Origin of the sequence: Massilia violaceinigra, assembly GCF_002752675.1 — a bacterium.
GTDB classification, from domain to species: domain Bacteria; phylum Pseudomonadota; class Gammaproteobacteria; order Burkholderiales; family Burkholderiaceae_D; genus Telluria_A; species Telluria_A violaceinigra.
Map to the genome: position 1 here is coordinate 5,229,885 of NZ_CP024608.1, position 56,898 is coordinate 5,286,782.

The window sequence follows — 56,898 nt, forward strand, 5'->3', positions numbered from 1 at the left end:
TGCACTGTGCCTGCTCGCGCTGCCCGCCGCAGCCCATCCCGGCCACGACGCCGTGGCCGGTTTCGCGGCCGGCTTTGCGCATCCGTTCAGCGGCATCGATCATCTGCTGGCCATGCTGGGCGTTGGCTTGTGGAGCCGGCAGCAGGGCAGGGGCGTGCTGCTGCCGGTGTTTGTATCGATGATGGCGCTTGGCGCGGCCGTGCAGGTGGGCGTGCCGATCGAGGCAGGGCTGGCCGCTACCGTGTTGCTCATCGGCGCGCTGCTGGCGGGCGCCGCGCGCGTGCCGGCCGCGCTGGCGATGGCGCTGGTGGCTGGCTTCGCGCTGCTGCACGGCCAAGCGCATGGACGCGAGCTGCTCGGCGTGGCCAGCGCCGCGGGCTTCCTTAGTGCGAGTGCTGTGCTGCTGGCAGCCGGCTATGCGGCCGGCAGTGCGCGCGTGACGCAGCTGGCCGGCGCGGCGATTGGTGCTGGGGGCGTGCTGCTGCTTGCCGCGATGGCCTGACCTTCCTGCGCTCCGGGGTGAGCGCTTGCATCGATTCCATAATTCGATTATTATTGAATGATCGAATCCGTGGGTATCCCATCATGCAAACCAAACAGGCATTGGCGGCGCTGAGCGCCGTGGCGCAGGAATCGCGCCTGGCGGTGTTTCGCCTGCTGGTGCAGGCCGGGCCGGCCGGCATGGCCGCCAGCCACATCGCCACGCAGCTGGGCATCGCGCCATCGTCGCTGTCGTTCCACCTCAAGGAACTGACGCATGCGGCACTGGTGACGGCACGCCAGGACGGCCGTTTCGTGATCTATGCCGCCGATTTCGCGACGATGAATGCGCTGATCGGTTTCCTGACCGAGAACTGCTGCAGCGGCGCGCCGTGCACTCCCCCGACACTTCCCGAGAGCCCTCAATGACCATCACCATCTATCACAATGCGCGCTGCAGCAATTCGCGCCGCGCCCTGGAACTGATACGCGCCAGCGGCGCCGAGCCGCATGTCGTCGACTACCTTGCCGAGCCACCCACGCGCGCCGTGCTGGCCGACCTGATTGCACGCGCGGGGCTTGGCGTGCGCGACGCCATGCGCACCAAGGAACCGGAATACGCCGATCTTGGCCTGGCCGATCCGGCCGTGGGCGACGATGCCCTGCTGGACGCCATGGTGGCGCATCCGACCCTGATCAACCGCCCGTTCGTGGTCACGCCGCTGGGTGTGCGCCTGTGCCGTCCCGGCGACCTTGTACTCGACATCCTGCCACCGAAGGAAGCATGAATGGATATGACCCTGCCCAACCTGAGCGAAGCGCAGTTCGACCTGCCGACCGAGGATAAGCTGGCACCGCCGGTGCGCTTCGACCATGCGCCGCGCATCCTGCTGCTGTACGGCTCCCTGCGCGAGCGCTCGTTCAGCCGCTTTCTGACCGAAGAAGCGGCGCGCATTCTGGCCCACATGGGCGCCGAAGTGCGCATTTTCGATCCGCATGGCCTGCCCGTGACCGACAGCGAAGCGGCCACGCACCCCAAGGTGGCCGAACTGCGCGCGTTGTCGCTCTGGTCGGAAGGGCAGGTATGGTGCAGCCCTGAGCGGCATGGCGCCATCACGTCCGTAATGAAGAACCAGATCGACTGGATTCCGCTCGAAGTCGGTGCCACCCGGCCGACCCAGGGACGCACGCTGGCGGTGATGCAGGTATCGGGCGGCTCGCAGTCGTTCAATACCGTCAATACCCTGCGCCTGCTTGGACGCTGGATGCGCATGGTGACGATTCCGAACCAGTCGTCGGTGCCGAAGGCGTACGAGCAGTTCGACGAGGCCGGGCGCATGAAGCCGTCGCCGTATTACGACCGCGTGGTCGATGTGATGGAGGAGCTGTTCAAGTTCACGCTGCTGGTGCGCGAGCGCAGCGATTATCTGGTCGACCGCTACAGCGAGCGGCGCGACGCCGCCCAGCGCCAGGCCTAGAGCACGCGCATCACGTGCGGCTAGAAATACGGCCAGAACGTCAGCGCGCCGATCAGCACCGCGCCGACGGCCGCGATCAGCACGCCGCCAGCCGCGATGTCCTTGGCATGCTTGACGGCGATCGCGTAGCCCGGCGAGACCACGTCGCAGACGTATTCGACCGCCGTGTTGATGGTCTCGGCTACCCACACGGCCACCATCGCCACCACCAGCCAGCGCCAGTCGGCCGCGCTGACCTTGAAATAGAACGCCATTCCCGCCACGATCATGGTCGCGATCAGGTGCAGCCAGGCGTTGTGCTGGGTTTTGAGCATGAAGACGATGCCCGCGATGGCGTAGCCGAAGCTCTTGGAGCGCGCCGCCAGCGAAAAGGGCTCCGGCGTGCTGACGTTTTTGGTCTCGTTCATGGTTGGTCCGTAGGTTTGATCAAGCGCCAGTCCTGGGCCTGGCCCGGCCGCCGCGCCGCCAGTGTCAGCCACGACTTTAATCCGATTACGCCGCCGATGACAGCGGCAATGAGCACGCAGCAGGCCATTATCCGCCTCCTTGCGGTTGCACGTGCAGGCTTGTGCGCCCATTGAGCGCCAAATCGAAGCGCGCCTGACCGTTGGCGTTGGCCGTGATGGGGATGCCGTTGGCAAGATAATGTGCGTTCGGCTGCAGGCCACGCAAGCCGATGGCGTGGACGCCGTCGGCGTAGAGCACCGCGCGCAGGGCGTCATGGCCGGCGTGGGCGCTGGCGACCAGGATGGCGGGGTAGGCAAGGCTGTCCAGCTGCGGTCCCGTTACCGGCTTCGGTGCGGCGATGACATCGCGAAAGTCGTCGCGCGCGCCGGCGCGGGCCATCAGTTCCACGCCATGGGCCCATACCGACGCCTTGCGGCGGTGGATCACGCCATCCTTGAGCACACTCGGGCATTCTTTTTCCAGCGCGTCCAGGCAGGCGCTGTAGACAGCGCTGTCGCCCAGTTCCGCGGCCGCCAGAGCGGTGGCGCTGTAGGCGCTGGCGCGCGAGAAGCCGTAGTTGCCGGTATCGATAGGCCAGAAGGCGCGGCGGCGGAATGCGCCGTTGCGGTCGAACAGCTGGCGGCGCAGCAGCAGCCACTGGCGGCGCGCCAGGTCGGGCGCGATCACGTTGAGGAAGAAGCACGGCATCGCCAGCGGCATCACGCCGCCGACAGCCGGCAAGGCCAGGCCGGTGCGGGCCGATTTGCACGGAATATAGCGCCCGAAACCGTCGAGGAACTCGGCTTCCAGGTGATGGCGAAAGTCCTGCGCGCGGGCGGCCCAGCGCTGCTCCTGATGCTGGGCGTCAAACGCCATGATGGCGCTCGCGCCGATGGTATTGCAGAGCGGGTAGACCCAATTCGGTTCGCACGCTATCAGATAGTAGGGCGAGGTGCTGTACTCGTGTTCAAGGCGCTGCACCAGCGAGGCGGCATCGTGCGCATAGCGTTGGCCCGACGGGTGGGTGAGGGTAAAGCGGCCAGTTTCTGAAAAGTCGCGGCGTCCGGTGCTGGCACTGAACAGCGCCATTTGCAGCGCCACGAAGCCGGTGTACATGATGTTTTCGCGCGCCACCGGGTCGGGATCGGCTCGCAGGTTGCCCCACAGGTTTTCCAGCTTCCAGTACGACCAGACCTGGTGCTGCGCCTGTTTGTCGAGCAGAGCGATTTGGGCATCGTGCATGTAGCCGCGAAAGGCCGGCGTGAAACGCGCCTGGGTCAGCGCCACGCCGTACGCCAGGAAGTTCAGCTGATAGCGGGTGGCGGCGGTTTGAAACTGGTCGATTTTTTCGAAGCCATTGAACTGGTCGAGGGGCTGCAGGGCGCGGTCGAGCGCAAAGCGCAGGCGCTGGAGGTGTTCAAGGGACATTTCGGCCGCGTGAGCGGGGGTGATGTCGGCGTCGAAAATCAGGTCGAGGCGGCCGGTCTGGCTGGCCAGATAAGTATTGTCGATCCGCCTTTGGCGGCGCCCGAGCGCGAACCAGGTGGCCATGGCGACCGCCGTGGCACCCATCGTCAGCGCCAGACCGGCAAAGACCATGTCGACGGTGGATTCGCGCAGCGCGCCATGGCGCATGGTGGCCGCGCCCATGGCCAGCCCTAGCCAGACCAGGGGCGGGGCAAGGATATTGCCCGTGCCGAACCAGATCATCAGCGAAAACCCAAAAGCGGCCATGCCGGCGAGAGCGGCAAGCAGGTGGCCGATGCCGTTTTGGGTGCAGATGTCGGCATGGGCCAGGAAGCCGCCGCCGGGCACGATCAATCCCATGCCGAAGATGCGCAGGTTATCCTGGTGCGACACGAACAGGATTGCCGATCCGGCGCCCAACAAAGCCAGATACAAAACGCACAGACGAATAATTCTTGCCTGCGTAACGGGGCCGAACAGGCGTTCATACGGCGGCAGGAGGGCAATGTCGGTGTGGTGTGAATTCATGCCTGGCGGCCGGTCGGATAAGGCAGTCATTTTACTTGAAATGCTGCGTGGAAATATCATATTGCCGTCGCATTCAGCGTGGATCAATTCCATGTCGTAATCAGCATGCGTGTCTGCTTATGTGTACAACAGGAAATAAAATGTATTTACTACGAATATTTTAATTTACAATGAGCAATTAACGCGACGTTGGGGTTCGGACGACAAGCCAACTGTTGCATCGTTCAGTTTGCCCTCCGGAGTGCGCAATGAATTTTCAAGAAGGCCCTTTCGCAGGGGGGCTGGAGACATTCTTCCTGACGCCGTCGATCACGCTGCGCTCGGGCGTGCCGGCAGGTTTGCCCACATCGCAATACTGGCGTGAGCGGCTCAAGCTGCATGCGCGGGCGCTGTTGCACCGCCGTGTTACCGGGCAATGGCTGCGCGTGCTGAATGCGCATCCCCTGTTTTGCGACCTGGTCCGCGATTCCCCCAAGCTGCTGTACAAGATTTATCGCCCCTACATGAGCAATGTGCTGTGCGCGGAAGCGCGTCTGCGCGTGCTGGCGATCCATTACGGCTTCGTGTTCAGCCGCGGACTGGGGCCGATGATCGTGGCCGCCGCGCGTGCCGGGGTGCCGCTCGGATCGGTGGAGGGGAAAACCGGCACCATGTACGAGTTGCAGTTGCGCGCCGTATCCACCATGGAACGCGAAGGCGAGCTCGTGCTGCAATTGTGCGAAAGTGGCACGCCGGTGTTCTCGCTGGCGTTCACCTTTGCCGAGGAGGCGGGGGCGGCGATTGTGTGTATCGGCTGCATTCAGGGGCCCAAAGGTGGCGATGGGCTTGAATCGATCCGCACAGCAACGCGCGAGTTGCACGGCGTGCGGCCCAAGCATTTACTGGTGACCTTGGTACGGCAGCTCGGCTATGCCTTCGGTTGTGGCCGCGTGCGGCTGGTCGGGAATGCGAACCGCGTGGTGCACGGCGCGATTCGTCGCGGCAAGGTGTTGGCCGATTATGACCAGATGTGGAATGAACTGGGCGCCGAACGTCGTGCCGATGGCGATTATGGGCTTGCGTGCGAGCCGGTGCAGGAACCCGATATGGAGCAGATCCAGTCGAAAAAGCGCTCGGAGGCGCGCAAGCGGCATGCCGTGGTGGTGGAGCTGGCCGATGCGCTGGTAGCCAGCCTGGTTTTCCCCGTGCGCGCATGAGCTCGATCACATCGGGGTTAGGGTCTGCCCCCGGTTGTGGAGGCGCTTAAGGGTGCGCCGGCGCCGCCGGGCAGCCCGCCCAACTGGTCCCCGCGGGGATATGTTCCCCCTTCATGACCAAGGTCAGTGGGCCCAGGCGGGCGTTGTCGCCGACCTTGGCGCTGTAGAGCACTGCACTGCGCGGTCCCATGGTCACTTTGCTGCCGATCTCCACATGGTCGACCTTCATCACCCGGTCTTCAAACAGGTGCGTTTGCGGGCAGGCGAAGGCGTTGAGCTCGCTGTAGGCGCCGATCGATACGCAGTCGAACTCGGTAATATCGGTCGTGTCCAGATACACGCCGCGCCCCATTTTGCAGCCCAGTAAGCTGAATGCCACCGGCAGCCAGGGCGTGCCGCGCAGATAACGCATGAAATTGGGCACCGCAATGCCTTCGTACAGATTGGTCACGCCTTCGGACAGCCACACGAACGGGGTCCACATCGGCGCCGAGCGCTTGCAGTAGCGGCCCAGCAGCAGCCACTTGAGCGTGAGCACGAACAGGTAATTGCCGATTCCGTACACCAGCCCGGCCAGCGCCAGGTCGGCGATGACGTCACCCCACAGCCCGGCAGCCGCGCTCGGCATGACGTTGAGCACGACGGTATAGCCGACCGCGATCACCAAGGCATGCGGCGCGACAATGCGGAAAGTTTCCACCAGCGTGCGACCGATGCGCCGTAGCGCGGACGGCCGGTAGGTCAGCCATTCCGGATAGCCGCTCACCTGTTCGCGCGCCGGCAGGTGGATCGGCGGGGAGCCGAGCCAGGTGTCGCCGCTTTTCATGCGCTCGTTCTCCGGGGCATGGGTGTGCACGCCGACCAGTACCCGTTCTGGCAGGATCGTTCCATCGGGAATATAGCTGCCATTGCCGATGAAGCTGCGGTGCGACACGACCGTCGCCTGCATCGTCATCCAGCCGCCGTCGATGTGTTCGTCGCCCAGCATGACGGCGTCGGCAATGAATGTTTCGTCGCCCAGGGTCAACATGTCGGGTACAACGCCGAGCGCGGTCGATATCTCGGCATCGCGCCCGACCTTCGCTCCCAGCAGGCGATACCAGAATGGTGCGAAGACGGTGGCGTAAATGCCGTGCAGCACGTTCAGACTGGATTCCTGGATATGGCTCACCAGCCATTTTGCACAGTAGATATTGCTGTGGACCGCCGAGCGGCCCGGCCGCAGGCGCGGCAGTCCACCCCAGCGGATCGCGGCCGACACCAGCGCCGTCAGGACGATCAGCACGGCGCTGGCTGGAAACGCCAGCAGGAAGTAGCGTACCAGCTGGGATGCGACCTGGCTGCCTTGCAGCCACGGCATGACGTCCATGTCGTCGAGCCAGTCGATCAGCATGAAGCTCGGAAACACTGGCATGAAGAACACAGTGGTCACCAGCACGATGCCGAGAACAAAGAAGATGGCTTCGCCGGCCAGGCGCGCGCGGCTGACCTCCGGCCGCGGTGGCAGGCTGGAAACGAAGAGACCCTGGTCGCGCGCGGGCGAGCCGCCCCACACGCGCGCGTGCGGCACCCTGGCGCCATCGGCCATGGCGGCCTGGCCTTCGAGATGGCCGAGGGCGCCGATGGCGGTATTGCCTTCCATGACGGCGTAGGACGCCACAGAGGCGTTCTGGCCCAGCGAAATCGCACCCAGCAGCAGGCAGCCGCGTTCGACACGGGCGTTTTCGAGGTTGACGGCGTTGCCGATACTCACGCCATCGGCGATATCGAGCAAGTCCGGCGCGCGCAAGGTCATCGATCCAACCAGCACGTCGCGCCCGATGCGCGCGCCCAGTGCCCGCAGCCACCACACGTACAGCGATGAGCCGCTCAGCAGGTACACCGGTGCCGCTTCGACCAGCCGGTCGGCCAGCCACCAGCGGTAATACGTCCAGCCCCACAAAGGATACGAGCCGGCCTTCAGGCGCCCGGCGATCAGCCATTTGCCGGCGATGGCGATGCCAAATTCCATCAGCGTGGCGAACAGAAACACGCCAATCGACGCCGCCACGGCCAGCGCGACCGAGTCGCCCGGTTCGCCGGTAAAAAAGTGATAGGTAAAGAACGGCGCCAGCCATTGCGCCATGCGCAGGGTGACCATGGGCGGAATGGCAAGCGCCTGGCCCGCCGCGCAGAGCCAGCGACGGGTGGCCGGCGGTGCGGTCCAGTCCTGCTCGGCGGCGCCGGCAGCGGGCGCATCGGCCAGGGCGATGGCGATCTTGCCGATCTGGCGTTGCTGATAAATATCGCGCACGGTGACATGGGCAAACGCCGGATCGGCCCGCAAGGCCGAGGCCAGCCGCGCGGCAAACAGTGAATGGCCGCCCAGGTCGGCAAAAAAGTCGGCCTCGCGCCGGATTGGCTGGCCCGGGAACAGGCTGGACAGGGCCTTGAACAAGGCTGTCTCGGCCGGGGTTTCGGGCTGATCCGAGCCATCGGCGGCACCAGGCGCGGCCAGCGGCATGGCCTTGAGTGCCTTGCGGTCGATCTTCCCGGAGGTCAGGCGCGGCATCAGCGGCAACGCTTCATAGCGGCTCGGGACCATGTAGGCCGGCAAATGTTCTGCCAGCGCACGGCGCAGGGTGGCGCCGGCGATGGCATCGTCGCCGGCGCCGCTGGCGGCCACCAGATAGGCGACGAGCTGGTCGATGCCGTCGTCCTTGCGCAGCAGCACCGCTACCGTGCCCACGCCCGCCTGCTGGGCCAGCAGGGCTTCGATTTCGCCCAGTTCCACGCGAAAGCCCCGGATTTTCACCTGGTCATCGGTGCGTCCCAGGCACTGGACTTCGCCCTCGGCATCGATGCGCGCCAGGTCGCCGGTGCGGTACAGGCGCGCGTCGTGCGGACCGCTGGCCCAGGGGTTGGCGAGGAATTTCTCGTCCGTCAGGTCGGGCCGCCCGAGGTAGCCGGCTGCCAGCCCCGGTCCGGTAATGCACAGTTCGCCTGTGGTGCCGCGCGGCTGCAGGGCCAGCTCCGGGCCTTCGGCATCGATCACCAGCAGGCCGTAGTTGGGCAGCGGCGTGCCGATCGTGATCGGGCGCCCAGGTTCCAGGCGCGCCAGGCTGCACGAGACGGTCGCTTCGGTGGGGCCGTAGGTGTTGAAGATCTGGCGCCCCGGGCTGGCCCAGCGCTCGACCACCGATTCGGGGCACATTTCGCCGCCGAGGTTAATCAGGCGCAAGGTCGGGACCTCGTCGCTGAACAGGGCCAGCAGGGTCGGCACCGCGTGCAGCACGCTGACGCGGTTTGCCGCCAGCATGCGCGGCAAGGTCTCGGGGTCACCGGCGATTTCCTTGGGGCCGCTCCAGAGGGTGGCGCCAACCAGGTAGGAAATCCAGATTTCCTCGAAGGACATATCGAACGCCACCGAAAAGCCCTGGTACACGCGGTCATCGAAGCGCACGCCCAGCACCGCGTTTTCGCTGCGCAAGAAGTGACAGATGCTGCGCTGGGAAATGAGGATGCCTTTCGGCTTGCCGGTCGAGCCCGAGGTATAGATGACGTAGGCGGGCTGGTCGGGCGAAACCTTGCCGCGACGCTGCACGGTTTCACCCGGCGCCAACGGGGCCAGCAAGGCTTCCGCGCACCAGACCGGTGTGGCGCTGCCGTCCAGCTGGCCGGCCAGGGCGGCACTGGCGACCACGCCGACGGCGCTGGCGTCGTCCACGCAAACGTCGAGCCGGTCGGCCGGCGTATCCTGGTCAACTGGCAGCCAGGCGGCGCCAGCCTTGGCGATGGCCGCCTGCGCAACCAGCAGCGCGATGCCGCGCATCATCCACAGCCCGACGATGTGGCCGGGACGCACGCCCAGGCCGATCAGGCGCGAGGCGCCGATGTCGGCCAGCTGGTCCAGTTCGGCGTAGGTAAGGCTGCGCTCCTGATAGATCAGCGCGACCTGGGGCGGTGCACGGCGCGCGCTCGCTTCGAGCAGGTCGGCCAGAATTTCGTGCTTGAGCAGGGAGGGTTCGGCCGTCCCGTACAGGATGTCCGGATGGGCGACGGCAGGTGCGTCGGAAAGCAACATTTGATCAAGCATCGATAGCACGGGGTTGGGCGGTGCGGAGGGATCTCGGCGCCAGGCGTCAAGATAGTGCATTTCCTTCCGACTGTGTTGCCGCAAAGCTCTTGGCTAAGGGAAGCTTAAGTATGCCGTCCGGACTAGGACGTCGGGCATGGGGCCGTGCGCGACGAGCCGGAGGCGACTGCGTTGCGAGCGCGCCTGAGGGCCGTCGACAGGTTCAGCAACAGCCAGACGGCCGACAGGCACATCGCCGCCGCCGCCGGCCGTGCCAGCAGCACCGGCCACCAGCAGGCCGCCACCAGCAAGGCCAGGGCCGCCGCGTGCAGCCAGAACTGGCGCTGCGCGTCCTGGTCGGCGGTCAGCGTTTTGATCGTCGGCACGCGCTGGCCGTCGGCGGCGCGCTCCTGCAAATCGCGCCAGATCAGGAACGGCACGATCTTGTACAGCATGCCGTTGATGGTCGAGTACAGGAAGCCGACCAGCATCAGGACGCCCATCGCCAGGGTGCGGCCATCGCCGGCCACCTGCGCCGGTACCGCCCACAGCGTCGCGCAGGCCAGCATGCTGGCCATTGCCAGGCGCCAGAACAGGGTCATGGCGTCGGCCTGTGGCCGTTTGCGGCGCGCCAGAAGGCGGAGCGTGGCCAGCGCGAACAGCGCGTAGGAGGCCAGCAGCAGTGTGCTGGCCATGGTGTCGATCCACACCAGGTGCGCGCGCAGCGCCGCGGCGCTCACGGTCCACACGACCAGCAGCAGAAAAATCGTCACGCCCAGCATCTGCGGCAACGGCTTGTCGTACAGGGGCGTCACCTGGAACATGGGCACGACCTGGAACGATACGCCAACGAGCAGCAGTCCCGCCCAGCCGAACACGCCCCACAGCGCGTGCACGTCGGTGGCCAGCATCAGCGGCAGCAGCGCGGCCGATGCCGGCCAGGCAAAGGCGCCCGCCAGCAGCGCGCCGAGGCACACGGTGACAAGCAGACTGCCGAGGGCCAGCCTGACTGTGGCCGTCATCGGCAGTGCGCCTGGCGGCGGCATCTGCCACAAGGCCACCGTGAGTGCGCCGATCAGCCACGCAAAGCCGGGCAGCAGCAGGGCCAGCGCCAGTTGGAACAGCCATGGACGCGTGAACAGGAATGCGCCCGCCAACGCCGCCGTGCCACCAGCAAGCAGCGCGTGCACTCCGGGAGCGAGGAGGCGCGCGCGCGGCAGCGTGACGCCGGCTACCACGGGCAGGATCTGGATCAGCGCGCCGGCCATCGCCATGCCCAGCGTGCCAAGCGTCAGCAAGTGGGTCAGCGCCAGGGTGGACGGCGACCAGCGTGAGGCCAGCGCCGGGGCGCCTTGCCACAGCAGCAGCGCGCCGGCCAGCAGCGCGAAGACCGGCGTGGCGAGGAAGTAGCGCAGCACCGCGCCGAGTGGTGGCGACTGTTCGAGCGAGAGGGTGCGCTGCATGCGTCAGGCGTCCGGCGCGCGGCGCCAGATCCGCACTTCATATTGATAGTCGGGCAAGACGGTGGTGCTGTGGCCATAGCCGTTGTGCGCCAGGATGCGGTACAGCGGGCGCGGTTCGCGCTCGATCAGCATGCACAGGTGGTCGCTGGCCGGCAGCGTCTCGAGCGCGTCGAGCACGCGCTCGAGCGGCTCGGGTGGCTCCAGGCCGCGCACGTCGATGTGGTGGATGTGGGGCGTGCCGGCGTTCATGCGGCGCTGGCCATGTCATCCATCGCACCGAAGGCCTGCATGGCCGCCACCAGCTTGTGGCAGCTTGGCGCCAGTACGCGCTCGATCATCGGATAGAGCACGCCTTCTTCCTTTTCGCTGTGCTGGTACAGCACAATGCCCAGGGTGTCGGCATGGTCGAGGAAGGCTTCCGTGTCGCGCTCACGCAGCGCATTGGACAGGCGCTGCACCACGCCGCGGATGCGCAGATGCTCGCTGCGCATCGATGCGGTGGGTGCGCTGGCCGCGCCAATGGCGTTCTCGAAAGCGGGGAAGACGATCCGTTCCTCCATCAGCAAATGGCGTTCGAGCGCGTGGCAGAACGTGGCGAAGGCGTGCCCCGCCTCGCGCCACAAGCCCTTGCGCACGGCGTGGCGCGCGCTTGCGAACAGCGCATCGCAACGCACATGGTCGGCTTCGAGGTAGCTGCCGATAGTCTCCATCGTGTTCTCCTGCTGTTTGTCCATGGCGCCATTGTCACCGCTTCGCATGCCGAAAATCCTTGATGCAGGTCAAAGATTTCCGGCATGCCGTCGGGCTACAGTGCAGTCCCCACCTTACGACGAATGAACATGATGTCAAATACTTCCGACGGCGCCACGCCGTTTGAACTGGTGTGCCCGGCCGGCAGCCTGCCGGCACTCAAGGCGGCCGTGGACAACGGCGCCGACTGCGTCTACCTCGGCTTTCGCGACGCGACCAACGCGCGCAACTTCGCAGGCCTGAACTTCGACGAGGCCGCGATCGAACAGGGTATCGCCTACAGCCACGCGCGCGGGCGCAAGGTACTGCTCGCGCTGAACACCTATCCACAACCGGCCGCCGGCGCGCTGTGGCGGCGCGCAATCGACCGCGCCGCCGGCGCCGGCATCGACGCCGTGATCCTGGCCGACCCGGGCCTGATGCGCTACGCAGCCGAACGCTATCCCGCGCTGCGGCTGCACCTGTCGGTGCAGGGTTCGGCCACCAACTACGAGGCCATCAACTTTTTCCACCGCCATTTCGGCATCGCGCGCGCGGTGCTGCCGCGGGTGCTGTCGGTGGCGCAGGTGGAGCAGGTGGTGCGCAATACGCCGGTCGAGATCGAGGTGTTCGGCTTCGGCAGCCTGTGCGTGATGGTCGAAGGGCGCTGCGCGCTCTCGTCGTACGCCACGGGCGAGTCGCCCAACACGCACGGCGTGTGCTCGCCGGCCAAGGCGGTGCGCTGGCAGCAAACGCCGGCCGGGCTGGAGTCGCGCCTCAACGGCGTGCTGATCGACCGCTACGCCGACGGCGAGCAGGCCAACTATCCGACCCTGTGCAAGGGCCGCTTCGACGTCGCCGGCGAACAGTTTTACGCGATCGAGGAACCGGCCAGCCTGAATACCCTGGAGCTGCTGCCCCAGCTGATTGAACTGGGCGTGAGCGCGATCAAGATCGAGGGACGCCAGCGCAGTCCAGCGTACGTGGCGCAGGTAACGCGCGTGTGGCGCGAGGCGATCGACCAGTACCGCGCCAGTCCGAAGCGTTTTTCGGCCAAACAGGCCTGGATGGCCGATCTGAACAAGGTGGCAGAGGGGCAGCAGCATACGCTGGGCGCCTACCACCGCTCATGGAAGTAAGGGAGGCATGATGATGAAACTGGCCCTCGGCCCGGTGTTGTACTACTGGCCGCGCGATACGATGATGGCGTTCTACGAATCGGTGGCGGCAAGCCCGGTCGATATTATCTACCTGGGCGAAACGGTGTGCTCGCGGCGCCACGAGCTGCGTCTGCCCGACTGGCTGTCGCTGGCGGCCATGCTGGCCGATGCCGGCAAGGAGGTGGTGCTGTCGACCCAGGCGCTGCTCGAATCGGGCAGCGACCTGACCAATCTGCGCAAGCTGACATCGAACGGCCGCTTCGCGGTCGAAGCGAACGACATCGGCGCCGTGCACTGCCTCGATCGCGCGTTGCCGTTTGTCGCCGGGCCGCACCTGAACCTGTACAACGAAGACAGCGTGGCGCTGATGGCGCAGCTGGGCGCGCGGCGCTGGGTCATGCCGCTCGAAATGGGCCGCGCGGCGCTGGCGACGATGCTGAAAAGCCGACCGGCGGGACTGGAAACCGAGGTGTTCGCCTACGGCCGCATGCCGCTGGCATTTTCGGCGCGCTGCTTCACGGCGCGCCACCGCAACCTGGGCAAGGATGACTGCCAGTTCAGCTGCATGGCCCATCCGGACGGGCTGGAGCTGCGCACGCGCGACGCCGACACCTTCCTGATCCTGAACGGCACCCAGATCCAGTCGCACCTGGTGTACAACCTGCTTGGCGAAATGGCCGACATGGAAGCGATGGGCGTGGACGTGATGCGTATCAGTCCCCAGGCGCAGCATACCGATGCCATCGTCGCCTTGTTCGACCGGGCGCGCCTGGGCCAGATCGGCACCGCCCAGGCGCAGGCCGGCCTGGCACCGCTGATGCCGGCGGCGCCCTGCGACGGTTACTGGCATGGCAAGCCGGGCATGGCGTTCGACAGGCGGGAGGCGGCATGAAAGCGCACGTCTATCCGATCCTGCCAAAGCCGCTGGCCCGGGCGCTTGGCCACCTGCCGCGTTTTCCCGGCTCGCTGTTGTTCGCCGCCGGCTTGAGCCGCGTGCTCGGGCCGCAGCTGCCGGGCGACGTGCGCGCCGCGCTGGAAGGGCGCTCCATCAGCATCGGCGTCACCGACGCCGGCGTGCGCTTCGATGTGAGCTGGCGCGGATCGCGCTTCGTCGCCCTGTCGGGGTCCGGCAAGGCCGACCTGTCGATCGGCGCCAGCGCGCGCGACTTTTTGCTGCTGGCGCAGCGGCGCGAAGATCCGGACACCTTGTTTTTTTCGCGTCGCCTGACCATGGAAGGCGATACCGAACTGGGGCTGCTGGTAAAGAACACGATCGATGCGATCGATGTGGCGCTGTTCGACCCGGAACGCCTGCTGCCGGCGCGCTGGCGCCGTGCGGCCTCCAACTAAAGGAGAGTGATGATGGATGCGGACAGGGCGGCGCTGCCGCTGGTGTATTCATGTTCGGGATGTTCGAGCGCGGCGCAGATGGCCAACCATCTGGCGCTTGCGCTCGACCGCAGCGGGGCGGCCGAAATGTCGTGCATCGCCGGCGTGGGCGGCGGCGTGGCGCCGCTGGTCAAGCTGGCGCGTTCGGGGCGGCCGGTGCTGGCCATCGACGGCTGTCCGCTCGCGTGCGCGCGCCAGTGCCTGGCGCAGCATGGCGTGGTGCCGGACCAGCATGTGATGCTCAATGAACTTGGGGTGCGCAAGCGGATGCATGCCGATTTCGACCGCGAGCACGCCGCGGAGCTGACGGCGCAGCTGCGCAGCGATGTCGGGAAACTTGGATTACCCAATACCCCCGTCGTTCCCGCGCAGGCGGGAACCCAAGTTAATAGCCGCTAGTCACACAGTACTTAGGTTCCCGCCTGCGCGGGAACGACGGGGTGGGAGGTGGCGTTCTCGGTTCTACGCGACCCGCAGAACGAAGGTATCGAAGCGCGCCGCAATGCGTTCCAGCGTGGCAGTGCCCATGACCGCACCGGCCGTGGCGTTCAACCCTTTGTTCGCGCAGCCCTGCGCGCGGAAGGTCTGGATGGCGTAATTGCGTACGCCGGCATCGGCCAGTGTCCCTGCCAGAGCTTCCACCTCGGCCTCCGACAGCAGGGCCGGATGCAGCGTGGTCCGGCATTCGTGCGCCACGCCGCTGTCGACGATCATCTCCATGCAGGCGCGGGCCGGCTCGCCGCTGCCGAAAACGCCCGTCACGCGCTGGTAAGCGTCGAACGGCGCCTTGATATCGAAGCCCACCCAGTCCACCATCGGCAACACCGCCTTCAACTGGCGCGGGTAGATGCACGCGGTGTGCAGGCCGACCGCAAGCCCCATCTCGCGCACGGCCGCCATGGCGTCCGGCAGCGCCGGATCCATGGTCGGCTCGCCGCCGCTGAACACCACGCCGTCAAGCAAACCGGCACGGCGCACCAGCAGCGCCATGACCGAGGCCCACGTCAGCGGCCCCTGCTGGCGCAGCTGCAGATGCGGATTGTGGCAGTAGCCGCAGCGCCACGGGCATCCCTGGATGAACACCGCGGCCGCCAGCTTGCCGGGAAAGTCGGTTGCGGTGAAGGCGGTGATGCCGCCCACCCGCAGCTCGCCGGCACCCATCTCAGCTTCGCGCCGCAACGGCGCGCTCGGTGAACCAGGTACGCTCGTGGAACTCGCCCTTTTTTCCGGTATTGAAGGACGACACGGGGCGGTGATAACCCATCACGCGGGTCCAGACTTCGCAGGGCTGGCGCTCGGCGTCGGTCAGGGTGATGGTTTGGGGGGCGAGGAAAACGGCTTGGCTCAGGTCTGACATGGATGACTCCTTGGTTGGTTACGCAACTTCGCGTTGCTTGCGTGCGATCAGGTCAAGATCGCATTTGGGACAAAATGGATGGCTGCCCCCGAGGTAGCCATGTTTGGGGCAGATTGAAAACGTGGGCGTGACGGTGATGTACGGCAGGCCGAAGCGGCTCAGCGCGCGCCGCACTAGCTGGCGGCAGGCGTCGGCCGTGGACAGCGGCTCGCTCATGTACAGATGCAGCACGGTGCCGCCCGTGTATTTGCGCTGCAGCGGATCCTGGCGTTCCAGCGCCTCGAACGGGTCGTCCGTAAAGCCGACCGGCAGTTGCGAGGAGTTGGTGTAGTAGGGCATGGCGTCGGTGCCGGCCTGCAGGATGTCCGGATGGCGCTTGCGGTCTTCGCGCGCGAAACGGTAGGTGGTGCCTTCGGCGGGCGTCGCTTCCAGGTTGTACATATGGCCGGTCTGGTCCTGAAACTCCAGCATGCGCGCCCGTACATGGTCCAGCAGGCGCAATGCGAACGCATGGCCCCATTCGCTGGCGATATCGTGCTCGCCCCAGGTGAAATTGCGGATCATCTCATTGACGCCGTTCACGCCCAGGGTCGAGAAGTGGTTGCGCAAGGTGCCCAGGTAGCGCTTGGTGTACGGGAACAGGCCATTGTCCATATGCCGCTGGATCACCTTGCGCTTGATTTCCAGGCTGTCGCGGCCAAGGTCGAGCAGGCGGTCGAGCGCTTCGAACAGGCCATCCTCGTCGTCGGCATGCAGGTAGCCGAGGCGGGCGCAGTTGATGGTCACCACGCCGAGCGAACCGGTTTGCTCGGCCGATCCGAACAGGCCGTTGCCGCGCTTGAGCAGTTCGCGCAGGTCGAGCTGCAGGCGGCAGCACATCGAGCGGATCATGTTCGGCTTCAGTTCCGAATTGAGGAAGTTCTGGAAGTAGGGCAGGCCGTAGCGGGCCGTCATCTCGAACAGCAGTTCGGCGTTCGGGCTGTCCCACGCGAAGTCCTCGGTGATGTTGTAGGTCGGGATCGGGAAGGTGAACACGCGGCCCTTGGCGTCGCCGGTCATCATGATCTCGATGTAGGCGCGGTTGATTATGTCCATTTCCACTTGCAGATCGCCGTAGGTAAACGGCATTTCCACGCCGGCGATGAACGGCACCTGCTCGCGCAGGTCTTCCGGACACACCCAGTCGAACGTCAGGTTGGTGAACGGCGTCTGCGTGCCCCAGCGCGACGGCACGTTCAGGTTGTAGATCAGCTCCTGGATGTACTGCTTGACGCTCTCGAAACTCAAGGCGTCGGCGCGCACGTAGGGCGCCATGTAGGTGTCGAAGGAACTGAAGGCCTGGGCCCCGGCCCACTCGTTTTGCAGGGTGCCGAGGAAGTTGACGATCTGGCCGATGGCGCTCGACATGTGCTTGGGCGGCGACGATTCGATCTTGCCCGGCACGCCGTTCAAGCCTTCGTTCAGGAGCGTGCGCAGCGACCAGCCGGCGCAGTACCCGGCCAGCATGTCGAGGTCGTGGATGTGCAGGTCGGCGTTGCGGTGGGCCGCGCCGACGGCGGGCGGATAGACGTGATCGAGCCAGTAGTTGGCGATCACCTTGCCGGAGACGTTGAGAATCAGCCCGCCCAGCGAGTAGCCCTGGTTGGCATTGGCGTTGACGCGCCAGTCACGCTGCTCCAGGTACTCGTTCATCGACGCCTCGACGTCGATCAGGCTTTTGCGGTCGCGCCGCAGGCTGTGGTGCTGCTCGCGATAGACGACATAGGCGCGCAGGGTGGCGCGGTGGCCGGCCTCGAACAGGGCTGCCTCCACGGCATCCTGCACCTGCTCGACGCTGGGGATATCGGTGCACAGTGCGGACAGCGTGGGCAGGACCGCGTTCCATGTCAGCAGATGGGCAGTGCCGGCATCGAATTCGCCGCTGGCCAGCGCGGCGCGCTGCATGGCCGATTCGATGCGGGTGGCGTCGAACGGTTTGACGGCGCCGTCTCGCTTGCGGATTTGGGTAGGGAAGTGTAGCGGTGGGATGGTCATTTGCTCTCCGTGAAACACAATATGTGGTGCATAAAGCGAGGTTATTGACTATATGTAGTGGGGTCAACGGCGTTTTGAACCGATCGTAAAATCCTTGATCCAGGTTGGTTTTTGCCCGCGGGCGTGCCTGTTCGGGGGCGTAGGCGCAAGCGGCGTTGCGATTCCCAATTTTGATTCGGGAAATGCTATTCTCCCTACTTTTTACGGCGAGTCTTGATATGAAAAGGTGCTCATGCGACCCTCACGCGTGCTGACGTCCAATCGAAGTGCCTTTTTCGCCGGCCATGCCGGCTGCTTGCTTCTGATGCCGGTTGTATCCCTATTCTTGTCCGGATGTGCTTCTTCCACGCGGACCGATTTGGCGCCGGCGAATTTGCACGACACGTTGAAAGTTCTTGCGGAAAGGCACCATGTTTGCGCTGTGGCGGTCGCCGTCATCAAGAACCGACAGCTTGATTCAATCGATTCCGCGACGGGTTGCTTGCCTGCCTCCACGCTGAATGCGGACAGCGTTTTTCAAGCGGCATCGCTGAGTAAGCCGGTCTTTGCGTATGCGGTGCTGAAGCTGGTAGCGCAAGGAAAACTGGAGCTTGACGCGCCGGTCGTGAAGTATCTGCCGCAGGGCTATCGGCACCAATTCGATCCGTTGAAAGCCGAGCCTTCCGCTCTGGTGACGGCCCCGCGACTTCAGGCTATCACTGTCCGGATGGTTCTGAACCACACCTCAGGATTGCCCAATTGGGCCTCCGGGCCACTGAGTGTCGACTCGACTCCCGGAATAAAATGGAATTACTCGGGGGAAGGCTACGTGCTGCTGCAGCGGGCTGTGGAGGCGGTCACCAGTCAGCCGCTGGATCAATTCATGACATCGCAGGTATTCAAGCCCCTGGACATGAACGACAGCGACTACGTACGGAACGAACGAATCGCGAAACACCTTCTGCCTGGGACGAAAGCGAATGGAGCACCCAGGGCCACGCTGGATTTAAAAAGCCCGAACGCCGCTTTTTCTCTCCACACCAGCGCGGCGGATTATGGGAAATTTCTCGTCAAGGTGCTTAACGATGACGATGTGATGAAACAGATAACCGCATCACCCGTCACGGTCGACCCAAGCCTCGGGCTCAGCTGGGGCTTAAGCTGGGGAATTGAGCATGGTCCCGATGACGCTTATATTTGGCAGTGGGGTAACAATACGGGCTATCGCGCATTCGCCATTGCCTCCGTTCGAACCGGAGACGGCTTTGTCATGCTGACCAACAGTGAAAACGGATTGGAACTGGCGCAACCATTGACCCAAAAAATCCTGCCGGGCGAGCACAGGCTCTTTCAATCTTCCATACTGGGTGTCGACGTTATCAATTTTTTCTGCAATTCATTGCGTGTGTGCCTTTAACTGATCTCCGTTTCTTGAGTCGCCCCTTATTTAAGAGCCAGGCGGATCTGCGCAACGAAGGCCGGATCTGGCAGAGGGCTCAGTTGGGTGCTGCTGGCCAGCAGTTTGCCACCCGCGTCGAGCAGGCACACGCGCGTGGTGTGGTTGATTTCGCCGTTGGTGACGGCGCGGTACTTGATCTGCAAGGCGCCCGCCATCGCCCGTGTATGCGTTTCATTGGCGGCCACCGCCAGGCGGAAGATAGCGGGATCGAGCTTGTGCGAGCTTGCCAGCTGGGCCAGGGAGTCGGGCGTGTCATACAACGGGTCGAGACTGACCATCAGCACCGCCAGGCGCCCGGGCGCGGGCTTGATCTGATCGACCGTGCGGCGCAGGTTTTCGATGATGATCGGGCAGGCCGCATTGCAGTCGCCGTAAAACATCGTTACCAGCAGGGGGCGGCCGGCCAGCGCGCGCCAGTCGAACTGGCGGCCCTGGCTATCCTTGAGCGGCACCGGCAGGCGGTACAGCGATTCGGCGGGGAGCGGGTTGGCATGCGCCAGAGGGAGCGCGATCAGGCTGGCGGCAAGCGCGCTTGTGCGCAGCAGGACGCGGCGCAGGGGGTTAAAGGTAGTCATGGCGATTGTCTCGGTGTAGGTGTGTGGCTGGCGTCGCCGCGCGCGCAGCGAAAGCCCAGATAGCCGCCATCCTGCGCGCCTTCCATCGCGGCCAGAAGGGCAATGCGCATCAGCACAGCGTAGTTGCGGCGGTCGCCGAGCGACAGCCCCGCGCCGCCGCAGTAGTCGAGCACCTTGCGCGGGTCCTGGCTGCGGCTGTCGGCGCTGACGAACAGCGCGCTGTAATCCTCGACCCACTCCCACACCAGTCCATGCATGTCGTACAGGCCGTAATAGTTCGGCGCGCTGGCGCGCACCCGGGACGGCGGCGTGCTGGCCGGATGCGCGTACCAGTTCAGGATGTGCTCCAGCCATTGCGGGTCGTCGCGAGCGTCGGCGCGCGTGGCGTCGGCCGCGGCGGCATATTCCCATTCGTACCAGCGCGGCAAACGCGCACCCTCGCTGGCGCAAAAGGCGTTTGCCGCGTGCCAGCTGACGTTGGTCACCGGCGCATCCGGCGCCAGCGTGCCGTGATCGGCGGCGCCGCGCCACGCCGCCAGAAAGGTGGGCGCGGCCAGCACGGCCGGTGCCTGGCCGCGCTGCCATTGCGGATGTGCGAGGACGAACGCGCGGAACTCGGCGTTGGTGACCGCGGTGGCGCGCATCGAAAACGGTGCCACGATGGCCGGCGCTTCCTTGCCGTCGGCCGGCATCACCGAACGCAGCTCGCCGCCGGGCAGCGCCACGTAGTCGGCGGCGCCGGCCGCCCCGCACAGCATCGCCGCGCAGGCGAAGGTGGTCAGGTGGTGATTCATGGCGCGCTCAATTGGCCTTGACCTGACGCATCTGCTTGACCTGGGCCGGCGTGATGACGGCTTTGCCGGCATTGAGGTCGGTGCTCACGTAGTTGATGACGGCGGCTACATCATCGTCATTGAGGTCCTGCGGTGGCATGACCGAGTTGTAATGCTCGCCGTTGACGACCATTTCGCCGCTGCGGCCGTGCAGCACGATATGGGCCATCTCGTAAGGACGCTGCTGGAAAAAGTCGGAATTGGCCAGCGGCGGGAACACACCGGGAACGCCTTTGCCGTCGGGCAGGTGGCACGAGGCGCAGGTGCTGTCGTAGACCGCCTTGCCGCGCAGCCGTTGCGCATCGGTGGCGGCGGGTACCGCAGCCCTCGCGACGACAGGCGGCGCTTTGGTTCCGGGCAAAGCGGTCTTGATGCCCTTGCCATAAATGTCGGGCCGTTCCGGGCCGCTCACCGCCATCAGGCCCACCGCGCCCTTGTTGAAGGCGCGCGTGAGCGAGTGGTCGACCAGGGTCAGGTTGCCCGGCACGCGCGGCACGAATTCGACGATGGTCGACCCGCCCGCCGGCACCAGGGTGGTCTGGACGTTTTCCTGGAAGCGCGTGCCGCCTTCGGTATAGACCTTGTCGAAAATGGCGCCGATCACGTGGAAGCTCGAGACGGTGTTCGGTCCGCCCACACCGAAGAACATGCGCACCTTGTCGCCGGCGGCGGCGGTCAGCGTGCCTTTGCCGGTGAGGGCGCCATCGGCGCCGTTGAACAGTACGTACGTCGGCCGCTCGTCGATCGCCTTTTGCATGTCGAAACCCTGCAGGCCGGGCGCGCGATATGCGCCGGTGGTGTAGAAGTCACCCTGCATCACGTAGTATTCCTTGTCGACCCTGGACATGCCTTCCTTGGGTTCAACCAGGATCATGCCGTACATGCCGTTGGCGACGTGCATGCCGACAGGGGCGGTGGCGCAGTGGTAGACGTACAGGCCCGGTGCCAGCGCCTTGAAGGTGAAGCTGGCCTGATTGCCCGGTGCGATCAGGGTTTGCCCCGCGCCGCCACCGGGACCGGTGACCGCATGCAGGTCGATATTGTGGGGCAGCTTGTTACCGGCCAGGTTTTGCAGGTTCAGTTCGACCGTGTCGCCTTCGCGCACGCGAATCATCTTGCCCGGCACGGTGCCGCCGAAGGTCCAGAAGGTGTAGCGCGTGCCCGGCGCGATTTCGCGTTCGATTTCCTCGACCGTCAGGTTGACGACCACGCGCGCCGGCGTTTTGCGCGTGATCTGCGGCGGCAGCGCCGGCGGGGCCACCAGTTCCTGCACGATGACTGGCAGCGCCGGCTGCGCGGCATTGGCGGAGACCGAGCACAGGACGATGAAGGCGGAAGCGGTGGCAAGGCAGGTGCCGGCGAGGCGGAGAGGATGCGAACGCATGATGTGACCTTTTCTTTTTCTGTTGGACGTCGCGGAAGCGGTCGTCAACAGAATGCTAAGGTTTGCGTTCTGGAAATTCCTTGATGTGGATTACATTTCGGGGCAATTGGCGGCGGGTGTCAGCCGACGATGAAAACCCGGCGCGTCAGCGCGACCGCGACGATGTAGGCGACGGCGAGCAGGGCCGCGCCGAAGGCAATGGCGCGCACCTGTTTCGGGCGGCCGGGCTTGAGCGCGACCGCACCGAGCATGATGTAGAGTACCAGCGCCACCACCTTGGCGCCGAGCCAGGGCTGGACGAACGGGTACTGGCCGCTCCACACCACCATGGTCAGGGCACTGGCCAGCAGCACCGTGTCGACCAAATGTGGCGCTATTTTCACCCAGCGCTGCGCCAGCTGCGGCGCGTCGTTCAGCATCCAGACGCCGCGCAGCAAGAACAGGCCGATGCTGAGCGCAGCACAGCTCATATGCAGGTGTTTGACGGCGAGGTACTCCATGCGTAGTCCTTTTTTGTTCAGGCGATCCCGAAGTCGATGATGATTTCGCCCGGCGCGCGCGCCACGTAGGCAATCGTCACGCGCGATCCGAAATGGGCCTCGATCTGCGCCAGCAGCGGCAGCGGATCGTGGTCGTTATAAAAGCGCATGGTCTCTCCCGGCTCCAGCGCGGTCAGCGCACCGAAAATGGCTGCGTGGCGAAAGCGCTTGGCGACGCCGCGCGCGTCGAACGGGTAGAGGCCAATCGAGGCGGTCGATGAAACAGCGTGTGTCATGTTGATACTCCTGTGTAGTGTAATCGATGCGAACTCCGGCAGGAAGCACCTGCCGGAGAAAATAGTGTCAGCGCTTGTTGGGAACAACCGAGCCGACGACGTAATTGCTGCCGCGTGCCCCGGTGGCGAGCTTGAAGGCGAACAGCGCCAGGAACGCGCAGCCGACCGAGAACACCACGTCACCCGGCACGCGCAGCCACACCAGCGTTTCCATCAGCGGCGAATGGACCACCTCGGGCGAACGGGCATACCAGGTGCCCTGCGTGACGCTGGCCCAGGCCTGGTAGATCCCGGCCGGCACCAGCGAAATAAATACCATCATCGCCAGGCCGATGTTCAGGCACCAGAACATGGGCGCGAGCAGCTTGTCGGACCAGGCGGCGCGCTCGGTCAGGCCGAGCAGGCAGAACAGCATCAGGCCGATGCCGAGCATGCCGTAGACACCGAACAGCGCTGCGTGGCCGTGGGCCGCCGTCATGTTCATGCCCTGCATGTAGTACAGCGCGATCGGGGTGTTGATGGCGAAACCGAGCAGCCCGGCGCCCACCACGTTCCAGAAACCGACCGAGATGAAGCACAGGATCGGCCATTTGTAGGCCTGGACCCAGGGCGCCGCTTTCGAGCGCTGGTAGTTTCGCCATGCTTCAACGCCGATCATCGCCAGCGGCACGACTTCGAGCGCGGAGAACATGGCGCCGATGGCGATCACGAAAGTCGGCGTGCCCGTGAAATACAGGTGGTGCAGGGTGCCCAGGATGCCGCCGAACAGGAACACGATGGTTTCGAGAATGATGGCGCTGTTGGCGGTGCTTGCGGCAATCAGGCCAAGGCGCGTGAACAGCAGCGCGATGACGGCGGTGGCGAACACCTCGAAGAAGCCCTCAACCCACAGGTGGACCAGCCACCAGCGCCAGTATTCGACCATGGCGTAGTGGGTGCGCGGACCCCAGGTCAGCGAGGTGGCGTAGAAGCCGCCGATGCACAGGGCAGCCAGGAACACCATGGCGATCAGGCCGCGGCTTTCCGATGGCTTGCGCAGGGCCGGCAGCAGGCCACGTCCGAGCAGCAGGACCCAGAACAGCAGGCCGACGAACAGCAGGATCTGCCACACGCGTCCCATGCTGGTAAATTCCAGGCCCTGGTTGCCGATCCAGAAGCTGAAGTCGTTACCGAGGTGCTGCAGGGTGCCGAGCCAGCCGGAGATGGTGGAGCCGGCCACGATGAACAGCAGCGCGTAGAACAGCACGTTGACGCCGAGCGCCTGGTATTTCGGTTCGTGTCCCGAGATCGCGGGGGCGATATACAGGCCGGTGGCCAGCCAGGCGGTGGCGATCCACAGCACGGCGAACTGGGTGTGGATGGTGCGGCTGACGACGAACGGCAGGATCTGGCCGAGCGGGAAGCCGAAGAAGCTCTGGCCTTCGACCGCGTAGTGGGCGGTGATGATGCCCATGCCGACCTGCGTCAGGATCAGCGCGATGACGACGTAGAAGTACTTGCGGGTGGCGCGCATCGATGCCGTCGGCTTCATGTCGAACAGCGGGTCGGCCTTGGGCGGCACGGGGTCGTCGCCTTCACCGGCGCGGCCGTGATAGAAGATCATGGCGGCGATGGCGGCGATCATCAGGATCACGCTGGCGATCGACCAGATACCGGCGCCCGCGGTGGGGCCGTTGCCGACCAGTGGTTCGTGCGGCCAGTTGCTGGTGTAGCTGATCGCCGTTTCGCCGGGACGGTCGGTGGCGGCCGACCAGGAAGACCAGAAGATGAAGGCGGGCAGGGCGCGCAGGTCTTCCGGAGTGGACAGGCTGCCGGCGCTCATGGCGTACTGCTCGCGCAGGGCGTCGAGTTTGGGGTCGGCGCCGAACAGGGCGCTGTAATGGGCCGCCACTTCACGCACGGCTTGCGCGCGTTCCGGCGAGAGCAGGATGATGCCGGTACGCGCGTCCCAGGTATTGGCGCGCATCTCGCGCTTGAGGCGCTCGCTCAGGGCAGCCTGCTGCTCGAAGTCCAACTGGACGAATGGTTTGCCGAACTGTTTGGAGGCGTAGATCTCGCGCAGGGCCAGCGCTTCGCGGTGCAGCCAGTCGGCCGACCAGTCTGGCGCCAGATAGCTGCCATGGCCCCAGACGGAGCCGAGCTGCTGGCCGCCGGCCGAGAGCCAGGCTTGCTGGCCGCGCTGGACTTCGCCTTCGGAGAACACGACTTCCCCCTGGCGGCTGGTGACTTGCTGTGGAATCGGGGGAGCGCTCAGGTAGATCTCGGTCCCGACCCAGCCGAGGACGGCGAAGGACAGGACGCAGATGACCGCGAGCCAGGTCCATAGTTTGCGTGAGGCGTGCATGGCGTGGTTTCCTTGTTATTAGAACGGCGCGGTACAGTCCGCTCCGTTAAAGAAGGATTCTAAATACATCTATTTAAACAAGCAAGTTAAATACTTCTTTATCCGCTGACGATGCCACCTGGATCAATAGATGTATACTGGATGCCTCATTTAACCTGCCATCCAACCATTCCGACGCCAATGCGACTGACCGCCTATACCGATTACACCCTGCGCACCCTGATCTACCTGGGCATGCACCGCGATCGCCTGGCGACCATCCAGGACATCGCCGACGTGCACGGGATCTCGAAGAACCATCTGATGAAGGTGGTGTACCAGCTTGGCTTGTCGGGCATGGTGGAGACGGTACGGGGCCGCAACGGGGGGCTGCGCCTCAAGCTCGAGCCCGAGCAGATCAATATCGGCGCCGTGGTGCGCCACAGCGAGACCGATTTCTACATGGCCGAGTGCTTCGATCCCGCGAGTAACGCCTGCACGCTGGCGCCGGCGTGCGCGCTCAAGGGCGTGCTGGGGGCGGCGACGGCGGCGTACCTGCGGGTGCTCGATGGGGTGACGCTGGCGGATCTGATTGCGCACAGCGCGCCCCCGGGCGGACGCGCGGACAAGGCCATCATCGTCTGGAAGTAGGGCGCTACGCGTTGGCGGTGTACACCATCGCAAAACCGCCGCCCGGCGTGCGGAAGTTGGTGGTCTGACCCTGGTACACGCGCGCGGCCGTCCATTGCACCTTGGCGTCGTAGGTGTAGCTGCGGATGTCGAACTTGAGCTGATCCGGCGCCTCGGCGCTGCCGCCGGTGCGCGCCGGCGGCGCCATGATCGCCTGGGCGACATAGTCGCCATCGAGGATGTCCTGCCAGGCGCGCTTGGTGAGTTTGTCGCCGCGGTAGGCCGCACGGCCGCCGTAGCCGGCCACCGGCTTGAAGAACCACTCGCGCCGCGTGCGCCACAGGCGCTCGGCCTGGTCGGCCCGCACCAGCTCCGTGTGCGGAATCCCGCGCAGCAGGATCGCGCGCGTTTCATCGGCCACGCCCAGCGCCGCCAGGTGCGCATCGTCGGTCAGCAGCGCAAGATTGCGTTTGTCGGCGTACAGCGCGTGTGCGCGCGGATGTGGCGTGAGCACCACCGCGCATGCCAGGTAGGCGTCGCGCAGCGCCGCGTGGCCGGGCGCCTCTAACATGAAATCGGTCAGGCGGTTGTACACCAGATCGACAATCAGGTCGCCGCGCCACAGGCTGCCGGCTTCCCAGCGCAGCATCGATGGGTCGACGATCAGCGCTTCGATGTCGTGGCGCGCAAAGAGCTGGCGAAACATCAGAAATTCCGGATACAGGTACTGGTTCTCGGGGTCGTCGTCGACGATCACGATGGTGCGCAGCGGCGTAGTGCGCCCGCCCAGGCGCCACTCGGCGCGGAACATGTCGACGATAGCCTCTTCCAGCGCCAGCGCGCGCGCCGCACCGTTGCCGGCCTCGCCGATCGCGCTGCCCCCGTGGCCGGCCCGCGCCAACGCCGCATTGAGCAGCGCGCCGCCCGCATTGGTGTTGATTTCGATGAGACCGATGGCGTCTTCGCCCACGTGAAAATCGTAGCCGTAAAAGACGCCGCGCGCGCCCGGATCGTGGCGCGCGATGGCCGGTGCGTCGGCCAGTACCGCGGCCTGCCAGGCCGGCAGCGCGATCACCTCTTCGATCGCGCCGATCAGCTGCGCCATGCGCGCCGACTGTTCCGGCGACACGAACACCGGCAATGCGGCGAACAGATGCGGACAGCGTTCGCTGATCAATGCAAGCACTTCCGGCCCGGCGCTGTCGTTTTGCAGCGCCTCGGCCAGTGCCGCGGCGGAAGGGCCGGCGCAAAAGCAGCTGGCATTGAGCTGGGCGGCATCCTGCGTGGCGCAGCCGGGTTCGCAGCTGGAATCGGGTGTTGCAATGTCTTGCATGGGACGGCCTCGCATAGTCTTGGTCTGTCGTTATACCTCAAAATGCGCAAATACATCATTGATTCGTATCAACACAGCTTTCTTGCCGTGTGCTGTCTAGTTCTTTTGGGCTAGAAGACTAGCCAGATTGCCGGGGGAAACTCGCCCTCAGGCTAATAGTCGTGCTTTACGGCAGCACGTAAGCTTCCTGTATCAGGTCATCGGTCCGGGAGAAGAACGTGTCTAGCAAGAATCAACAACAAATAGCGGTGCTGGCAAGCAGTACTTTCGCCTTCACCATCTGCTTCGCGATCTGGATGATGTTCGCGGTGCTCGGCATTCCGATCAAGGCGCAGCTGGGCCTGAACGAGACCGAGTTCGGCCTGCTCGCGGCAACGCCGGTGCTGAGCGGCTCGCTGGTCCGTGTTCCGCTCGGCATCTGGACCGACCGCTACGGCGGGCGCATCGTGTTTTTCATCCTCATGCTGGTCACCGCGCTGCCGATCTGGCTGATCTCGCACGCCACCGCTTACTGGCACTTCCTGGTGCTGGGCCTGTTCGTCGGCCTGGCCGGAGGCTCGTTTTCGGTCGGCACGCCGTATGTGGCGCGCTGGTTCGGCAAGGAACGGCGCGGGCTGGCGATGGGCATCTTTGGTGCGGGCAACTCCGGCTCGGCCCTGACCAAGTTCGTCGCTCCGGCCATCATCGCCGCCTTCGGCTGGCAGATGCTGCCCAAGGTGTACGCGGTGGCGATGCTGCTGACCGCCGCCGTGTTCTGGCTAGGCACGTACAGCGACCCCGCCCACAAGATGCCGGCTGGCGTGTCGTTCAGGGAACAGATGAAGGTGCTCAAGGACCCGCGCGTATGGCGCTACTGCCAGTACTACTCGGTCGTGTTCGGCGGCTATGTGGGCCTGGCCTTGTGGATGACCAAGTATTACGTCACCGAATACGGCTTCGACATGGGCCTGGCCGCGCTGCTGGCGGCTTGCTTCTCGCTGCCCGGCGGCGTGCTGCGCGCGCTCGGCGGCTGGATTTCGGACAAATACGGCGCCTACAAGGTCACCTGGTGGGTCATGTGGGTGTGCTGGGTCTGCTTCTTCCTGCTGTCCTACCCGCAGACCAACATGATCATCAAGACCGTGACCGGCAGCACCACGCTGCAAATCGGCCTCACGCCGGTGATGTTTACGGTGCTGCTGTTCGTGGTCGGGGTGGCCATGGCGGTCGGCAAGGCGTCGGTGTTCAAGTTCATCGGCGACGACTTCAGCGACAACATCGGCGCCGTCTCGGGCGTGGTGGGGCTGGCCGGCGGCCTTGGCGGCTTCGTGCTGCCGATCCTGTTCGGCGCCCTGGTCGACCTGACCGGCGTGCGTTCGTCCGCTTTCATGCTGCTCTACGGCACGGTGTGCGTGTCCCTGGTGTGGATGCATTTCAGCTTCAAAGACAGTGGGCGGCCCGCCGCGCCGGCCCGGCTGGCTGTCGTCGCCTAATTTAAAGGAGAAATCAAATGAGTAAATATGTCATTGCCACCTGGGAGCCCGAACTGCCGGCCTTCTGGCAAAAGAGCGGCAAGGCGACCGCCAACCGCAATCTGTGGATTTCGATTCCGGCACTGCTGTTCGCCTTCGCCGTCTGGATGGTGTGGAGCGTGGTCGTGGTCAACCTGCCCAATATCGGCTTCAAATACAGCACCAACCAGCTGTTCTGGCTGACCGCGCTGCCGGGCCTGTCCGGCGCGACCTTGCGCATCTTCTATTCCTTCATGGTGCCGATTTTCGGCGGGCGCAAGTGGACCACGATCTCGACCGCCTCGCTGCTCATTCCCGCCATCGGCATCGGCTTCGCGGTGCAGGACGTCAACACCAGCTACCCGATCATGCTGATCCTGGCCCTGCTGTGCGGTTTTGGCGGCGGCAATTTTGCCTCGTCGATGGCGAATATCAGCTTTTTCTATCCCAAGGCGCAGAAAGGCTACGCGCTCGGCATGAATGCCGGCCTGGGCAACCTGGGCGTGTCGGCGGTGCAGTTCGTGGTGCCGCTGGTGATTAGCGCCGGCGTGTTCGGCGCATTGGGCGGCGAATCGCAGCTGTGGGTCAAGGGCGGCGCCTCGAAGGCCATGTGGCTGCAGAACGCCGGCTTCATCTGGGTACCGTTCATCGCGCTCACCGCGCTCGCGTCGTGGTTCGGCATGAACGACCTGGCCTCGGCCAAGGCCTCGTTTTCGGAGCAGGCCATCATTTTCAAGCGCAAGCATAACTGGCTGATGTGCTGGCTGTACACCGGCACCTTCGGTTCCTTCATCGGGTATTCGGCCGGCTTTCCGCTGCTGATCAAGACCCAGTTCCCGGATGTCAATCCGCTCGACTACGCTTTCCTCGGACCGCTGGTCGGGGCGCTGGCGCGGGTGGCGGGCGGCATCGTGGCCGACAAGCTGGGCGGCGCGCGCGTGACCTTGTGGACCTTCGTGCTGATGATCGGGGCCGTGATCGGCGTGATCCAGTTCTTGCCGCATGGCGGCGCGGCGGGCAACTTCATGGGCTTTTTCTGGATGTTCATGCTGCTGTTCGCCGGTACCGGCGTGGGCAATGCCTCGACTTTCCGCATGATCCCGGTGATTTTCCTCACCGAACGCCAGCGCGCAGCCGAAGGCAAGGGCCAAGCCGCCAAGGAGCAGGCAATTCTAGACGCCAATAAAGAAGGCGCGGCGGTGCTCGGTTTCACCTCGGCGGTGGCGGCTTACGGCGCGTTCTTCATTCCCAAGTGCTACGGCACCTCGATCGCCCTGACCGGCGGTCCGGATGCGGCACTGTGGGGCTTCGTCGGCTTTTACGTCTCGTGCATCGCGGTCACGTGGTGGTACTACGCGCGGCGCCGTGCGGACATGCCGTGCTGATAGCCGGAGCGGTCATGGAAAAGACCCGTTTCTCGCCCCAGACCTTCCTGGCGCGGCTGCCGCTGTTCGATGCGATGTCGCCGACCGAGCTGGACGCCATCGCGGCCGGCACCAGCGAGCGCCACGTGGCGCGCGGCGACATCATCTTCCAGCGCGGCGATACCTGCAAAGGCTTTCATCTGGTGATTTTCGGCCAGGTCAAGCTGGCCGCCGGGGTGGCCAACGGCGCGGAAAAGATCATCGAGCTGATCGGCCCAGGACACAGCTTCGGCGAAGCGCTGATGTTCATGGAAAAGCCCTACATCGTCTCGGCCACGGCGCTGGCCGATTCGCTGCTGCTGCACGTGACCAAGGAAGCGGTGTTCGACGGCATCGCGCACGACCCGGGTTTTGCCCGCAAGATGCTGGCCGGCCTGAGCCGGCGCATGCACGGCCTGATCTGCGACCTGGAATCGGTCGCCTTGCAGTCGGGCACCCAGCGTGTGATCGGCTACCTGCTGCAGGACGAGGCGACCGGGCAGGGCGCGCAGGTGACCCTGCCGGTCAGCAAGGCGGTGGTGGCGTCGCGCCTGAACCTGACGCCCGAACATTTCTCGCGCATTCTGGGCGACCTGACCATACATGGATTGATCGGCGTGCAGGGCAGGAATGTCACGATCATGAATATCGACGGCTTGCGCGAGCACGCCGGCTGAACGGAGCACGACATGCAAGACATCGAGAAGTTCGTACGCGGTTTCAGCCGCTTCCAGCAGCAGTATTTCAGCGAGGATCATGGCGTCTACGACACCTTGCGCGGCGGACAGCGCCCCAGCACCTTGCTGATCGGCTGCTGCGATTCGCGGGTCGATCCGATGCTGCTGACCGGCAGCGGTCCGGGCGATATGTTCGTGGTGCGCAATATCGCCAATCTGGTGCCGCCATGCACGCCGGACGCGCCGCCGGGCGTCAGTTCGGCTATCGAGTTCGCCATCTGCAACCTGGAAGTGGCGCGGGTGATCGTGCTCGGGCATGCGCGCTGCGGCGGCATTCGCGCCTTGCTCGCGCCCCAGCCGCTGGAACCGGAGCAGCGCGAAACCGGATTCGTCGAGCGCTGGATGCGCATCGCCGAACCGGTGCGGGTGCGCGTCATGCGCGACCTGGCGCACAAGAGTTCGGAAGAGCGGCACAAGGCGTGCGAACAGGCCAGCATCCTGCAGTCGCTCGACAACCTGCTGACCTACCCGTGGGTCAAACGCAGGGTGGAGGAGGGCAAGCTGGTGCTGCACGGCTGGTATTTCGATATCGACAGCGGCGCGCTGATGGGCTATTCGGCGCGCCAGCAACAGTTTTTGCCGATGGTGTGCCCGATCGATGCGGTCAAGGGACGGGTGCTGCCGGCTGGCACGCCGTGAGGGTGCGCCGTTCAAACAGGCGCAGGTTAAAGGCTTGCATGAAAAATTTCCACGTGGCACACTTTGTGATTGCCAATTTCCGTATCTGCCCACCATGATCAACAAACGATTCCGCGCCGCGCGGGCACTTGCGGCGATTTTTCTATCCACTGCCGCGCTGGCGTCCAGCGCGGCGGCCACGCCGGCCGTCGGCCAGTTCCTTCAAATCTTGCAGAAACAGGTAGCCAGCGACGAAAAGGATCAGTTTGCGGTCACAGGCTTAAGCACCGATGAGCACGGGCAACAGTTCGCTGCGGCGATTCTGACCAGGCTCGGCGAGCAGAAAGCCTATCGGGATGCGTTGCAGGAATGGCTCATCGCCAATGCGGCAACCACGCAGGAAGACCTGGTGAGCAACTGGTGGCGACACTCTCAGAAAATCAGGCTGGCTTCATTTGAATTTCTGGACGACCGGGATGTTTCCATTCTGTTTCGCTTGCCGCGCATGAATGTGCTGTATGGGAGTTCCCGCGAGGGCTGCCAGACGCGTAGCGCGAACGACACTGTAGCGCTGCTGCAGCGTACCCGTCATTCATTGATCGATGAACACAAAGATCGGCTTGCGGGCGTGATCGCGGCGGCGTATGTGCGCGAACTGGCGCGTATTCAAAACCCAAGGCCGGGTGACCGGCCTGTGGAGCAGGTGCAGACAATGCGTGTCATGGCAGCGTTTAAAAAACTCGGAAAATCTCTACCGGCTGCTGATGCGGCAATTCTTGATAACGAATATTCCTACGGCAGACGCGCTCCGGGCACACTGCAGGAGGAATGCGACCACACCTGGCTGACCACCCATGCCATCCTCGACGCAAACGTCAGCGATGCCAGTTTGTTGAGGAAGAGTGTGACGCATGCGCAATACTCGACCGCGTTTGACAGGCTGGCACCTGCACGCGCGCCGCTGCCGGCCAGGCCGGGTTTTACCCCGGGCAAGGCCTTCGTCTCTCTTCCCGAATTAATGGTGAGGCGTGATGTGAAGGGCGCGATCAGCGTCAAAGTCAGCGTGGACGAGGCTGGCAACGTTTCTGGCGTGGGTGCGGCCTGGAACAGTCTGATCCCGACCCATGTTACCAGTGCGAACGGGGAAACCTTCGCATCGTTGGATTTGCTTCTGCCGGTATTCGACAAATATTATCGAGACGGGAAGTTTACGCCCCATCTGGTCAATGGCAATCCGGCGCCATTTTCGTTTTCGCAAGAGGTTGATTGGAAATAGTTATCCGCTTGATTGATTTCCCCAGCGCCTGATGTATCGACGTCCTGTCATACCGCTGACGGTCACGGGTGAACGCTGGCCTGCGATTAATGTGGCGCAAACACCGGCATTGAACTCCACAGAATAATGGATGAGGGTGGTTGGCAGTATCCCCGCTGTTTCCAGAGGGTTTGCATCCAATCGCTACCCATTTGCATGAAGCTTTTCTTAAAGAAAGCACATGCTAATCGCCATCTATTCTAAGGAGAATATTCTGTGGATTGGATCGATCGGATTGGTTGCGGCAACCAAAAATGTTCCTAATGCCGAAACCGATAACCTCGTGCAGGCTAGCATTATAAGAAACGGAACGGAAATCCGCGTGCTCAACCTGGATTATGCGGAGGTGGATGACCACGAACGCGGCGACAGCCGCGGCTACACCTACAGCGGGCCGACCAAACTGCCCCGCCGAAACGACCTGACGCCGGTACTACCAGCCGGCATAGGAACGATTCCGATGCCCTATCCAGGCTACGGGCTCGAGTTTTCACATGGCTTGAGCGGGCACCTGCAGATTAAACTGCGGGTTAACGGCGACGACATGTGGATCAAGGATAACATCGACCTGTATGTCAAATTCATCCGCCTGCGCGCCATCGATTTCGGTACCCTGGCCTGGCTGGAGGATACTCACTGGACTTACATTGCCAGCTGGACCCAGGACGTCGCGCTATCCACCGATGACGATGAAGGCGCTCCCACCTGGACGCTGAATCTGGGATAAAGCGGCCGGCATTATCATGCGGCGCGAACCGGCATGGCTTATTCATTTGACATGGCTGGGGCGTTTCTTGCCCCGGCCATATATAAGCCGTTTTTGACCGGAGGTTTACCATGGCATATTGATGCCAGTTCCCCGCGCATGTTCCGGACGCCTCCTGCGATTCAAAGCACAGCCATTGTCAGATCATTCTGGCCGATCTTTCCCCGTGTGGCATTCCGCTCAATGGCATCATGCCGCGTGAAATCCCGGGCAGAATCAGGGCGGTTGCGGCGGCCGATCCGGCAGCAACATCAACCCCGGATTCTCAATAAAGCGCTAAACATTCAACTTTCTGCCAATCCTGCCGTTAATCATTAACGAGCACGGCAAACTGCCGTCTTTTGCCTATGAAGATCTAACGTTACGGCGTGCAACGCGCCAAGAAGGAGAGGTCATGAGCATTACCATTTCGAATACAACCCCCTCAAACGGCGCCACGCCGATTGCGCCACGAGAAGCGGGCCGCCGGCCGAACGAGGGCGTTCAGGCTGACGGCAGCATCAAGTCCGACAAGGTGACCCTGAGCGGGCCGGCCGACGCGCCGCTGACCTATGGCGTGCCGCGTACGGCCGCGGCGGCGGTCGATACGCTGCCCGACCTCGACGCCTTGCTGGCCGAGTCCGACCGCCAGGCCCAGGAAGTCATCAACCTGATCCTGCCCGCGATCGAGCAGCAGGGGCTGAACCTGACCAAGGTGGTCAGCGGTGAGCAAAAGCTCGATGCCGATCCGGCAACCATCGAAGCGGCCAAGGCGGCCACGGCCGACGACGGCGAGTTTGGCGTTGCCCAGGTGTCCGAGCGCATCCTCAATATGGCCAAGGGAGCGATCGGCGACGACCCCTCCAAACTGGCCTCGATCCGGGCTGCCGTGCAGCAGGGCTTTGACGAAGCCGCCGAGGCCCTCGGCGGAACACTGCCCGAACTGAGCCAGAAAACCCGGGACACCATCATGGCCACCTTCGACAGCTGGGAGAAGGATGGCATGTCACCAGCTGAGCCCATCAAGGCGGCCAACGATGATTCCGGCACCGCCTGAGTACACGGTACGGTGAGCAGGCCGGGCCGGAGGACACCCGGCTCCGGCGATCATCTTGCTCACTTTTAATTTTTTCTTGCCGTCTGCCAGCGTATTCAAGACAATGCGAGGCTTATTCGACGAGAGAAAACTGTACCGATGTCCTTTTCGCCCGCAGGCAGGCGCCCATGACGCAGCGCCAACCAATGTACGAGGAAAGGCTGGCTGGCGGTGGATTGCGCAGGCGATACGCATGAGCATGCAAAGTAAGCCCGCCGCGGCCATGGGGCAGGGCCTTCCATGATACTCCTGACGCTTTGCTCGATTTGGGCAATCATCTCGCACGTGCCGGTCCTGTTCACCGCCTATGTCGCACAGTCCCTTGGTGTCGTGGTGGAAGGGGTGACGCTTGGGTTTGGCCCGGTGCTGTTGACGCGCAAAAACTGGGTACTGCGCGCGATTCCCATGAACTCGTCGGTTCGGTTCAAGGTAACGGATTCCATGCCGCTGTTAACCGCGCATGAAAAGAAGGGTGCGCTCGATGTCCAGCCAGCGTGGGTGCAGCTGCTGGTGTCGGTCAGCATTCCCGCCTGTCTGCTCGCTATCGCGTGCGTGTTGCTCGGTGTTGACGCTCTGCGCTATTTTGCCAGCGGGTTTGCTCAATTGGTGAGCGGTGCGCTGGCCCCCTTCACCAGCGCCCAGACCTATTTGGCTTCTTATCATGCCGCGCTGGCGGATCAGTCGTTCGGTTTCGTGCTCGGTCTGACGGCGGCGAAAATGGCGGCGTTCCATCTGCTTCCGTTCAGCAGTGTTGGTGGCTTTCAACTGGTCATGACAGTCGTGCAGGCGTTCAACGCGCGCGCGCTGACGTTTCCGCGCACGGAGCGCCTGGCGGTGTGGCTCACCTTGCTGCTCATCGCATCGTGGGCGCTCGCAGCCTTCGTCTACGTGGTGTCACCGTCTTGAACGGGACAACCCGCGCGTGCAATCAAAGGTCCTGCGCGCCGCCAGGGTGATCGTGCGCGGGCAGGCGCAAGCGGCGCCGGCGCGCCGGTCTAGTCGGCGCCAATCAGCACCGGCGCCGATTTCTGCCGGGATACAAGGGTGCCGTTCTTCCTGGCCACAGGGGCTCGCGTAGCTGCTTGGCGTTGCGTTCCCAGCTCATCAACTTTGAAGATCTTGACCGTCTCGACCAGATTGCCGGCTTGTTCCTCCAGTGATTCGGCAGCGGCGGCTGCCTCTTCGACCAGCGAGGAATTGCTTTGCACAACGGCGTCCATCTGGACGATGGCCTGGTTGACCTGCTCGATGCCCGATGACTGTTCCTGGCTGGCCGCCGCGATTTCGCCGACAATCGCGGAAACGCGCTGGATGCTGGCCACCACTTCGTTCATGGTCGTGCCGGCATGATCGACAAGCTTACTGCCCAGGTCCACCTTGTCGACCGAATCGTTGATCAAGGCCTTGATTTCCTTCGCCGCACCGGCCGAGCGCTGGGCCAGGTTGCGTACTTCCGCCGCCACGACCGCGAAGCCGCGCCCTTGTTCCCCGGCGCGTGCGGCTTCAACGGCCGCGTTGAGCGCAAGGATATTTGTCTGGAAGGCAATGCCGTCGATCACGCTAATGATGTCGACGATCTTGCGGGCTGACTCGTTAATCGAGCCCATCGTATCGACCACTTGCGAGACCACCGTGCCGCCCTTGATGGCGACCTCGGACGCGGACGAGGCGAGCAGGTTCGCCTGACGGGCGTTATCGGCATTTTGCTTGACGGTGCTGGTCAGCTCTTCCATGGAGGAGGCGGTTTCTTCCAGCGAACTGGCCTGCGATTCGGTGCGCGCGGACAGATCGGCGTTGCCGACCGCGATGTCGTGGGTGGCGGCCGAGATCTCGTCGGAACTTTCCCGGATCTTGCGCACCGTCTGTCTCAGGTTAATGCTGATGGTGTTCATGCTTTGCAGCAGCTCGCCAACTTCATCGCTGCGGTCTTCCGCGGTTTCGCCGTTCAGGTCGCCCGAGGCGATCTTGCTGGCGGTTTCGATCGCGTGGGTAAAGCCGAGCTTGATGTGGCGGTAGATCATGAGCACGGTGACCAGGGACATGCACAAGGACACGCCAAGCACGCCAACCGCTACCCAGAAAGCGGTATCGGCACGGGCGGCGGCGATCCGCACCTCTTCGCCGGTGCGTTTGTCGAGCATGGCCAGGAATTCATTGACCGGCGCCATGATGGTTGCCTTGTTCTTGTGGTAATTGGCGTCGTGCATGATTTTGCGCGCCATTTCCATGTCGGGTTCGCGCTTCTGCGTGAACTTGCCGGTGCCGTCATCGAACATGCCTTTGACGGCGTTCATGGCGATCACTTCGGTCTTGACCAAGGCATCCGAGTTGTCCTGGGCCTGCTTGAGCTTGGCGAATTCGGCATCGGTGAATCCCGCCTTGCGCATCAGGTCGGCCAGCGCGATGGCTGGCCCGTCCGGCGTCGGCTTGTCGACGCCGGCGGCGACGAAGTCCCAATAGATGCGTTCATAGTTTTGCGGCCGGCCCTTGGCGCCGTTGCGGATCGCCAGAATGTCCATGTACTGGCGTTCGTAGGCAGCATCGCCCGAGACGACGAAGGTGCGCGCGAGACGAGTCAGGTCGTCGGAGCTCTGGCGCAGCTCGTCGGCAAGCAGAAAGGACTGGTAGCGGTTTTCGCTGGCGAGCATGGTTTTTCCCTGCTCCGTGGAGACGCGCGAGAAGGCCATCAGGGAGCACACCGACAGCGCCACGCTGACGAGAAAGAACGCGGTAAAAATGACGCGGATCGAATAATTCTTCAACATGGGAGCTCCCGATGAGTTCGACTTTGTTCTGAGAATCCCGACAAGATGTCGCTGCCGTGATATCGCACCTACTGCAGTGATAGATGCAGTCTCGCGAACTCATTGATCCATGTCAACACGTTGAAAAATAAATGGTTCGCCGGGATCCGGGAGGGCGGGAGTGAAAAACGGCCTGCCGCTTGCGCTTTGCCCCGTGCCAGCCGGGTGCGTGGAACCGGGGGCGCAGGCCATTGTTTAATCTATTGTCATGAGGCGTCAGAACAACGTTTGTCGCGACCGGCCGATGCGCACGTGCTGACCGGTGCGGCCGGGATTGTCACACATGCATTGCGATCATCTGGCGGGGCCGAATGCACGTCGCGAGCCGAACTTGGCACGTCTGTCCAAGCAATTGCTCGGTCGAACGCGTCGAGCCGCGTGCTTCTCACTCGGGTCTCGGACGGAAATCGATGGACAGATGCGTCAGGATTGGGCCCGAGATGGTTTGCGCCATTCTACAATGGCCACATGCGGATAAAGCATCTCACTGCGCTAATTGCTTTAACTCCCCATCCCGCCCGAACGCCAGGAACTGTCCGATCTGGCCGGTGTGGATATAGGTCACCATCATATTAAGCGGTGCTTCCGCCTCGGTCGACGCCGGCGGCTCGCCGTTGCGGCCCGACATGGTGGTGACGAACACGATGTCCCACTCCTTGCCGGTGTGCTTCGACTCGGCCACCAGTTCGGCAAAGCTGCCCAGTTCGGCGGCGGTCTTGTCCACGCACATGACCGGGGCGAGGGCGCCGCCGCGCTGCTCGGCAAAACCGGCGCGCTGGTCGGCGCCTGCGTCGTCGGGCAACTCCGCCTTGGCAAAAGCGAACAGCACACGCTGCGGTTGCGGCTGGGCGCGCGCGGCTTGGATCAGATCGTCATAACTGGTGATGTTCATTGCTGGTTCCTTCAGGTTCATGTTCGGATAGCGCATGTATACCGTATCCATCCGGCACCCTCCATAGCCACAAAGGACTAGGCAGCCTAGTCCTTGTCGCCGCGCCGCACCACCTTCTTGCCAATATGCACCATGACTGCCGCTGCGTAGACTGCTTTCATCGGGTTGCGCCGTTGTCGAAGGCGCCGCTCTCATTCAAGCGGAGGCAGCATGAGTCATTTTCTGGATCGTCTGAAGTTCTTCAATCGCCCCAAGGAGACGTTTTCCGACGGCCATGGCGCCGTCGTCCACGAGGACCGTACGTGGGAAAACGCCTATCGCCAGCGCTGGCAGCACGACAAGATCGTGCGCTCGACCCACGGCGTCAATTGCACCGGTTCGTGCAGCTGGAAGGTGTATGTGAAGAATGGCCTGATCACCTGGGAAACCCAGCAGACCGACTACCCGCGCACCCGTCCCGACCTGCCCAACCACGAGCCGCGTGGCTGCCCGCGCGGCGCCAGCTATTCCTGGTACGTGTACTCGGCCCAGCGCGTCAAATACCCCATGGTGCGCGGCCGCCTGATGCAGATGTGGCGCGAAGCCCGCCTGACCATGGATCCGATCGCCGCCTGGGCCTACATCAGCCAAGACCCGGAACGCGCCAAATCGTACAAATCGATCCGCGGCCTGGGCGGTTTCGTGCGCGCCAACTGGGACGATGCCAACGAGATCATCGCCGCCGCCAATGCCTTCACCATCAAAAAATACGGTCCGGACCGGATCGTCGGCTTTTCGCCGATTCCGGCCATGTCGATGGTCAGCTACGCAGCCGGCACGCGCTACCTGTCGCTGATCGGCGGCGTGGCCCTCAGTTTCTACGACTGGTACTGCGACTTGCCGCCAGCGAGCCCGCAAGTGTGGGGCGAACAGACAGACGTGCCGGAATCGGCCGACTGGTACAACTCCACTTTCCTGATGGTGTGGGGCTCGAACGTGCCGATGACGCGCACGCCGGATGCCCACTTCTACACGGAAGTGCGCTACAAAGGCACGAAAACGGTGGCGGTTTCCTCCGATTTCGGCGAAATGGCGAAGTTCGGCGATATCTGGCTCGCGCCGAAGCAGGGCACCGACGCGGCGCTGGCGCTGGCCATGGGCCACGTCGTGCTCAAGGAATTCCACGCCGATGGCGGTTCGGATTACTTCCGTGGCTACGCCAAGCAGTACACCGACTTTCCGATGCTGGTCATGCTCAAGGAAACCAACGGCGCCCTCGTGCCCGATTACTTCCTGCGCGCTTCGCACCTGGCCAACAATCTCGACGAGACCAACAATCCCGACTGGAAAACCCTGGTTATCGATGAAGCGACCGGTGCCATCTGCGCACCGGCCGGCTCCATCGGTTTCCGTTGGGGCGAGTCGGGCCGCTGGAACCTGGAACAGAAAGAGGGCACCAGCGGCAAGGCCATCGACCCGCTGCTCTCGCTCATCAAGTGCAGCGATGCGGTCGAGGAAGTCGGCTTTGCCTACTTCGGCGGCAAGGACGCGAGCGACATGCTGATGCGCCGGGTGCCGGTCAAGAAGCTGGTGCTGGCCGACGGCACGACCGCGCTGGTGACCACCGTGTTCGACCTGACCCTGGCCAACTACGGCATCGACCGCGGCCTGGGCGGCGCCAACGTCGCCACCAGTTACGAGGACGACATTCCCTACACCCCCGCATGGCAGGTCAAGCACACCGGCGTGAAGGCGGCCGACGTCATCACCGTGGCGCGCCAGTTCGCCGAGAACGCCGACAAAACCCAGGGCAAGAGCATGGTCATCGTCGGGGCCGCGCTGAATCACTGGTACCACATGGACATGACGTACCGCGGCATCATCAATCTGTTGATGATGTGCGGCTGCATCGGCAAGTCGGGCGGCGGCTGGGCGCACTACGTCGGCCAGGAAAAGCTGCGTCCGCAAACCGGCTGGACCCCGCTCGCCTTCGCCCAGGACTGGAACCGTCCGATGCGCCAGATGAACGGCACCTCGTTCTTCTACGCCCACACCAGCCAGTGGCGCCACGAAAAGCTGCACACGAGCGAAATTTCCTCGCCATCGGCCGGGGACGACGTTGCGCCAATGTCGCTGATCGATTACAACGCCAAGGCTGAACGCATGGGCTGGCTGCCATCGGCGCCCCAGCTGGAAACCAACCCGCTGGAAGTGACGCGCGCCGCAGCGGCCGCCGGCATGGACCCGGCCGCCTACGCGGTCGAGCAGATCAAGGCCGGCAAGCTCAATTTTTCCTGCGACGACCCGGACAACCCGGCCAACTTCCCGCGCAATATGTTCGTATGGCGCTCGAATATCCTGGGCAGCTCGGGCAAGGGCCACGAGTATTTCCTCAAGTACTTGCTGGGCACCCAGAACGCGCTGATGAGCGATGAAACCCACTGCGTCAAGCCGCGCGACGTGAAGATCCGTCCCGCCGCCGAAGGCAAGCTGGACCTGGTGGTGGTGCTGGACTTCCGCATGTCGACCACCTGCCTGTACGGCGACATCGTGCTGCCGACCGCCACCTGGTATGAAAAGGACGACCTCAACACGTCGGACATGCATCCCTTCATCCACCCGCTGTCGGAAGCCGTGCAACCGCTGTGGCAGTCGAAGTCGGACTGGGAAATCTACAAGGGCATCGCCGAGAAGTTCTCGGAAATCGGCGGCGAGTACCTGGGCACCCAGCAAGATCTGGTGCTGACCCCGCTGATGCACGATACCCCGGGCGAACTGGGCCAGCCGTTCGATCCGAAGGATTGGCGCGCCGGCGAGTGCGAGCCGATTCCCGGCAAGACCATGCCGAACCTGACCGTGGTGACGCGCGATTACAAGGAAGTGTTCAAGAAGTTCACCTCGATCGGCCCGCTGCTTGAAAAGCTGGGCAACGGCGGCAAGGGCATCGGCTGGAAGACGGGCCACGAAGTGGACGTGCTGCGCGGTATCAACCGCACGGTAACGGAAGAGGGCGTCTCGCAGGGCCAGCCGCGCCTCGATACGGCGATCGATGCCGCCGAAATGATCCTGTCGCTGGCGCCGGAAACGAATGGCCACGTGGCGGTCAAGGCCTGGGCGGCATTGTCGACCATGACCGGACGCGACCACACGCACCTGGCGCTGCCGCGCGAACACGACACGATCCGCTTCCGCGATGTGCAGGCGCAGCCGCGCAAGATCATCTCGTCGCCGACCTGGTCCGGGCTGGAATCGGAAGAAGTGAGCTACACGGCCGGCTACACCAATGTGCACGAGCTTATCCCATGGCGCACCCTGACCGGGCGCCAGCAGTTCTACCAGGATCACCGCTGGATGCGCGATTTCGGCGAGGGGCTGTGCGTGTACAAGCCGGCCATCGACACCAAGACCACGGCGGCGATGCTGGGCGCTTCACCGAACGGCAACAAGGAGATTGCGCTGAACTTCCTGACGCCGCACCAGAAATGGGGCATCCACTCCACGTATTCGGACAACCTGCGCATGCTGACCCTGTCGCGCGGCGGGCCGCACGTGTGGATCTCGGAAATTAATGCAAAGGATGCCGGCATCGTCGACAACGACTGGATCGAGGTGTTCAACGTCAACGGCACCTTGACGGCACGGGCGGTGGTCAGCCAGCGCATTCCGGAAGGCATGACCTTGATGTACCACGCCCAGGAAAAGATCATCAACACGCCGGGTGCGGAATTGTCGGGCAAGCGTGGCGGGATTCACAACTCGGTCACGCGCACCGTGACCAAGCCGACCCACATGATCGGCGGCTACGCACAGTTATCGTGGGGCTTCAACTACTACGGCACGGTGGGCTCGAACCGCGATGAGTTTGTGCTGGTACGCAAGATGAACAAGGTGGAGTGGCTGGAAGGCCCCCTGGTAGAAGAAAAGAATGGAGCACACGTATGAAGATCAGAGCGCAAATCGGCATGGTGTTGAACCTGGACAAGTGCATCGGCTGCCACACTTGTTCGGTCACCTGCAAGAACGTCTGGACCAGCCGCGACGGCGTCGAATACGCGTGGTTCAACAACGTCGAGACCAAACCGGGCATCGGTTACCCGAAAGAATGGGAAAACCAGGATAAATGGAATGGCGGCTGGAAACGCAATGCCGCCGGAAAGATCGAGCCGCGCCAGGGTGGACGCCTGAAAATCCTCGCCAACATCTTCGCCAACCCGAACCTGCCGGCCATCGACGAGTATTACGAGCCGTTCACCTACGATTACGAACGCCTGCAGAACGCGCCGCTGTCGGAAACACCGCCGACGGCGCGCCCGATCTCCGTCTTGACCGGCAAGAAGATGGACAAGATCGAATGGGGCCCGAACTGGGAAGACGACCTGGGCGGGGAATTCGCCGCCCGCAGCAAGGATAAGCTGTTCGACAATATGCAGAAGGAGATGTACGGCACCTTCGAGAACACCTTCATGATGTACCTGCCGCGCCTGTGCGAGCACTGCCTGAACCCGACCTGCGTGGCCTCCTGCCCGTCGGGCTCGGTGTACAAGCGCGAGGACGATGGCATCGTGCTGATCGACCAGGATAAATGCCGCGGCTGGCGCATGTGCATTTCCGGCTGCCCGTACAAGAAGATTTACTACAACTGGTCGTCCGGCAAGGCCGAAAAGTGCACCTTCTGCTATCCGCGCATCGAAGCGGGCCAGCCGACGGTGTGCTCGGAAACCTGCGTCGGCCGCATCCGCTACCTGGGCGTGCTGCTGTACGACGCCGACAAGATCGAAGCGGCCGCATCGGTGCCCGACGAGCGCGACCTGTACCAGGCGCAGCTGGGCCTGTTCCTCGACCCGCACGACCTGGCCATCATCGAGGAAGCGCGGCGCCAGGGCATTCCCGATGCGTGGCTGGAGTCGGCCAAGAAGTCGCCCGTCTACAAGATGGCGGTCGACTGGAAAGTGGCCTTCCCGCTGCATCCGGAATACCGGACCCTGCCGATGGTGTGGTACATCCCGCCGCTGTCGCCGATCCAGGCTGCGGCCGAGTCCGGCAAAATGGGCATGAACGGCATTTTGCCGGACACCAGCAGCCTGCGCATTCCGGTGCAGTACCTGGCCAACCTCCTGACCGCCGGCGACCAGCCGCCCGTGATCCGCGCGCTCGACCGCATGCTGGCCATGCGTGCCTACATGCGCAGCAAGACGGTCGACAAGGTCGAAAACCTGACGGTGCTGGAACAGGTCGGCTTGAGCAAGGCCATGGTCGAGGACATGTACCACATCATGGCGATCGCCAATTACGAAGACCGCTTCGTGATTCCGAGCAGCCACAAGGAAATGGCGGAAGACAGTTTCAACGAAAAAGGCTCGTGCGGCTTCAGCTTTGGCAACGGCTGCTCGGACGGCGTGACGGAAACCAGTCTGTTCGGCAAGAAAAAGCAGGGTTCGGCCATCTTCATGGCGATGCCCAAGTCACGCAAGAAAAAAGACGTTCAGGAGGCATGATGAAAACCAATCGACACTACCAGGTGCTCTCCAGCCTGCTGCTGTACCCGGAACCGGAGCTGATCGCGGAATTGCCCGCGCTGGCCAGCGCGATGGCCCATTCGCCGGCACTGCACGCGCCGCTGCTGCCGCTGTTCGCTTACCTGAGCGACGGCGCCCTGATCGACTTGCAGCAAAACTATGTGATGACGTTCGACCGCAATCCGTCGCATTCGCTGCACCTGTTCGAGCATATTCACGGCGAGTCGCGCGACCGCGGCCAGGCCATGGTCGACCTGATGGAAGAGTACAAGAAACACGGCCTGCACATGACGGGCGACGACTTGCCCGATTTCGTGCCGCTGTTCCTCGAATTCCTGTCGCAGCAGACCACGGAGGAGGCGGCCCGCCTGCTGTCGGACGCGGTGCACGTGCTGGCGCATATTGGACGCAAGCTGGCCGCCAATGGCAGTCCCTACGCCGGCGTGTTCGCCGTGCTGGAGCATCTGAGCCCGGTGGCGGCGGAGGAACTGAGCGAGCCGCCGGTGCGCGACATGGACGAGGCGCTGGAAACCTTCGGTCCCGGCATGGACGGGGTCGAACCCTTGCTCAAGCCGACCGGCGCACCCGGCACGCATCCGATCAATTTCTACCCCCGCACGGCGCGCGCCGCTGCCAGCGTGTAAAGGAAGCATCATGGACTACCTGCATCAATTTCTGTTCGGGATTTATCCCTACATTGCGCTGGCGATCTTCCTGCTCGGCAGCCTGATCCGTTTCGACCGCGAGCAGTACACGTGGAAGTCGGAATCGACCCAGGTGCTGCACCAGGGCAGCCTGCGGGCCGGCAGCATCATGTTTCACGTCGGCATTATCGGCCTGTTCTTCGGGCATATGGCCGGGCTGCTCACGCCGGTGTGGGTGTGGGATACGCTGGGCGTGAGCCATGGCCTCAAGCAGCTGGTGGCGATGGTGGCCGGCGGCGTCATGGGACTGCTGTGCCTGGCCGGCATCGTGCTGCTGCTGGTGCGCCGTTTTAGTAACGAGCGCCTGCGCCATGCGACGACCTTCAAGGACAAGATCGTGCTGCTGTGGATCCTGGCAACCTTGCTGCTGGGACTGTCGTCGATCTTCGTCTCGGCCGGGCACATGGACGGGCACATGATGGTGCTGCTGATGAACTGGGCGCAGCACATCGTGACCTTGCGCGGCGATGCGGCCGCTTTCATCGTCGATGCGCCATTGTTGTTCAAGCTGCATCTGTTCATGGGCATGTCGCTGTTCGTCATCTTCCCGTTCACCCGCCTGGTGCACGTGTGGAGCGGATTCGGCGCGTTGACGTACCTTGGCCGCGCTTACCAGCTCGTGCGTAGCCGTTAATCAGGAGAATCATCATGGGTATTTCAGTCAATGGCGTGGATATCGACGACGTAGCGATCGAGCAAGAGTTGCCGCATCATCAGGCAGCGGACAATCCGCTCAAGGAGGCGGTGCATGAACTGGTGCTGCGGACCTTGCTGCTGCAGCAGGCCGATACGCTGGAAATCGCAGCGGAAGATGACGATGCCCGCATCGACGCCTTGCTGGCGCTGCAAATCAAGGTGCCGAAAGCCGATGAGGCCGCATGCACGACGTGGTATCGCAACAACGCCCAGCGCTACACCAGCGGCGACATGGTGGAAGCGCGCCATATCCTGTTCCAGGTGACGCCGGGGGCGCCGCTTGAATTGCTGCGCGCGACCGGGGAAGCGGTGCTGGAAGAGTTGCAGGCGCATCCGGAGCGCTTCGATGAGCTGGCCGCCGAGTATTCGAACTGCAGTTCCGGCAAGGTCGGCGGCAGCCTGGGGCAATTGTCGCGCGGGCAATGCGTGCCGGAGTTCGAGGAACTGGTGTTCCGCCTGCGCGAAGGCGAGCTGGCCGGGCGCTTGCTGGAGACGCGCTTCGGCTTGCATATCGTGCAGGCGCAGCGCCGGGTGGAAGGGCGGCTGTTGCCGTTCGAGGCGGTGAAAAGCGAGATCGCGGCCTATCTCGACCGCCAGTCGAGCCAGCGTGCGACGCACCAGTACCTGCATATTCTGGTGGGGCAAGCGCGCATCGAGGGCTTGAGCATGGAAGGCGCGGACAGTCCGCTGGTGCAGTAAGGGGCCACGCCGGTGGCATCGCTAGCGGGCGCCGGATGCGTGCCGGATGCCGTGCTTGTCGATTCTGCACAGCCAGGTGGCCTCCGGACACCAGCGCGGCGGCACGGTTACCGGTTCGGCATGGCCGTCGGCGATGAGATCATCGACATTGCCTTGCTCGTCGGTATCTTCATCGAAGACGGCGACGGGCATGCCCCGGTAAAATGAGACCGGCGCGCCGCGGGAGTCGGTTTCTTCGTCGCGGCGCGATAGTACGACCAGGTTGTAGTCCAGCATGTCGCCAAAGTCGACACGAATGCGCGCAGTCCGCCCGGGTGCGGCCTGCGGCCCGTTCGCGGTCACGGCATCGCCCGTTCCCGCAGAGGTGGCGGCCGGATCGAGTGCGCGTATATCGTCGTTGCGTGCGTAGGTGATCCTGCTTTGGTCATAAGGCTCGCTGGCGCAGCCCTGCACATGGAAGCAATCCTGGCACTCCAGTACAAGCTGCCCGGTGCCGACGGTTTTGAACATGGCGGCGTCGGATTGGCCACACACAGGACAACACTGTTCGACGTGCACAACGAGCAATTCTTCAATCGCATCGTGAAGAATGACGACGATGGAGTCCAGGTCCGTCTTGACTTCATAGTGCCCGATGCGGGCTTTGAAGAGGCGGAAGGCATCATCCCGCATCCCCGACTGTGCGACCGGATAATCCGCCGCCTTCATGCTGAAGTATTGAGCAAAGCGCCGGTGCGAAAACGGTTCGCTGCTGAACTGGGCGCGGTATTTCCTGAAGCCGGCGACCAGCGTGCTGAAAATGCGTTCCGGGTCGGCGCCGTCGTCCAGCTTGAGCAATTGATCGCGCAGATCATGCCATTGGTTCTTCATCAGTCTGCGCATCGATCTATCCTGTGCGTCGTTTACACGTAGGGGCGGCGCGCCGGGTTGAAGACGTGCGGGTGATCGTTGTCGTCGAGCAGGTCGAGAAACTCCCCGAGGCCTTCCTCGCTGTTCTTGGCGAGCGCGTACTCGCTCTCCGCGATCAGGTGCACGCACAAGGTAGCGACCTGATGGCCGCCGTGTTCAATATGCTCGAACAGTTCGCGGTCGGTGCGGATGATGGGCGGCAGGAACAGGAAGGTTTGAAACGGGCAGCCCTCCAGCGGCGGGGCCGGCAGCGGTACCGTGTGGCCCTGGCCGAACCAGGTGCGGTCCGTGTCGGGCAGTTTCGCCAGCCAGCGCAGGGTGGAAAAATAGGCAGGATTAAGATCCGGCACATACCAGACCAGCTCGGTCGCCAGGGACTCGTCCAGGTCTTCACCGTCCGGCCCGGTCATGATCCGGTCGCTCATGCCGGACGTCAACAGCACGTAGCCCTCCTGATCCTCGGCATCGACGTCGCATTCTTCGACGAAATTACGGCCGAACGCATAAATGTTGACGCGGAATGCGCGGTCCTCGTCCAGATCGATGTGATCGGGCTCGCCCAGTTCGTCCGCCATGGCGCGCAGGCGCGTGGCGGCCAGGGTGTCGTCATTGGCTTCGGCAACGCCGAACAGGATCTCAGATTTCTCGGCCATGGCTCGCTTTGTTGAAGTGTCGATGGCTCGACTATACAACGCGGAAAGCAAACCGTCGATGCCCGCTGTGTGGCGTGCGTGTTTCTTAAAAATCAAGGTAAGTAAAACTGATCTCCCATGGCCGCTCGACAGGGAAGCGCCAGATGATTTCGTGGGTGCTCCTCGCTTCGACACAATGATCGATTATGCGGACTTCATAAAACGGATTCGACACACTGAAGCACGCTGCCCAGACCAAGCCGTGCGGGTTCACCACCGCCACAAAACCTTCGTTCCCCATCACGCCTTCGCCGCAGATCGCGTAAGCGTCGGTGCCGCTGATGGGGGCGCGATGGATATAGGGAGTGACCTCGGTAAAATAGTGTTCCGGATCCCCCATAAAACTGTCGATCGACGTTATGCCGGCCGGACGAATATCGTAGCGCGGACGCCTGTCGACATAATCCTCTTTTTCTTTCATGGCGAGCATGGTCCCGTCACCGGCGATGATGCCGATAAAATCGGGTAGTGCATCGGTTTTCCAGTGTTCGGCAAGTGCGGCGTGAACATGTTTGGCGTTGACATCGATGTTCAACATGGCGGGAAGGGATGGGGGATTGGTGGGAGGCGTCACGGCCCGTCGACGCCGCCCCTGGCTGCTTCTATTCTCTGATTTGCAGGTAGGTTTGCGGGTAATTGGCCTTGAATTCGCTCGCCCTGGTACTCCAGACGTCGTCCAGCGAAAAGGACGTATTCTGCCAGAAGGCGTCGCTGCGCGGCACGGTGTTGTTGGCGACGTTGGCTATCTCGTTGTCGTTGCGCGTCTTGAATGTGGCGCTGCCAAAATTGGATGCTTCCAGCGCCATCCGGTACTGGCGGTTGGCCTGATAGCGGACGGTTTCATCGCTGTTCCAATCGACGACCGCGCTGTAATGGCTGATGATGTCCGGCGCATGGAACTCGCCCCAGTTGCCGAGGAACTCGACACGCTTTTTGTCTTCGGCATTGGCGAAACGGAAGGCGTGGGTGCCGGCGCCGTCCTTGTGGTAGACGACCAGCGGGTGGCCCTTATGGGTCTGCAGCTGGCCGATGGCGCGGGTGGTGTATTTTCCGTGGGCGCTGGTGGATACATGCGAGACGAAGTCGGGCTGGTCGTTCACTTTGCCGGTCCAGACAATGACCGTTTCCACGTCGTGCCTGTGGCCGCCGAGGAAAGTCAGGCCGATGGCCTGGTCCTTTTCGAAATACAGCTCGTAAAAATGCGCGCAGCGTTCGATGTTGTCGGCGCCTTCGACGCTGGCCTTGCATATTTGCCGGTGCACGGTGTTGGCGTAGACGGTCCAGTCGGCGTCGCGGCATCCGCCGGAGACGGAACCGGTCGCGTTCTTGCCCGGATTCTGCCGCAAATGCTCGTTGCGGTGAAATGGCGTGGCAGCGTAGCAGCCATCCGAATCGAAGTCGAACGTCGGATGAAAGTTCCTGACCTGCTTTTCATTGTATTTGGTGATGGCCGCATTCCACTTCGGGAAGTCGTCGGCATGCGCCGCCACGGCGCTCAATGCGATGCCGGTGGCCAGCGCGGCTTTGAACCATGCTGATTTGTTCGTGAGGACGGAGATCGATTTTCTTTTCATGGGATGCGCCTTTAAAAGACTGCCAATGTCGCGGGAACGTCGCTTGTATTCCGTGATGCCTGCCGGTGCTGCTCATACCCTGCCGATGTTGCATGGCTGGTGCTGTTTGCGCTGGTGAAGTGCTGCAACAGGGCCGGCGCGGCCTGCTCGATTGAGTCGCTGCTCAGTCAAACAGGGCGCCGGTAAATACTACAGAATGTTTGTTACCGTTTCTTGACTTGGAAATGCTCTTGCGGGCGCTGCGGGGTCAGTGATGCTGACCCCGGGAGTGCTACTCGATGGGAACCGCGGCTGAGACTCCGCGCAGGTTCAGCGCCTTTGCCAGCTCGTCGGAATAGTCCAGATAACCGCTGGCATCGACATCTTTTTCGCACAGGAAGTGACGCACGAAATCCGGGGCGTTTTTTTGAAACTCCGGAATGGCTACATCCGTCTCGGCGGAAAATTCGAGGATATAGGCGTCGCCTTCTTCACCCTCGGGTATGCCGAACAGGATGAAGCTCGCGCCCTCGTCCGGATCACCGGCAACGAAGGCCGGCACTTCCTCGTAACGGCCGGTGTCGTCGAGCGTGAATTCGATTCCGTCCATCGCGCGTCCGAGTTGGCGCGCCGTTTCTTCGAGAGACGCGGCGGCGGGAATTTCGACGACCGCAAGCATGCTGTTGTCTGACATTGTATTGATCCTTATTCGACTGGCGTGAAATAGTGGGGGGCGTCCGGTTTATTAGCGATTTGCCTCTCGGTAAACACCCTGAAAACAGGCAGCTCACTCTTCATCCCGCTGAGCACTTCCTTGCCTTCCAGCGTGGTTTGCAGCTCGCGGAAGGTGCCCTTCAATGATTTATCCAGTTTGCTGATATCCTTGAAGAAGACGTTCTTTTTGAACCCTTTGGCCAGTGCATCGCTGACGACAAGGAAATCGACGTCATAGCCTTGCTGCCCGGTATACGGCTTGCCATCTTTCGTGGCCACGAAACCGTCGAATGCGACCCGCTCGCCCTGCGGCCCAAGCTTCGTATCGTTTTTCAAGCCATCGACCAGGCTGCCCCGGAAGCCAACCCGTGCATTCGGATCGAGCGCCAGGATGCGTTGAATCGATGGCTGAACCGCCGCTTCGATTTCGGCGACGATCAGGGCACGCTTCTCGGCGCCATGGGCGACCAATATTTGCTCGAACGACATTCCCGTATGGTCGGCGCCGCATTTCTGGCACGGGGTCAGCCCGAGCGGGTCGACCCATTGGGTCGGATTCGGAGCGTAGGCATGCAGATTGTTGCCGCCCTGCAGACCGATCGGGTCGCACGACACAGAGCGGCCGACATCCGGATCGTAATATCGGAAGCGGTTGTAGTGCAAGCCGGTTTCGATGTCGTGGTATTGGCCCTGGAAACGGATGGCCTGGAACTGGTCCAGGCCGTCCGGCAGCGCTGCCGTTTGTGGCGCGGTCTCTTCCAGTACCGCGCCCCATGCCTTGAACGTGGCGCCCCACGCGAGCTCGCCATCGGGTCCGGTCGCTTCGCGCGGCGTACCGAGGTGGTCGGTATGCAGATAGTGAAGAACGGGCCGGGCCTCGGTGCCCGCATCTGCGCCCGACGGCGTGGCCATGTCGAACTGCGCCACCGGCACGAACGAATCCGGCTCGTAAATGTAGGTGCGGCTGTGGCCTTCGCGCGCTTCGCCCAGCAGGCGGTTGCCGTCCCAGGCGAAGCGGGTGGTGCCGGCCTTGTCGCGCTTGGCGATGCGGCGTCCGAACGGATCGTACGCATACTTCACCGTGTGCACCGCCGGCTGGTCGCCCTGCGCATTGCGCGTGATGACCGCCTTGACCAGCTGATGCGCGCCATTCCACTCGAAGCGCATGCGCGTGTGGCTGCCGACCAGTTTTTCGCTCAGATTGCCGTGCGCGTCGTAGTCGTAGCGCTTGTCTTCGAACACGCGCACGCGGTTGCCTTCGACCCGGCCCACGCCGGCGATGGTGTCATCGAGCAGATTGTGCGCGGGGTCGAACGCGAAGCGCTCGTCCGAGCGCGGCTGCACCGCCGACAGAATGCGTCCGATCACATCGTAGCTGTACGCCGTGCGGCCGTTGCGCTTGTCGTCGATGGCCAGCAGGTTGCCGCTGTCGTCATATTCGTACTGGCGCGCGATGACGGGACCGGCACCTTCGCCCGCGCCGATCTGTCCGGTGACCTGCGACAGCAGCCGCCCCGCGGAGTCGTAGCGGAACTGGCTGGTCAGGGCGCCGTGGGTGCGGCTGACCGGCCGGTGCAGCTGGTCGCGCTCGATGTCGGTGACGACCTCGCCATCGATATTGATCTGGTGCAGATGGCCCGAACCGTAGAACAGGTTGTTGAGCACCCGGCCATCGGGCAGCACGGTCTGGATGCGGTTGCCCATCTCGTCGTAGGCATGGCGCAGCAGCGTGGTGCCGCCGTCGGTATCGGTCTGCTCGGCTACCAGCCGGCCCAGGGCGTCGTACTGGAGCGACACCTGCGCATCGGCATTGGTGGCCTGGGTCATGCGGCCCAGTTCGTCGTATGCGTAGCGCAGGCGCAGCTGTTCGGCGCGCGCTTCGCCGGTCACGCGCGAGATGATCTTGTCAACCAGCTGGCCCGCGCTGTCGCGCACGAAGCTGGTGTCGATGCGGGTGTATTCGGTACGCGCGCCGCTGCCGTGTTCTTCCTTGGCGACCAGTTGCCCGCCGTCGTCGTAGCGGTAGCGCGTCAGGCGCGCGTCGAAGCCGGTTTCCTCGATCAGACGGTCGAGCGGGTCGTAGACGAAGCGGTGCGCGTCGCCGTTTTCGTTGATCAGCTCGGCCATGCGCCGCACGTCGTCGTAACGGTATTCGAGCACGCCGCCGCGCGCATCGATGCGCTTGCGCGGCTTGCCGTCCTCGTCGAGCTCGTAGCTGGTGCGGTTGCCGGCAGCGTCGATGCGCGCGAGCAGGCGGCCCAGCGCGTCGTATTCGTAACGTTCAGTCGTGCCGTCCGCCTGTACTGCGCTCATCAATCGTCCGGCGGCGTCGTACGCATACGAGGTCGCGCCGCCGTTGGCATCGGTCACGCGCAGCAGGCGTCCGTCCACATCGTAGCTGTAGTAGCTGCTCTGGCCCGAGCAATCGGTGTAGCTGATCAGTTGCGCGGCGCGGTTGAACGCCAGCCGCTTGACGCCGCCGGCGGCGTCGACCACCTTCACCGGCAGACCCTGTTCGTCGTACTGGTACGTGGTGCGCTGGCCGAGCGCGTCGGTCACGCTGTGCAGGTTGCCGCGCTCATCGTAGCGCAGCGCGGTCGTGGCGCCGAGCGCATCGGTGATCAGGGCTGGCTTGTCGAACACGTTGTCGTACACGATCCCGGTGCCCTTGCCGCCGCTTTCCACCCGCACCACGCGGCTGCGGCCGTCATAGCGGTAACTGGTGCTCTGGCCGCCCGGATGGACGATGCCGATCAGGTGGCCGTTGCTGTCGAGGCGCCGCGTGGTCTCGCCGCCGATGGCGTCCACCATGCCGGTGAAGCGCCGTTTCTTGTCGAAGCGGTAGTGCTGCTGGCGCCCCAGGTTGTCGGTGACGATGGTTTCGCCGGCAAGGTAGCGGAAATCCCACGACATGCCATTGTTGGTCCAGTTGCGCGTGACCTTGCCGGTCCATTCATATTCATCGTATTCGTAGCGCGATACCAGTCCGCCCGGCTGCGCGTGCTCGACCATGACGTGATTGCTGTAGGCGAACTGACGCACGACCTGGCCCATGCGGTTGCGCACCTCGGACAGGTTGCCCAGTTCATCGTACGCGTAGTGCACCAGCACCTCATTGGTCGCTTCCTCGTAATCGACCGGGTCGCGCTGCACGCTGACGCTGCCCAGCCGCATCTGACCGCGATGCTCGATGAAGTCCAGCACGAACACGCGGCCGGCGCTGTCTTCAATGGATTCGGGCAGTTGCCGCGCGTTCCAGGTGATGGTGTTCTTGTTGCCGTTGGCGTCGACCATGCCGACCAGTACGGCGGTGTCGTACGCTCTTCCGAGCATGGCGAACTGATTGCGCAAACCTTTGTCATCGATCAGCTCGAAAGTGCGTTCTCCGGTGCGCTCCAGGGTGATTTTTTCCGACAGCGAATACAGGGCGTCGCCCACGCGCGGCAGCGAGAAGGTGATTTCGCGATGAAACGCATCCAGCACGACCACCTGGCCGTCGCTGATGTGCAGCGCCTCCGACAACGGCGTGCTCCAGCCCTGGCCAAGCCAGCCAGCCTTGCGCTGGGCCGAGCTGTAGATGCGTTGCCAGACCAGGGGCAGGGCGGCGGGCAGCGCAAAATCGCGCTCGCTGTTGCCCGCCAGGATCTTGCTGCCGGAAATCGGGTTGACCGGATTGGCCACCAGCAGGCACACCGGGCAGGACTCGGCGGCTTCGCCTTCCTTGCGGGGTTTTTCCTTGACCGGCGCCGGGTTGTTCACGGGCTCGCTCGCCTGCTTGCTTGCCGGCGGCGCTGGTTTGACTTTGGCGGCGGCCGCGGCGGCGTTGACATCGGCGGCGGCGCTACGCGGCTGCAGGGCCGGATGGCTGACCAGTTTGTCGCGGTTGGCGCCAACCCAGCTGGAAAACTTGGGTCCCAGCTTGCTGTTGCTCAGATGCTGCAGCAGCATGGTCTGCTTGGCTTGTCCGCGCGACAGATAGAGCGCGATGGCCGACAGGATCGCGATGAACAGCAGCATCTTGCCTTGGGCAAACGCCTCGACCGACTGCTGCATCATGGTGGCGGACTGCGCGCGCGCGTTTTCGGGCAGGCGGCCTGCCTGCCAGGCGAGGGCAAAGCCTTCGATCATCTTGACGGCCATGTCGGGAATGGTCTTGCCGATGTGGATGACCAGTTCGCCCAGACCCATCCAGACCAGGACTTCGGTGCCGAGCTGGGCGCCCAGGGTGGACCCGGCCGCTGCGCCCGGCACCGCGCCGATACCGCCGCCCAGCGCGCCCAGACCGCCACCGATGGCGCCGCCGAGCACGGCGCCACCGCCCACATACAGGGCCACTTCCTTGGCCGCCGCCCACAGGACCACCCACACCTGCGACAGGTCCAGGCCAGCCAGCTGGGCCTTGAGCAATTCCGTGAAACGGTGTTCGGAACGGTCGAGCGCTGTCGAAACAAACATGCCGCAACGCACACTTTCGATCTGCAGCGTGGCGTCGCCTATGCGTTCGAGCGACTCGACCATGTGATTCGACAGGCGCCGCAGGCGCCGGTGCATGTCGCGCCGCGCCTGGTCGCCCGCCATCTCGTAGCTCTGCTGCATTTTTCGCAAGGTACTATTGAAACTGGTCCAACCGTTTGAATCGGAATGATTTGTCATGCGGGCTCGTGCTTGGTCATGGTCGTCGGAAGGCTGAATTCAGTATCTAAAAATCAACATAATCATGCTAGTATATCCAATTTCCAAAAAGATAAGCTTCCTTTTTTTACATGTTACGCGGCTGCTCGAGCCTGTGCAGCGGTCGGAATCGATCTGTTTTTTACACTTGCGGGAGCAACGCGGGATGTCCTTTCACGCACCAGATAGCAAGCCCGGTCGTCTCGGTCATTCGGCATGATCATGAATATCAGCAAGCAAATGATGTGGGATGCGCTGCCGCGCTTCATCCGGGCGTCGGTGTTGGCGGAAACGGCGGCTGAACTCCCGTCCGGCTTGGCGGTGCCGCCGCAATGGGTGGCGATCCTGCAGGCGCAGCAGGCGAGCGGGCGCCTGGAGGCATCCGCCGGCTGGCGCGATTTTTCGGCGCAATTGCCGAACGTGGCGGCCTTTTTCAACAAACAAGCCAGGCCGCTGCTGTTGCTGGCCGATGTGGACCGTGCCGTGTCGCTGCTGTATCCGTTTACCGCTGGCGGCGAGCTGTATGCGTATCGCGGGCATCCGCCGCTGCCGGCCGCGCCTGAACAGTTCCGGGCGCTGTGGCCGCGCATCCCGCAACAGTTCCGCGATTTTTACACCATGGTCCACAACGGCTGGACCTTTTTGTCCGCCAATTCCATGGGGCCGCTGCCTGTCGGGGACTGGGCTTACCTGTCCGATGACCGCTTCGATATCGATGACGAGATGGCCGCCGGCATGCCCGTCGATATCGGCAAGGTCCTGACTGTTTTTCATAACGGCGGTGGCGATTATCTGTGTCTTGATTTTTCGGCGCCTGACGGCATCGCAACGGGATTGATCTGGTGGCATGACGATCCGGGGCATCCCGAAGTGGTCAACTTCTGGGCGGCGCTCGATGCCTGGATCGGCGTTTTCTTTGAGGATGTCGACAGCGTTCAGGCCGGAGTGCCCGCTTGATACAGACCCGTGCGGAGCGCGACCTCGGACGCGTCCAGTCCTTGCGCCTCGTTCTCTACCGCATCTTGTTCACGCATGACGTCACCGATTTTGCCGGGCTGGCGCAAACCCAGGCAAGCCTGATCAGGGCCGATCACGACGATGAGACGCTCGAACGGATAGCGGCAGCGCTGACGTGGGCGACCACTCGCCCCAACTTCGATTACAAATCGCTGCTCCCGCACATGCCGCACTCCAGTGCGCGACTCTATGACTATCTATGCAAACTGGCGCGGGCGATGGGCGTGGCATGAGCTGCCGTTTAATCTGACTGGAGAACGGCCGCCGCCAGCGTCCCGCCAACCGCGGTCCGTCGCCGGCTGCGCGGTGCGGCCTTATACGGTGATATTGCCTTCGATCGAGTCGTCGAGGGTTTTGCCGATCACGGCGCCTACCAGCATCTTCACGCCCGCGACGGCCTTGCCGTGCTTGTTATCCCAGTAGTAGCCCTGGCCCGGCGTGACTTTAATGGCCGTGATGCGCGGATCGTCTTCGCCTTCGGTGAACCAGGTTTTCAGGATGAAGGTCCACAGTTCCTTGATCTTGGCCTTGTCGCGCGTGATGGTGGCCGCGCCGTCGAGGACGAGGAATTCGGAATTGGTCGAGCCCTGGAAATACAGCTTCACGGCCGGATCGGCGGCGATCTCCTCATTCTTGTGGCTGTCGTCGGCGCTGAGGAACCACAGGTTGCCCTGTTCATCCACCTGGCGCACGCTCATCGGCCTTGCACTGCCCTCATGCCGGGTACAGAAGAAGCAGGTTTCCGCGCTGTCGACCAACTCGTTCAGTTTCTCGAGCGCTTCGCTGCCGCCCAAATCCTTGTAATTATCTTCCGGCTGGTTCTTGTTAACCGAGTCCATGTCGTCTCCGCTTTCAGTGTCAATACGTGCGATGCGCTTCGGTAGCGAAGCAGGCAGACTTCATGGTACGTAACAACGGCGGGGCGGTATGTGGCGCACCTAACCTATAGGGCGGCACGGCGCGCGGCGATTGACACGGTAAAATCGCCGTGCGCACCCATCCTTCACTCCGAGCCGGACACGTCCCATCATGAAACCATTGAGCGACCAGAAAATCATCGATTCCTGGATGAAGAACAGCGATCCATGGACCGACGCCGTGCGCAGCGGCGCCATCGCCAGCCGCATGCTCGTTACCAACCAGGCGATCGTCGACGCCGTGCGCAGCCGCGCGCCGGCCAGCGGTATCGATATCGGCTGTGGCGAAGGCTGGCTGGTGCGCGCGCTCGACGGGGTCGCCATGGTCGGCGTCGATGTCGTTCCCGCGCTGATCGGGCAGGCGCGCGCGGCGGGCGAGGGCGATTTTCGGGTGCTCTCGTACGAAGAGATCGGCGCAGGCAAACTCTCCATGGCTGCCGATGTCGCGGTCTGCAACTTCTCGCTGCTGGGAAAGGAATCGGTGGAAGGCGTGTTCCGCGCAGCCCATTCGTTCCTGGCCGCCGGCGGCGCGCTGATCGTCCAGACGATGCATCCGGCCGCGGCCTGCGCCGCAGGCGACTACCGCGACGGCTGGCGCGCCGGCAGCTGGGCCGGCTTCGGCAATGCGTTTTCCGATCCCGCGCCCTGGTACTTTCGT

At 63.4% G+C, this 56,898-nt stretch carries 50 protein-coding genes and 1 pseudogene (2 of these 51 running past the window's edge); 27 read left to right on the forward strand and 24 right to left on the reverse strand.

Going from position 1 to position 56,898, the window contains the following annotated elements; genetic code table 11:
• The 4 genes from CR152_RS22575 to arsH all read left to right on the forward strand — a co-directional run.
• Positions 1 to 502, forward strand: the 3' portion of a protein-coding gene (locus tag CR152_RS22575; protein WP_099878708.1) for a HupE/UreJ family protein. Its footprint begins 20 nt before the window's first position; the window shows 502 of its 522 coding nt (coding positions 21-522); the start codon falls outside the window, past its left edge; it ends in the stop codon at positions 500 to 502.
• 83 nt (positions 503 to 585) lie between these two features.
• On the forward strand, positions 586 to 909 hold the full coding sequence (locus tag CR152_RS22580) for an ArsR/SmtB family transcription factor (protein ID WP_099878710.1): 324 nt from the start codon (positions 586 to 588) through the stop codon (positions 907 to 909).
• Positions 906 to 1,268 carry an arsenate reductase (glutaredoxin) gene (arsC, locus tag CR152_RS22585; RefSeq protein WP_099878712.1) on the forward strand — a complete coding sequence of 121 codons (363 nt, stop codon included), beginning with the start codon at positions 906 to 908 and terminating at the stop codon, positions 1,266 to 1,268. Before CR152_RS22580 ends, arsC begins: the two co-directional genes overlap by 4 nt.
• 6 nt (positions 1,269 to 1,274) lie before the next feature.
• Complete coding sequence (arsH, locus tag CR152_RS22590) at positions 1,275 to 1,958, forward strand: arsenical resistance protein ArsH (RefSeq protein ID WP_099882661.1); 684 nt, start codon at positions 1,275 to 1,277, stop codon at positions 1,956 to 1,958.
• A gap of 20 nt (positions 1,959 to 1,978) precedes the next feature.
• Here arsH and CR152_RS22595 read toward each other — a convergent pair whose 3' ends face one another.
• Positions 1,979 to 2,365 carry a diacylglycerol kinase family protein gene (locus CR152_RS22595; RefSeq protein ID WP_099878714.1) on the reverse strand — a complete coding sequence of 129 codons (387 nt, stop codon included), beginning with the start codon at positions 2,363 to 2,365 and terminating at the stop codon, positions 1,979 to 1,981.
• Between the two features lie 127 nt (positions 2,366 to 2,492).
• Positions 2,493 to 4,400, reverse strand: coding sequence for a linalool dehydratase/isomerase domain-containing protein (locus tag CR152_RS22600; protein WP_157778669.1), 1,908 nt, complete (start codon positions 4,398 to 4,400; stop codon positions 2,493 to 2,495).
• A gap of 248 nt (positions 4,401 to 4,648) precedes the next feature.
• Here CR152_RS22600 and CR152_RS22605 point away from each other — a divergent pair, with 248 nt between their 5' ends.
• Entirely contained in the window at positions 4,649 to 5,596 is a 948-nt protein-coding gene (locus tag CR152_RS22605; protein WP_099878717.1) for a DUF535 family protein, read from the forward strand.
• 46 nt (positions 5,597 to 5,642) lie between these two features.
• On the opposite strand, the gene CR152_RS22610 is transcribed toward CR152_RS22605, so the two are convergent.
• From CR152_RS22610 to CR152_RS22625, 4 genes are all read right to left on the reverse strand, one after another.
• Positions 5,643 to 9,659: a Pls/PosA family non-ribosomal peptide synthetase gene (locus tag CR152_RS22610; RefSeq protein WP_229413520.1), complete on the reverse strand. Its 4,017-nt coding sequence runs from the start codon at positions 9,657 to 9,659 to the stop codon at positions 5,643 to 5,645.
• A 134-nt stretch (positions 9,660 to 9,793) separates the two neighbouring features.
• Complete coding sequence (locus CR152_RS22615; RefSeq protein ID WP_099878721.1) at positions 9,794 to 11,113, reverse strand: permease; 1,320 nt, start codon at positions 11,111 to 11,113, stop codon at positions 9,794 to 9,796.
• Between the two features lie 3 nt (positions 11,114 to 11,116).
• Positions 11,117 to 11,362, reverse strand: a complete 246-nt coding sequence (locus CR152_RS22620; RefSeq protein ID WP_099878723.1) for a DUF2249 domain-containing protein — start codon at positions 11,360 to 11,362, stop codon at positions 11,117 to 11,119.
• Positions 11,359 to 11,871: a hemerythrin domain-containing protein gene (locus CR152_RS22625; protein ID WP_099878725.1), complete on the reverse strand. Its 513-nt coding sequence runs from the start codon at positions 11,869 to 11,871 to the stop codon at positions 11,359 to 11,361. The genes CR152_RS22620 and CR152_RS22625 overlap by 4 nt, the downstream gene beginning before the upstream one ends.
• Before the next feature lie 81 nt (positions 11,872 to 11,952).
• Here CR152_RS22625 and ubiU point away from each other — a divergent pair, with 81 nt between their 5' ends.
• The 4 genes from ubiU to CR152_RS22645 are packed head-to-tail and all read left to right on the forward strand — an operon-like array spanning position 11,953 to position 14,790.
• Positions 11,953 to 12,981 (forward strand): ubiquinone anaerobic biosynthesis protein UbiU, encoded by a 1,029-nt coding sequence (ubiU, locus tag CR152_RS22630; RefSeq protein ID WP_370663828.1) that lies wholly within the window; start codon positions 11,953 to 11,955, stop codon positions 12,979 to 12,981.
• A gap of 10 nt (positions 12,982 to 12,991) precedes the next feature.
• On the forward strand, positions 12,992 to 13,894 hold the full coding sequence (locus tag CR152_RS22635) for a U32 family peptidase (protein WP_229413830.1): 903 nt from the start codon (positions 12,992 to 12,994) through the stop codon (positions 13,892 to 13,894).
• A complete protein-coding gene (gene ubiT / locus CR152_RS22640) occupies positions 13,891 to 14,352 on the forward strand; it encodes a ubiquinone anaerobic biosynthesis accessory factor UbiT (protein WP_099878729.1) in 462 nt (153 codons plus the stop codon). Before CR152_RS22635 ends, ubiT begins: the two co-directional genes overlap by 4 nt.
• Before the next feature lie 12 nt (positions 14,353 to 14,364).
• On the forward strand, positions 14,365 to 14,790 hold the full coding sequence (locus CR152_RS22645; protein WP_099882665.1) for a putative zinc-binding protein: 426 nt from the start codon (positions 14,365 to 14,367) through the stop codon (positions 14,788 to 14,790).
• 63 nt (positions 14,791 to 14,853) lie between these two features.
• On the opposite strand, the gene CR152_RS22650 is transcribed toward CR152_RS22645, so the two are convergent.
• Positions 14,854 to 15,552, reverse strand: coding sequence for an anaerobic ribonucleoside-triphosphate reductase activating protein (locus CR152_RS22650; protein ID WP_099878731.1), 699 nt, complete (start codon positions 15,550 to 15,552; stop codon positions 14,854 to 14,856).
• Between the two features lies 1 nt (position 15,553).
• Positions 15,554 to 17,782: pseudogene (locus CR152_RS22660) on the reverse strand (ribonucleoside triphosphate reductase).
• Between the two features lie 232 nt (positions 17,783 to 18,014).
• Between CR152_RS22660 and CR152_RS22665 the strand changes: the two are divergent.
• Positions 18,015 to 19,178 (forward strand): serine hydrolase domain-containing protein, encoded by a 1,164-nt coding sequence (locus CR152_RS22665; RefSeq protein ID WP_099878736.1) that lies wholly within the window; start codon positions 18,015 to 18,017, stop codon positions 19,176 to 19,178.
• Between the two features lie 26 nt (positions 19,179 to 19,204).
• Here CR152_RS22665 and CR152_RS22670 read toward each other — a convergent pair whose 3' ends face one another.
• The 6 genes from CR152_RS22670 to CR152_RS22695 form a co-directional block, all read right to left on the reverse strand.
• The gene (locus tag CR152_RS22670) at positions 19,205 to 19,795 is read right to left on the reverse strand and encodes an SCO family protein (protein ID WP_099878738.1); all 591 of its coding nucleotides are present in this window, start codon (positions 19,793 to 19,795) and stop codon (positions 19,205 to 19,207) included.
• Positions 19,792 to 20,589 carry a formylglycine-generating enzyme family protein gene (locus CR152_RS22675; RefSeq protein WP_099878740.1) on the reverse strand — a complete coding sequence of 266 codons (798 nt, stop codon included), beginning with the start codon at positions 20,587 to 20,589 and terminating at the stop codon, positions 19,792 to 19,794. The genes CR152_RS22670 and CR152_RS22675 overlap by 4 nt, the downstream gene beginning before the upstream one ends.
• Positions 20,590 to 20,596: 7 nt before the next feature.
• On the reverse strand, positions 20,597 to 22,012 hold the full coding sequence (gene nirK, locus CR152_RS22680; protein WP_099878741.1) for a copper-containing nitrite reductase: 1,416 nt from the start codon (positions 22,010 to 22,012) through the stop codon (positions 20,597 to 20,599).
• Between the two features lie 119 nt (positions 22,013 to 22,131).
• Entirely contained in the window at positions 22,132 to 22,512 is a 381-nt protein-coding gene (locus CR152_RS22685) for a SirB2 family protein (RefSeq protein WP_099878743.1), read from the reverse strand.
• 17 nt (positions 22,513 to 22,529) lie between these two features.
• Positions 22,530 to 22,787, reverse strand: coding sequence for a DUF2249 domain-containing protein (locus CR152_RS22690; RefSeq protein WP_099878745.1), 258 nt, complete (start codon positions 22,785 to 22,787; stop codon positions 22,530 to 22,532).
• Between the two features lie 67 nt (positions 22,788 to 22,854).
• Positions 22,855 to 25,131, reverse strand: a complete 2,277-nt coding sequence (locus tag CR152_RS22695) for a nitric-oxide reductase large subunit (RefSeq protein WP_099878747.1) — start codon at positions 25,129 to 25,131, stop codon at positions 22,855 to 22,857.
• A gap of 180 nt (positions 25,132 to 25,311) precedes the next feature.
• On the opposite strand from CR152_RS22695, the gene CR152_RS22700 reads away from it, so the two are divergent.
• A complete protein-coding gene (locus CR152_RS22700) occupies positions 25,312 to 25,761 on the forward strand; it encodes an RrF2 family transcriptional regulator (protein ID WP_099878749.1) in 450 nt (149 codons plus the stop codon).
• A 4-nt stretch (positions 25,762 to 25,765) separates the two neighbouring features.
• Here CR152_RS22700 and CR152_RS22705 read toward each other — a convergent pair whose 3' ends face one another.
• A complete protein-coding gene (locus CR152_RS22705; RefSeq protein WP_099878751.1) occupies positions 25,766 to 27,073 on the reverse strand; it encodes a hypothetical protein in 1,308 nt (435 codons plus the stop codon).
• Positions 27,074 to 27,291: 218 nt separating this feature from the next.
• On the opposite strand from CR152_RS22705, the gene CR152_RS22710 reads away from it, so the two are divergent.
• From CR152_RS22710 to CR152_RS22745, 8 genes are all read left to right on the forward strand, one after another.
• A complete protein-coding gene (locus CR152_RS22710) occupies positions 27,292 to 28,545 on the forward strand; it encodes an MFS transporter (RefSeq protein WP_099878753.1) in 1,254 nt (417 codons plus the stop codon).
• Positions 28,546 to 28,562: 17 nt separating this feature from the next.
• Positions 28,563 to 29,948: a NarK family nitrate/nitrite MFS transporter gene (locus CR152_RS22715; protein ID WP_099878755.1), complete on the forward strand. Its 1,386-nt coding sequence runs from the start codon at positions 28,563 to 28,565 to the stop codon at positions 29,946 to 29,948.
• A gap of 14 nt (positions 29,949 to 29,962) precedes the next feature.
• A complete protein-coding gene (locus CR152_RS22720; protein WP_099878757.1) occupies positions 29,963 to 30,643 on the forward strand; it encodes a Crp/Fnr family transcriptional regulator in 681 nt (226 codons plus the stop codon).
• 12 nt (positions 30,644 to 30,655) lie between these two features.
• A complete protein-coding gene (locus CR152_RS22725; RefSeq protein WP_099878759.1) occupies positions 30,656 to 31,342 on the forward strand; it encodes a carbonic anhydrase in 687 nt (228 codons plus the stop codon).
• A gap of 34 nt (positions 31,343 to 31,376) precedes the next feature.
• Positions 31,377 to 32,597, forward strand: coding sequence for a hypothetical protein (locus tag CR152_RS22730; protein WP_157778670.1), 1,221 nt, complete (start codon positions 31,377 to 31,379; stop codon positions 32,595 to 32,597).
• A 220-nt stretch (positions 32,598 to 32,817) separates the two neighbouring features.
• Positions 32,818 to 33,363, forward strand: coding sequence for a hypothetical protein (locus CR152_RS22735; protein WP_157778671.1), 546 nt, complete (start codon positions 32,818 to 32,820; stop codon positions 33,361 to 33,363).
• A gap of 433 nt (positions 33,364 to 33,796) precedes the next feature.
• Positions 33,797 to 34,438, forward strand: a complete 642-nt coding sequence (locus CR152_RS22740; RefSeq protein WP_099878765.1) for a hypothetical protein — start codon at positions 33,797 to 33,799, stop codon at positions 34,436 to 34,438.
• A gap of 279 nt (positions 34,439 to 34,717) precedes the next feature.
• Positions 34,718 to 35,383, forward strand: coding sequence for a zinc metalloprotease (locus CR152_RS22745; protein ID WP_157778672.1), 666 nt, complete (start codon positions 34,718 to 34,720; stop codon positions 35,381 to 35,383).
• 89 nt (positions 35,384 to 35,472) lie between these two features.
• On the opposite strand, the gene CR152_RS22750 is transcribed toward CR152_RS22745, so the two are convergent.
• Both CR152_RS22750 and CR152_RS22755 read right to left on the reverse strand, forming a co-directional pair.
• Positions 35,473 to 37,242 carry a methyl-accepting chemotaxis protein gene (locus CR152_RS22750; protein ID WP_099878769.1) on the reverse strand — a complete coding sequence of 590 codons (1,770 nt, stop codon included), beginning with the start codon at positions 37,240 to 37,242 and terminating at the stop codon, positions 35,473 to 35,475.
• Positions 37,243 to 37,765: 523 nt separating this feature from the next.
• The gene (locus tag CR152_RS22755; protein WP_229413524.1) at positions 37,766 to 38,224 is read right to left on the reverse strand and encodes a ribonucleotide reductase subunit alpha; all 459 of its coding nucleotides are present in this window, start codon (positions 38,222 to 38,224) and stop codon (positions 37,766 to 37,768) included.
• Between the two features lie 159 nt (positions 38,225 to 38,383).
• On the opposite strand from CR152_RS22755, the gene CR152_RS22760 reads away from it, so the two are divergent.
• Genes CR152_RS22760 through CR152_RS22780 form a run of 5 tightly spaced genes read left to right on the forward strand, consistent with a single transcriptional unit; the run spans position 38,384 to position 45,767 of the window.
• Positions 38,384 to 42,094: a nitrate reductase subunit alpha gene (locus tag CR152_RS22760; RefSeq protein ID WP_099878771.1), complete on the forward strand. Its 3,711-nt coding sequence runs from the start codon at positions 38,384 to 38,386 to the stop codon at positions 42,092 to 42,094.
• On the forward strand, positions 42,091 to 43,647 hold the full coding sequence (narH, locus tag CR152_RS22765) for a nitrate reductase subunit beta (RefSeq protein WP_099878773.1): 1,557 nt from the start codon (positions 42,091 to 42,093) through the stop codon (positions 43,645 to 43,647). The genes CR152_RS22760 and narH overlap by 4 nt, the downstream gene beginning before the upstream one ends.
• The gene (narJ, locus tag CR152_RS22770; RefSeq protein WP_099878775.1) at positions 43,647 to 44,312 is read left to right on the forward strand and encodes a nitrate reductase molybdenum cofactor assembly chaperone; all 666 of its coding nucleotides are present in this window, start codon (positions 43,647 to 43,649) and stop codon (positions 44,310 to 44,312) included. The genes narH and narJ overlap by 1 nt, the downstream gene beginning before the upstream one ends.
• Positions 44,313 to 44,322: 10 nt before the next feature.
• The gene (narI, locus tag CR152_RS22775) at positions 44,323 to 45,006 is read left to right on the forward strand and encodes a respiratory nitrate reductase subunit gamma (protein ID WP_099878777.1); all 684 of its coding nucleotides are present in this window, start codon (positions 44,323 to 44,325) and stop codon (positions 45,004 to 45,006) included.
• A gap of 14 nt (positions 45,007 to 45,020) precedes the next feature.
• Entirely contained in the window at positions 45,021 to 45,767 is a 747-nt protein-coding gene (locus CR152_RS22780; RefSeq protein WP_099878779.1) for a peptidylprolyl isomerase, read from the forward strand.
• A gap of 21 nt (positions 45,768 to 45,788) precedes the next feature.
• Here the strand turns inward: CR152_RS22780 and CR152_RS22785 are convergent, their stop codons facing one another.
• The 6 genes from CR152_RS22785 to CR152_RS22810 all read right to left on the reverse strand — a co-directional run bounded on the left by CR152_RS22785 (position 45,789) and on the right by CR152_RS22810 (position 54,288).
• Positions 45,789 to 46,649, reverse strand: a complete 861-nt coding sequence (locus tag CR152_RS22785) for a hypothetical protein (protein WP_099878781.1) — start codon at positions 46,647 to 46,649, stop codon at positions 45,789 to 45,791.
• Between the two features lie 20 nt (positions 46,650 to 46,669).
• A complete protein-coding gene (locus CR152_RS22790; protein WP_099878783.1) occupies positions 46,670 to 47,329 on the reverse strand; it encodes a suppressor of fused domain protein in 660 nt (219 codons plus the stop codon).
• Positions 47,330 to 47,414: 85 nt separating this feature from the next.
• Positions 47,415 to 47,906 carry a hypothetical protein gene (locus CR152_RS22795; RefSeq protein WP_099878785.1) on the reverse strand — a complete coding sequence of 164 codons (492 nt, stop codon included), beginning with the start codon at positions 47,904 to 47,906 and terminating at the stop codon, positions 47,415 to 47,417.
• 64 nt (positions 47,907 to 47,970) lie between these two features.
• Positions 47,971 to 48,942 carry an NPP1 family protein gene (locus CR152_RS22800; protein WP_099878787.1) on the reverse strand — a complete coding sequence of 324 codons (972 nt, stop codon included), beginning with the start codon at positions 48,940 to 48,942 and terminating at the stop codon, positions 47,971 to 47,973.
• A 271-nt stretch (positions 48,943 to 49,213) separates the two neighbouring features.
• A complete protein-coding gene (locus CR152_RS22805; protein WP_099878789.1) occupies positions 49,214 to 49,615 on the reverse strand; it encodes a hypothetical protein in 402 nt (133 codons plus the stop codon).
• An 11-nt stretch (positions 49,616 to 49,626) separates the two neighbouring features.
• The gene (locus tag CR152_RS22810) at positions 49,627 to 54,288 is read right to left on the reverse strand and encodes a DUF6861 domain-containing protein (protein WP_157778673.1); all 4,662 of its coding nucleotides are present in this window, start codon (positions 54,286 to 54,288) and stop codon (positions 49,627 to 49,629) included.
• 240 nt (positions 54,289 to 54,528) lie between these two features.
• Between CR152_RS22810 and CR152_RS22820 the strand changes: the two genes are divergently transcribed.
• Positions 54,529 to 55,263: an SMI1/KNR4 family protein gene (locus CR152_RS22820; protein WP_208640179.1), complete on the forward strand. Its 735-nt coding sequence runs from the start codon at positions 54,529 to 54,531 to the stop codon at positions 55,261 to 55,263.
• A complete protein-coding gene (locus CR152_RS22825; RefSeq protein WP_099878797.1) occupies positions 55,260 to 55,556 on the forward strand; it encodes a hypothetical protein in 297 nt (98 codons plus the stop codon). Before CR152_RS22820 ends, CR152_RS22825 begins: the two co-directional genes overlap by 4 nt.
• Positions 55,557 to 55,637: 81 nt before the next feature.
• Here the strand turns inward: CR152_RS22825 and CR152_RS22830 are convergent, their stop codons facing one another.
• Positions 55,638 to 56,162, reverse strand: coding sequence for a pyridoxamine 5'-phosphate oxidase family protein (locus CR152_RS22830; RefSeq protein WP_099878799.1), 525 nt, complete (start codon positions 56,160 to 56,162; stop codon positions 55,638 to 55,640).
• Positions 56,163 to 56,352: 190 nt separating this feature from the next.
• On the opposite strand from CR152_RS22830, the gene CR152_RS22835 reads away from it, so the two are divergent.
• On the forward strand, positions 56,353 to 56,898 hold the 5' portion of the coding sequence (locus CR152_RS22835; protein ID WP_099878801.1) for a class I SAM-dependent methyltransferase. It continues 138 nt past the right edge of the window; only the first 546 of its 684 coding nucleotides appear in the window; its start codon is at positions 56,353 to 56,355; its stop codon lies off the right edge, out of view.

What these genes read in the sequence shown, in the direction of transcription:
- CR152_RS22580 (WP_099878710.1), top strand. Translation starts at nt 586, where the DNA reads ATGCAAACCAAACAGGCATTGGCGGCGCTGAGCGCCGTGGCGCAGGAA.
- arsC (WP_099878712.1), top strand. Translation starts at nt 906, where the DNA reads ATGACCATCACCATCTATCACAATGCGCGCTGCAGCAATTCGCGCCGC.
- arsH (WP_099882661.1), top strand. Translation starts at nt 1,275, where the DNA reads ATGACCCTGCCCAACCTGAGCGAAGCGCAGTTCGACCTGCCGACCGAG.
- CR152_RS22595 (WP_099878714.1), bottom strand. Translation starts at nt 2,365, where the DNA reads ATGAACGAGACCAAAAACGTCAGCACGCCGGAGCCCTTTTCGCTGGCG.
- CR152_RS22600 (WP_157778669.1), bottom strand. Translation starts at nt 4,400, where the DNA reads ATGAATTCACACCACACCGACATTGCCCTCCTGCCGCCGTATGAACGC.
- CR152_RS22605 (WP_099878717.1), top strand. Translation starts at nt 4,649, where the DNA reads ATGAATTTTCAAGAAGGCCCTTTCGCAGGGGGGCTGGAGACATTCTTC.
- CR152_RS22610 (WP_229413520.1), bottom strand. Translation starts at nt 9,659, where the DNA reads ATGTTGCTTTCCGACGCACCTGCCGTCGCCCATCCGGACATCCTGTAC.
- CR152_RS22615 (WP_099878721.1), bottom strand. Translation starts at nt 11,113, where the DNA reads ATGCAGCGCACCCTCTCGCTCGAACAGTCGCCACCACTCGGCGCGGTG.
- CR152_RS22620 (WP_099878723.1), bottom strand. Translation starts at nt 11,362, where the DNA reads ATGAACGCCGGCACGCCCCACATCCACCACATCGACGTGCGCGGCCTG.
- CR152_RS22625 (WP_099878725.1), bottom strand. Translation starts at nt 11,871, where the DNA reads ATGCGAAGCGGTGACAATGGCGCCATGGACAAACAGCAGGAGAACACG.
- ubiU (WP_370663828.1), top strand. Translation starts at nt 11,953, where the DNA reads ATGATGTCAAATACTTCCGACGGCGCCACGCCGTTTGAACTGGTGTGC.
- CR152_RS22635 (WP_229413830.1), top strand. Translation starts at nt 12,992, where the DNA reads ATGATGAAACTGGCCCTCGGCCCGGTGTTGTACTACTGGCCGCGCGAT.
- ubiT (WP_099878729.1), top strand. Translation starts at nt 13,891, where the DNA reads ATGAAAGCGCACGTCTATCCGATCCTGCCAAAGCCGCTGGCCCGGGCG.
- CR152_RS22645 (WP_099882665.1), top strand. Translation starts at nt 14,365, where the DNA reads ATGGATGCGGACAGGGCGGCGCTGCCGCTGGTGTATTCATGTTCGGGA.
- CR152_RS22650 (WP_099878731.1), bottom strand. Translation starts at nt 15,552, where the DNA reads ATGGGTGCCGGCGAGCTGCGGGTGGGCGGCATCACCGCCTTCACCGCA.
- CR152_RS22665 (WP_099878736.1), top strand. Translation starts at nt 18,015, where the DNA reads ATGCGACCCTCACGCGTGCTGACGTCCAATCGAAGTGCCTTTTTCGCC.
- CR152_RS22670 (WP_099878738.1), bottom strand. Translation starts at nt 19,795, where the DNA reads ATGACTACCTTTAACCCCCTGCGCCGCGTCCTGCTGCGCACAAGCGCG.
- CR152_RS22675 (WP_099878740.1), bottom strand. Translation starts at nt 20,589, where the DNA reads ATGAATCACCACCTGACCACCTTCGCCTGCGCGGCGATGCTGTGCGGG.
- nirK (WP_099878741.1), bottom strand. Translation starts at nt 22,012, where the DNA reads ATGCGTTCGCATCCTCTCCGCCTCGCCGGCACCTGCCTTGCCACCGCT.
- CR152_RS22685 (WP_099878743.1), bottom strand. Translation starts at nt 22,512, where the DNA reads ATGGAGTACCTCGCCGTCAAACACCTGCATATGAGCTGTGCTGCGCTC.
- CR152_RS22690 (WP_099878745.1), bottom strand. Translation starts at nt 22,787, where the DNA reads ATGACACACGCTGTTTCATCGACCGCCTCGATTGGCCTCTACCCGTTC.
- CR152_RS22695 (WP_099878747.1), bottom strand. Translation starts at nt 25,131, where the DNA reads ATGCACGCCTCACGCAAACTATGGACCTGGCTCGCGGTCATCTGCGTC.
- CR152_RS22700 (WP_099878749.1), top strand. Translation starts at nt 25,312, where the DNA reads ATGCGACTGACCGCCTATACCGATTACACCCTGCGCACCCTGATCTAC.
- CR152_RS22705 (WP_099878751.1), bottom strand. Translation starts at nt 27,073, where the DNA reads ATGCAAGACATTGCAACACCCGATTCCAGCTGCGAACCCGGCTGCGCC.
- CR152_RS22715 (WP_099878755.1), top strand. Translation starts at nt 28,563, where the DNA reads ATGAGTAAATATGTCATTGCCACCTGGGAGCCCGAACTGCCGGCCTTC.
- CR152_RS22720 (WP_099878757.1), top strand. Translation starts at nt 29,963, where the DNA reads ATGGAAAAGACCCGTTTCTCGCCCCAGACCTTCCTGGCGCGGCTGCCG.
- CR152_RS22725 (WP_099878759.1), top strand. Translation starts at nt 30,656, where the DNA reads ATGCAAGACATCGAGAAGTTCGTACGCGGTTTCAGCCGCTTCCAGCAG.
- CR152_RS22735 (WP_157778671.1), top strand. Translation starts at nt 32,818, where the DNA reads ATGCTAATCGCCATCTATTCTAAGGAGAATATTCTGTGGATTGGATCG.
- CR152_RS22740 (WP_099878765.1), top strand. Translation starts at nt 33,797, where the DNA reads ATGAGCATTACCATTTCGAATACAACCCCCTCAAACGGCGCCACGCCG.
- CR152_RS22745 (WP_157778672.1), top strand. Translation starts at nt 34,718, where the DNA reads ATGATACTCCTGACGCTTTGCTCGATTTGGGCAATCATCTCGCACGTG.
- CR152_RS22750 (WP_099878769.1), bottom strand. Translation starts at nt 37,242, where the DNA reads ATGTTGAAGAATTATTCGATCCGCGTCATTTTTACCGCGTTCTTTCTC.
- CR152_RS22755 (WP_229413524.1), bottom strand. Translation starts at nt 38,224, where the DNA reads ATGGATACGGTATACATGCGCTATCCGAACATGAACCTGAAGGAACCA.
- CR152_RS22760 (WP_099878771.1), top strand. Translation starts at nt 38,384, where the DNA reads ATGAGTCATTTTCTGGATCGTCTGAAGTTCTTCAATCGCCCCAAGGAG.
- narH (WP_099878773.1), top strand. Translation starts at nt 42,091, where the DNA reads ATGAAGATCAGAGCGCAAATCGGCATGGTGTTGAACCTGGACAAGTGC.
- narJ (WP_099878775.1), top strand. Translation starts at nt 43,647, where the DNA reads ATGAAAACCAATCGACACTACCAGGTGCTCTCCAGCCTGCTGCTGTAC.
- narI (WP_099878777.1), top strand. Translation starts at nt 44,323, where the DNA reads ATGGACTACCTGCATCAATTTCTGTTCGGGATTTATCCCTACATTGCG.
- CR152_RS22780 (WP_099878779.1), top strand. Translation starts at nt 45,021, where the DNA reads ATGGGTATTTCAGTCAATGGCGTGGATATCGACGACGTAGCGATCGAG.
- CR152_RS22785 (WP_099878781.1), bottom strand. Translation starts at nt 46,649, where the DNA reads ATGCGCAGACTGATGAAGAACCAATGGCATGATCTGCGCGATCAATTG.
- CR152_RS22790 (WP_099878783.1), bottom strand. Translation starts at nt 47,329, where the DNA reads ATGGCCGAGAAATCTGAGATCCTGTTCGGCGTTGCCGAAGCCAATGAC.
- CR152_RS22795 (WP_099878785.1), bottom strand. Translation starts at nt 47,906, where the DNA reads ATGTTGAACATCGATGTCAACGCCAAACATGTTCACGCCGCACTTGCC.
- CR152_RS22800 (WP_099878787.1), bottom strand. Translation starts at nt 48,942, where the DNA reads ATGAAAAGAAAATCGATCTCCGTCCTCACGAACAAATCAGCATGGTTC.
- CR152_RS22805 (WP_099878789.1), bottom strand. Translation starts at nt 49,615, where the DNA reads ATGTCAGACAACAGCATGCTTGCGGTCGTCGAAATTCCCGCCGCCGCG.
- CR152_RS22810 (WP_157778673.1), bottom strand. Translation starts at nt 54,288, where the DNA reads ATGACAAATCATTCCGATTCAAACGGTTGGACCAGTTTCAATAGTACC.
- CR152_RS22820 (WP_208640179.1), top strand. Translation starts at nt 54,529, where the DNA reads ATGAATATCAGCAAGCAAATGATGTGGGATGCGCTGCCGCGCTTCATC.
- CR152_RS22830 (WP_099878799.1), bottom strand. Translation starts at nt 56,162, where the DNA reads ATGGACTCGGTTAACAAGAACCAGCCGGAAGATAATTACAAGGATTTG.